The sequence below is a fragment of the Polynucleobacter sp. es-GGE-1 genome (assembly GCF_018882005.1).
Taxonomy (GTDB): Bacteria; Pseudomonadota; Gammaproteobacteria; order Burkholderiales; family Burkholderiaceae; genus Polynucleobacter.
In genome coordinates this window covers 1-57,671 of the sequence record NZ_JACVPE010000007.1, presented here as the reverse complement: position 1 = coordinate 57,671, position 57,671 = coordinate 1, and the positions used below count along the sequence as shown (strand labels likewise).

Genomic DNA, 57,671 nt, shown 5'->3' with positions numbered 1-57,671 from the left:
GTCATGTCCTACATTCTAACAAGCTAAAATGGAAGAGGATGGGCCTCCCCGCATGGTGGGTTGGATAACCTGGTCAGGTCGGGAACGAAGCAGCCAAACCCAATTTCTGCCAGTGCCGGGGGTTTGGCTCATCCACCCCCAGCCTGCCATTACTGCCATTACGAAGTGAGATCAAACATCCCTAATTGATGGGAATATAGGTCTGAGGTTTATTGAGATCGTAAAACTGCACCTCTTTGGCATTGGGATCAATCTTCTTAAAGTCAAACGCCAACACATTGGTGCTTTCAAACATCTTGACGTAATACATCCGATTTTTATTATCAGCAACCACAGACCATTCTGTAATCTCAATACCACCTGCCCCCCCACCATAAGCATTGCTTGCAGGCAAACTAATCGCACCAGGAGGAATATCAAAGCTACCCAAAATATGCCAAGCGGTATTGGTATGCTGCGCAGTCGAGTAAGTGGTTGGTACGGACTTGGTTAAAAATAGCGCTCGAATAAAACGACTCGGACTGAGGTAGTCTCCCGGTAGGCCATGCAAACCGCTACCGGAGCTTGGTGGAACAAAACTAGCGCCATTAATTACCAAAGCATTGCGCTCTACATTCGTCAGATTTGCGTAGTTACCAATATTGTTGAGCTGCTCTCGAAAGGCAGGATCATTCGTCATCACCCCAGTTAGGTTATCGGTCATCACTAACTCGCCTTTTAGATACTCAATGACTAGGCTCTTACCCATCGCATCATGCAAGGTCATGCGGACAGGTGCCGATTGATTATGAAATGCCGGAATGAGGGAACGATTCACCAAAATCTTCGGAAAGCCGGCTTTGACTTCATCAATCGTTGCATAGTTGGTCAAGGCATAAGTGAGCATCTGCACTGACGCAATACTCTTAGCGGAATCGGCTGCTGGCACCGCCTGAAATACTGCGGTATTGGGAGCATTAAGTAAGCCACCGACCAAACCTTTTTCATTCATACCATCAACGAGTACTGGCAAACCCAAACCATTCATACCAGCGGCGGTATATTTAGCCGTCCAATTGAGACCTGTACCGGGTTTGCTATCCACACCCACACCTTGCATAGCCGTATTTTTAGGAATGAGGGTGAGCTGCGACTTGAGCGCTAAACCAAACTCCATCGTTCTGCCATACACGTAACCGTTGTCATTGCCTTTGAGCAAAAAGCTTGTACAGGCATTACTAATGAGAGGAGTCAATGCCAAAGAAGCGCACACGCTAGTGGCGACGATTTTCTTGGTGAGTTGATTCTTCCAACTTTGTTTAACTTGATTTTGCACAGCTACCCCTTTTGTTAAAATGAGATAAGCAGCTTATTTTGCTGCCATTAAAAACATTCTAACTGAGGGGCGGACTAAAAAATCCAGAAATCTAGAAGATCTTCAAAATCCTAAATATTCCCCAAATCATCCAAATAATGGCTAAAACTAGAACAGTTCGGATATCTAGCTGGATCTTAAACAGACGCAATGTCTTATGGGTGCACTCAACAGAAACTTGCAAACTGAACCCTCCTCTACATAGAAAGATTTAGCGTAGAGGCTTGGGAAGACAATAGAAAGGGATCGCGGATGGTTCGGATGTAGGAAAGAAAGGAATCTGGTCCCAACTAGTTGCTTTAAGCTAGATAGATACCAAGTCAAGCCGAGTTTATTTAGTGGCTCCCAACCAATTATTACCCCCATCATCGCTGATGGGGGTGTGATTGATTTAATTTAACAGCAGTTGATTCATGCGCTTTACAAAACTCGCTGGATCATTGAGTTGGCCGCCCTCTGCCAATAAGGCTTGATCAAACAAGAGATTGGTCCAATCATCAAAATGCTGATCATCGCTTTTAAGTTTTGCTAGCAATGGATGCTCCGGATTAATTTCTAATATGGGCTTCATATCAGGAGCATTTTGCCCTGCTGCTTTGAGCATGCGTAGCAAGTTGCCAGATAGCTCATTTTCATCGGCAATCAAACACGCTGGGGAATCTGTTAAGCGGAAGGTCACACGTACATCTTTAACCTTCTCTTCTAACACTTTTTTCATGCGCTCAACTAAGTCTTTGAACTGCTTCTCAGTCTCCTCATGCTCTTTCTTTTCTTTTTCATCACTCAGACTTCCTAAATCGAGGCCACCCTTGGCAACGGATGCCAATTGCTTGCCATCAAACTCAGTGATGAAAGAAAGCATCCACTCATCGACACGGTCCGATAGCAAGAGCACCTCAACGCCTTTCTTGCGGAAGATCTCTAGATGCGGGCTATTTTTAGCTGCGTTAAAAGTTTCGCCAGTGACGAAGTAAATCTTATCTTGGCCTTCTTTCATACGAGAGATGTACTCCGCTAGGGATACGGTCTGCTCAGCAGAATCCGTCTGGGTGCTTGCAAAGCGAAGTAACTTGAGAATGCGCTCTTGGTTTACTTGATCTTCGCCAACCCCTTCTTTGAGTACTTGACCAAATTGGGTCCAGAAAGTGCGATATTTTTCTTTCTTAGCCTCATCGTCGCTATTGGCCAATTCTTCGAGCATGCTCAGTACTCGCTTGGTAGCACTTTCACGAATGACTTTAATGTCACGAGACTCTTGCAAGATTTCACGAGAAACGTTTAGCGGCAAATCAACCGAATCAATCACACCCGTGACAAAGCGCAGATACATCGGCATGAGCTTTTCAGCATCATCCATGATAAAAATGCGTTTTACATAAAGCTTGATACCACCGCGCTTATTACGATCCCACAAATCAAATGGCGCTTTGCTAGGTACATAAAGCAGTTGGGTAAATTCACTTCTACCCTCTACGCGATTTAAGGAATAGCGCAGCGGATTCTCATAATCATGTGAAAGATGCTTATAAAACTCGTTGTACTGCTCTTCAGTAATGTCTGACTTATTGCGAGCCCAAAGTGCCGAAGATTGGTTAATATTCTCAAGCTCATCTTTGATGACTTGCTCTTTTTTATCCTCATCCCACTCTTCTTTGCGCATTTGAATCGGCAAAGAGATATGGTCTGAATACTTGCGAATAATGGACTTGAGCTGATAACTATTGAGGAAATCATCTTCGCCTTCGCGCAAATGCAAGATAATTTTGGTGCCGCGTTGTGGCAGATCAATTTGCTCAATCGTAAATTCACCAGAACCATCCGATTCCCAACGCACACCATCAGCGGCAGGCAATCCTGCACGACGGGTATCTACCGTGATGCGGTCGGCAACGATAAAGGCCGAATAAAAGCCCACACCAAACTGACCAATTAAGGCAGCATCTTTTTGCTGATCACCTGAGAGCTTGGAAAAGAATTCTTTCGTGCCAGAGCGGGCAATCGTACCCAGGTTACTAATCACCTCATCGCGGCTCATGCCAATACCATTATCGGTAATGGTGAGGGTTCTGGCAATCTTATCAAATTCCACTTTGATCTTGAGCTCTGGATCATCGCCATACCAATCAGGGTGAGCAATGCCTTCAAAGCGCAATTTATCGGCAGCATCTGAGGCGTTCGATATAAGCTCGCGCAGGAAAATTTCCTTATTGGAATATAAGGAGTGGATCATCAACTGCAGAAGTTGCTTTACTTCTGCCTGAAATCCTAAGGTTTCTTTAGTAGCAACAGTCATTTTTAGAATCCCATAAAAATATGAACTTTTAGGTATTTGGGGGTGATTTTGCTAATTTCAAGGGGCCGTGCAAGATCACTTAGGCCGGCTGGTCACCTTGCAAGGTAATTCTGAGCATTAGCCTTTCAAAGCCGTGATAGTCGTTAATTGGGTTGTGCAATACACAGCGGTTATCCCAAAGCGCAATGGCATTTTTAGTCCAAGAAAACCGGCAGGTAAATTCAGGCTTGATTTGGCGCTCAAAGAGAAAGTTCAGTAAAGGCTGGCTTTCTTCTGGGCTCATCCCTTTGATGCCAATAGTATGAGCAATATTAATAAATAGGGATTTCTTACCAGTTTCAGGATGGGTTCTGACAATGGGATGCTCGGCTAGTAGCACTTCATTCGCTTTTGCGCTGCCATCATTTTTGATGCGATCTTCCCGCGTTTTAGAAACATCTGCCTTAGCTGAACTGCTAATACCAATCAGACCATCGAGCAATTGTTTCATCGTGCTAGATAAGGACTCATAAGCCAAATACTGATTGGCAAACATAGTGTCGCCTCCGTAAGGCGGAATTTTTTGAGATAGCAGCATGGAAGCCTTGGGGGGAACCTTGAGATAGGTAGTGTCCGAATGCCAAATACCACCAAAATTGACTTTCTCATGTTTTAATTTTTTCACTTCAATAATCATGGGGAATTCATTGAGCCCTTTTACAAAAGGATACTTAATGGGCTTACCTATTAAGCGAGCAAAATTGAGAAAATGTTTTTCGTCAATATCTTGATTACGTAAAAAAATTACTTGGTGATCTAAGAAAGCTTGTTTAATCGAATGAATTTCTTCTGAAGAAAGTTTCTGATTCAAATCGATGCCGCTAATCTCTGCACCTAAAGCACCAGAAATTTTTTTGATCGTTACATTAGCCATTTAGGGACCCCATCATCACTGCATAGAAATCGAATAAAGGAATGATTTCCCCATTCTTTATTTCTCAATTACTTTGAGTATACTGATTCAAATCAACCAGTTATGCACCTGCTAAAGGAAATATTACATGAGATTAGGAATACTAAAAAAGGTCATTTTCTCTGTGCTACCTTTCCTTTTTATTGGTGGACCTATCTCAGAACTGCGGGCAGATGAGTTCCCTAGCAAGCCCGTGAAGATTTTGGTTCCGCAGACACCTGGTGGCGCTTCAGATGCCTTAGCAAGAATTGTGGCTCAGAAATTAGGTGAAAAGTGGCAGCAATCGGTAGTGGTTGAAAATCGCCCAGGCGCTGGCGGTAATGTAGGAATGGAGTTAGTCGCTCTCGCACCTGCAGATGGCTATACCTTGCTGATGAGTTACGCAGGTTCTCACGCTATTAATGGCGCGCTTTATAAAAATTTACCGTTCAATGTGGAACGGGACTTCACCCCTGTAGCTACGCTTGCAGTTTTACCTTTTGTCCTCACCAGCAAACCCAACGCACCTTTTAAATCAGCCAAAGAATTAGCGGAGATGGGTAAAACAAAGATCTTCACTTTTGGCTCTGCCGGTAATGGATCAGTCAATCATTTGCTTGGCGTAATGTTCAATACCACTGCCGGCATTAAGATGGAGCACATTCCTTATAAAGGCGCTGCTCCTGCCATGCAAGATTTGATGGGTGGACAAATTGATATCGTATTTACTAGCCTACCCTCGGTTGCAGGATCAATTAAGTCTGGAACTCTGCAAGCAGTTGCTGTGACTAGTGGTGTGCGATCCAAAAACTTTCCTACCATTCCAACTATTGCAGAATCGGGTTTTAAAGATTTTGATGTCACTCCCTGGTTTGGCTTATTTGCTCCAGCAAAAACGCCGCCCAATGTCATTCGCAAAATCAACCAGGATGTAGCGGAGGTTCTGCGAAATCCTGAAGTCATTGAGAAATTTAATTCGCAGGGTGCCGATCCTTTCATCACGCAACCCAACGAATTTGCCTTAATCGTCAAAAAAGATATTCAGAAATGGGGAGAAGTTGTCAGAACCTCAAAGGCGCAGATTGATTAATAAGCTAGGTTCAGATTAGTTGCTTTTGTTTTTCAAAGCTTCTTCTTGCTAAGTCATTTGATTTTGTATCCCAGCCCTCTTGGATTACCAAGCATGCAACAATCGGCATCGCATGAATCAAGGTATGTTTTGCTTTACTCTGCAGCACAAAGGCATCAAAACTAATTTTTTGTAATAAGATCATTCGAACGATAAGCTTTGAACCATAAGCCAAAGATGAGGGTATATGCTTTCCGCGCAAGATAATGCATTTCTGGTCACTAGTGAACCCAATACGCCGATGGGTAATTATTTACGCTGCCATTGGCATCCGGTAGCTCTTTCAGAAGAAGTAGCAGCGCCAGATTGCCCTCCTATTCGCGTCAAGGTCATGGGTGAAGACCTATTACTATTTCGGGATACCAATGGCAAAACCGGTTTAATCGAACCGTTTTGCGCCCATCGTGGCGCAGACCTTTTCTTTGGCAGAAATGAAGAGTGTGGCATTCGCTGTATTTATCATGGCTGGAAATACGACATTCACGGTAACTGTATTGATATGCCCAATATCCCTAAAGATGCTGCCTATCATGGGAAGATCAAAATTAAGGCGTATCCCACGCAAGAGTTTGCTGACATGGTTTGGGCTTATATGGGTCCTGCAGACCTACAACCCAAAGACGTTCCTCAACTTGAAGTTGGCCTTGTTCCCCCTAATCAACGCTATGTCACTAAACGCTTAATCGAGTGCAATTGGGTGCATTCGATGGAGGGTGCATTAGATACTGCGCATTTCTCGTTTTTACATATGCCAGCCCCAGCATTTCTCAAAGACGACACTACCAATATTGCTGCTGATGAGAAACGCATCCGCTGGTTGCGCAATGACCCAGCCCCCCGTTTTAAGATCATTGAACATACCGTGGGCTTTCTCATTGGTGGCGCTAGAAATGCTGATCCAGGAGATCACTATTGGCGCCTTACTCAATACATGTTGCCAACCCATTCCATCACTCCTTCAGCAATGCCCAATGAAACCTACTATGGTTACTCTTGGACGCCCATCGATGATCATCATTGTTGGATGTATGTCTATGCTTGGCATCCAGAACATCCCATTCCTGATGAAGAACGCAAAAAATATATCCAAGGTGGTTATGGGCAATTTGCAAAACTAGGCCCAGGCTATGTCCCTCTGCGCAACCGCAGCAATCAATATCTGATGAGTCGTGAAGAGCAAAAAACAATTACATTTACCGGAATTTCAGGAATTGCTGAGCAAGACCAGATGGCTCAAGAAAGTCAGGGCTATATTGTTGACCGCACCAAAGAAAATCTATCACCTACTGATGTTGGCATCATTCGTTTTAGAAAAATCTTATTAGAAGATGCGAAGGCTTATGCCAATGGCAAGAAACCGGAGTCTCCTCACCTGCCTGATGAATATTGTCTACGCGGCGGTGGAGCACATACGAAAGCCAGTTTGTCCTTAGAAGAAGTAATGCAAGAGCGCTTTGACTCCACCACGGGAAAGGTTCATGATGCCAAGCACTAATATTTTTACTGCACTTTTTTTTAGTCTGATTACCTGCTTCTTCAGCACAAGTAGCTTTGCCCAAAATTATCCCAATAAACCCGTGACAGTAATCGTGCCTTTTTCTGCTGGCAGTGCTAGTGATGTGGTAACTCGTGTATTACTGGATAAGGTGAGTAACAATACTGGCACCCGTTTTGTATTTGATAATCGCCCGGCAGCAGGCGGTAATGTTGGAACTGCAGCGCTGGTGCGAGCCGAACCAGACGGCTATACGATTGGAATTAGCACCTCTGGCCCCCTGGCGATTAATAAAATCTTAAATCCAGATCTGGGTTACGACCCTGAAAAAGAGATTCAAGGCATCGCTGTGTTTGCAGTGTTGCCAAATGTGATTGTGGTGAGCTCAACCCTCAATATCAATACTCTTGGTCAGTTAAATGACTATGTACGAAAAAATCCTGACGTAGGTTATGGTTCTGTTGGTAACGGTAGCTCTCAGCACTTAGCTGGTGCCTACTACGAACAACTTGTTGGTGCCAAAATGTTGCATGTGCCCTATCGTGTTACCGCCAATATGGTGACTGATTTAGTAGCTGGTCGCGTTCCAACGAGTTTTCAGTTATTTCCCAATGTTGTTGGACAAATTAATAGTGGCAACGTCAAAGCACTAGCGGTTGCCTCTAATAAACGCTTAGCCGCTATTCCCGATGTGCCCACCGCCGCTGAAGCGGGCCTCAAAGGCTATGAATCTGCTGCTTGGTTTGCGCTCATTGCACCCAAAAACACCCCAAAATCTATTGTGGATAAACTCAATAAGGATGTGAACCAAGCCTTGTCTGACCCCACAGTGCGTGCGAAGTTTTCAGAGCTTGGGGCAGAACCGATGATTGGTCCACCAGAAGATCTCAATAATTTGATGGCATCTGATATTAAGAAGTGGACTGCGATTATTAAAAAGGGTGGTATTACTTTAGAAAAATAATCTGCAGGCGGGATTACTCTTTTTTAAGTCCAGCCGACTGCACTACTGGTCGCAAACTAACGAGTTCTTTGGCAATAAATCCAGTGGCGGCAACTCCCGTGAGATTGGTAATGGGCTGAATGGATATTGAGTTTAATTTTTCTAATAACTCTGGGTTTTTGAGAGCCTTAGTTGTCGCCAATATCAAGGTATTATTCACTTGAGGCGACAGACCCTCAGGTGCTGAGACAATATTCCATAAAGCCGCTTGGAAATCTTTTAAGCCCGTTACCTCATTTACGGTCGGCACATCAGGAATCAAAGGAGATCGCTTAGAGGCCGCAATTGCAACAATTCTTAACTTTTCAGCACGATGTTGTTGAATTAATGAACCTAATGTGTCAACCGTCATATTGACTTGATTGCCAATCAAAGCAGGGATTGCTTGCGCGCTTCCTCTAAAAGGAATGTGCTGGATATCTAGCCCGCCTAATTCATACTTCAAGCGCTCTCCGACAATATGCAAATACGTTCCCTCTCCTGCTGACCCATATTGCAACTTGCCTGGGTTGATACGTGCATATTCAATGAACTCTTTCAAGCCCCCTTTGGTTGTTGGGCTTACTGCAAACACAATAGGCGCATCCCCAACCACGGCAATTTCTGTAAAGTCTTTGATGGAATCATACTGAGGCTTTGGATTAATTAAGCTGTACAGCACATGAGTAGAAGCAGTTCCAAATAACAAGGTATATCCATCTGGGGCGCTGTTTTTCACTTCTAAACTTCCAATTGCGCCACTGGCTCCGCTTTTATTATCGACAACTACAGGTTTTCCCAATTGAGTCGACAAAGCCTGTGCGTACTGTCTTGCAAATTGATCGGTAGGACCACCTGCAGGAAACGGCACTACTAAACGAATTGGTTTAACGGGGTATGTAGAAGATGGGCCTGCGGTCTGAGCAAAGCTCGCCGAGACGGCCAAATAAGATACCAACACCCATAACAGCGATTGCATCAATTTCATTACGATCTCTTATAGTTTTCCGTCATTCCAATTTTCTGCTGGCATCGGCGGCTCCGCAATAAAGCCAGCCGATTTAATGGACTCAATAGCGCAGTATTCATCTTTATCTGATGCATCACCACTAATTCCAACGGCGCCAATTGCTACTCTGTCTTGATTCACAATCAACACACCGCCTGGGGTAGGAATAAATCTGCCACCAGATGCAGCTGATAAAGCTGCTTGAAAACTAGGCCGATCAGATAATCTATCTCGGATAGTTCTAGTTGGCATTCCCATCCCAAGAGATGCCCAAGCTTTACCAATGGCAATATCGTGACGCAAGATACCACAACCATCTTCTCTTTTAAAAGAGACTACATGCCCACCAGAATCCAATACCACCACTGCCAATGGCAAAAGTTGATGTTTTGAACGCAATCTTAGAGCCTCATCAATGATCCGTTCAGCATCAGCTAAAGTAAGACTTGAATGATTTGCAATGAGCTTTTCAGCCATGGTTTTTGCTCCGGTTCACTAATTACTTTTATTTTTTAAAGCTTCTTCTAGCTGGGTAATTTTATTTTGCATTGCAGCCATCTTGGCATTGAGCGCGCCCACATTTAAGAAAGTTTCATCCGCTACAGGCGCTTTGAGGTTATTACCCCAACCTAGCCAAGCTGAGTCATATACTTTGACCTTCTTAAAGCCTAAAGTCTTTAATACCACTGCCGTTTCAGCAGCGCGCACCCCGCTTTGGCAATACACCACTGTCTCTTTATCAGGATCGAGATTGGCATACAGTTTTTTAAGATCTGTTTGATTTTTCAGTGCCATACCGGAGTTATCAGCAACCTGTTTTTTACCCAACTTAATCGCGGTCGCCGGATCTTGCCAGTTGTCCTCAAAAGGAATATTGATGGAATTGGGAATATGGCCACCGCGAATAGCTCTGACATCTTTGCCCGAAAATTCATCGGGAGTTCTGGCATCAATAATTTGTACTGACTTTGATTGAGCAATCTTGAGCATCTCCTCATTGCTAACTACTAACTGAGGCTGAGCTACTAGTGCGACGGATACCGGTGGTAAGGCTTGGCGCTCTTTTTGCATTGGTAAACCCGCTTGCTTCCAACCATCAATGCCATCGTGATAAATCTGCGCATTTTTTCCGCCAAAGTAATTGATAGTGTACAAACCAAAATAGGCATAGGGATTGCCCCGCGCACCATAAACTACAACATCTTTATTCACATCTAATCCGGCACTGTTAAAGAGCTTCTGGATTTGTTCTGTAGGAATGTAGTCTTCCTTATTTGGATCGCGAAGTGTGCCGCCGACTTCACCAATATTGATTGCGCCTGGGATGTGGCCTTCTAAATAACTCTTTTCATCACGCACGTCCCAAATGATCGCACCGCGCGCAACTGCCTGCTGCATCTGATCGGTTTGGATAATGGCTATTTTTTGCTGAGCAAATGCCAGGGAAAAAATAGATGCCAATACGATTGCTAATAATGATTTCACTGTACTTCCTTTAATTAAATAGATTTAAAAGCCCACATAAGGGATAACAAATAAGCAGCGCCAAAAATACCTTGTATCAGAATAGCATTATTTGAATTCCCAAAGGCTTTAGATGTAAAAACTTTTGACCATTTTTTATTCAGAAAATTCAATGGTCCCAGATGCTCCAATTTAAGGAGGGTGGCGATGGTTGGGTCCAAGAGATTGGATACTTTCTGACTCCCACACCTAGTCGGCTCCAGATGTAAGCAACTAGAAAAATAATAGTGACACCCAGTAATACTGTGACACCAAGATGAATAAAAGTCGCATGGGCCTGAATCATAATGAGCGGGTTTGCACCTGCGGGCGGATGCACACATCTCACCACCAATAAGATGCCGATCGTTACTACTAAAGCAATAATGTAGACCCAAAAGGCATCGCCAAATAATTGATAAGCCAAGATGCCTACTAGGCTACTAATAAGATGCGCGCCAAAGACTGCTCTGGGCTGCGCAGCCGGGGCAGTAGTCAGAGCAAATAAAAAAAGTGTGGTGCCGCCCAATGAGGCTAACAATAGTGGGGAGTTGGTTTTTGTCACCCACAAGGCAAGAGAAATCGCGACAGAAGATCCGAGCAATACCCAAAGCAAGCGCAGCAAACGTGTTTTCATTGCCTCATCATAAGCGCTTGATCAAAGATAGCCTAAAGCGCTTTTGCTCAACGAGAGCCAATAGCCTCTTCAGTAAACTTAGCCACTTTCAAGAAAGCCTCATCTGCTTTGTAATTGCCCATCAGCTGAATACCTAAGGGCAACCCATTGGCAGACTTACCTACTGGAATATTGATTGCCGGAATCCCTAAAAGACTACCTAGGGCGCAGAATGAAGGATCACCGGTCCAGCTCAAGCCTTTGGGGGCTTCACCAGTTGCTGGGGCTAATAAAAGAGCATCAACGTCTTTGAATAACTCACCAACAGAGTGACGTAATTTGCTTTGCACTGCTAAGGCCGCTTCATATTGCGCCTGGGAATATTCTGCTCCCTTGGTGGCGGTCTCTTTAATATTTTCACAAAGAAGTTCTTGATTATTTTCCATGTGTTTTTGATGAATGTGCGCAACATCAAAGCCCATGATCGTTGGCATTTGATCAATGCCCTCCCAGTATTGCGCAGGGATCTCCATTGTTTTTACGCTCACGCCAGCCTGCTCTAACTTTTCAACTGCGAACTGCAGCGTTTGCTGTTGCTCGGCGCTCATTAAGTGATCAAACGGTGTTTTAAGTAATGCTATTTTGGGCGCATGCGCTAACTTCAAATCAGGTATGACAATTTGGGCTGTTTTGGCACTGCCATCTTTGAGCAATTGAAACGCAAAAGCGGCGTCCTCAACAGAGCGAGTAAAAAATCCAATGTGATCTAAAGAATAAGCAAACGGGTGGACACCTTCTTTGATGATTGATCCAAAGCTAGGCTTAAAGCCCACCACGCCACAAAACGCTGCCGGACGCACAATCGAGCCTACTGTCTGAGAACCGACGGCAAGCGGCAGAATACCGGCAGCTACTGAAGCGGCAGATCCACTAGAAGAGCCTCCTGGGGTATGTTCCGAATTCCAAGGGTTCACTGTTGGCCCTGGGGTTCTCCATGCAAATTGGGTCGTCACGGTCTTACCAAAAATCAGCCCGCCCAATGCCCGAATTCTTTGCACAATCGGCGCATCTTCCTGGGGACGATGATTAGCGTAAATTGGTGAACCATTGGTGGTGATTAAATCTTGGGTATTAATAATGTCTTTAATTCCAATCGGAATACCTGACAAAGGTCCAGGCGCAATCGCCTTTTTTAAATCCTCTAAAGTGTTTCTGGAAACAAAGGCTTTTAAGTTAGGCTCTAATTGATTGGCTAGCTCAAATGATTGCGTTAACAAAGCTTGTGGGTCAAGTTTGCCTTCGCTGATCTGCTTGACCGCTGCAATTAAACCAAGGGGTTTGCCCTGTTGCTCACTCATATTCATTTCCTAATGTTTTGCCAATCCATGATCAGATCTTCAAAGAGCTGGGTGGCGTCAGTAATGTTGTCGACATAGCAAAACTCATCGGTCTGGTGCGCCATCTCGGGTTGGCCAGGGCCTAGAATCACTGTCGGGGGGTTGCCAATGACCGGCTTTAAGGCTGAAGCATCAGTAAAGTACGAAACCGTTTTTTCAACAGGTCGCACGCCATTGATCTTTTCGCAGCGATCAAACACGCTTGCCATCCAAGGATAACTCGCAGGGGTATAGACCCCTTCGATATCAATAATAGTATCGAGACGCACAATCGGCCCCAATGCTTTGCAAAGACAACCGTAGATATGGGCATGACTTTGCCCTGCCACTGTCCGGATATCTAAAGTCATTTCAGCGGCATCAGGTACAGAGTTAATATTTAAACCCGCTTTCGCAGTGCCTACGTTTAAGGTGCCCTGGCCCATCAAGGGATGCGCTGGTGTATCAAAGGTAAATTTCTCTAAAGTTAATGCCGCATTGGCTAACTTATAAAAAGCATTCTCACCACGCTCTGGCATCGATCCGTGCGCGGTAACGCCTTCGGTTGAGGCCTTGAGCCAATAAGCCCCTTTATGACCGATGAGAGGCTCGTTGGCAGTAGGCTCAGCTACTACAAAAGAGCCTGCTGGTCCTAAAAACTCGAGGATCTCTTGACTGGCCGCTAAATGAAAGGCGCCTTCACAACCTGTCTCTTCGCCTGCGGTAATAATCAAACTCACACCGCTACCTGCTTTAGCAGCCTGGGCAGTCTTCATCGCTGCCACCACAAATGCAGCAACACCACTTTTCATATCACTAGAGCCGCGACCAAATAATTTGCCATCTTCAATCAGGCCGGCAAATGGCTCATGCTTCCATGAGCGGGCGCCTAAGGGAACAACATCCACGTGGCCAGTAAAGCAGATGCTGGGATTGCCAGCGCTGCAAGATCCAATTTTGGCAACTAGACTCATACGCCGCGGAGCAAACTCAATTTTGCGACATTCAAAACCGGCAGACTCTAAGATCGATGCGAGGTAATTACAGACTTGGTCTTCATTACCCGGGGGATTGACTGTATTAAAACGAATTAACTCTTGGGTTAATGCAATCGGATCAGGAATAGTCATTATCTGTTTTACTCAAACTGAAGTGGTTAAGGGTGTTTAGCCAAAATAAGCCGCTTGGACTTCTGCATTTTCAGCCAGCTCAGTAGCGCTTCCTTGAGCAACCACCTGCCCTTTAGCAATCACATAACCTCGATGGGCAATCGCTAGGGTTTGGCGCACGTTTTGCTCAACGAGTAACACGGTGGTACCCATTTGATTAATCTCTTTGATGATCTTGAAATTCTCTTTTACAAACAAAGGTGAGAGCCCTAAAGAGGGTTCATCAAAAATGAGTAGTTCGGGAGAACTCATTAGACTGCGGCCAATCGCTATCATCGCCTGCTCACCACCAGACATAGTTCCCGCTAATTGATTAGCGCGTTCTGCCAGGCGTGGAAATAAAGTCTTCACCCGCTCGCGGCGCTCTTGTATGACTTTTTGATCGCTCACGAGATACGCACCTGCCGAGAGGTTTTCATCAACCGTCATCCGCGGAAATACCCGGCGACCCTCAGGTACGCAAGCGATACCTTGTTCAATAATGCGATGGGTGGGCAGATGGGTGATATCGGCGTCGTTAAAAATAATCTTGCCACGATTGGCTGGCGTTAAACCCAAAATTGAACGAATCAGGGTGGATTTACCAGCGCCATTAGCACCCAAGATACACGTGATCTGTCCGCGCTCGACCTTGATCGATACGTCCTCTAAGACGTCAATGCGATCGTAGGCTGTATAGATGTGATCGATGTCTAGTAAGGCCATGATTATTCCTGCCCCAGATAGGCAACCTGAACTTCACGGTTACTCACAATTTCTTCATAAGTGCCTTCGGCAATTTTCTTGCCGTAGTTGAGCACAATGCAGCGCTCAGTCATACGCTGAATCAAGCTCATTTCGTGCTCAATCAAAATAATCGTAAATGGTTTAATTTTGCTGCGGACCTGCAAAATATCATTCATGACCTCTGCAGTCTCATCATGGGTCATACCCGCTGATGGCTCATCTAATAACAAGAGATCAGGCTCACTGATTAAGGCTCGGCAAATTTCAATCCGACGCCGATCAATCATTGGCAGACTAGCTACAGGCTCAAATATTTTGGCTGCTAGTTTGGGGTTAAACGTTAATAGCAAAGCGCTGACTTGCTCGACAACGCGGTCATACTCTTTTTCAAATCGATCGCGGGCAAACAAGTTAAAGATCAGTCCGGTATTTAGCCTGCGATTATCGCCAATCGCGATGTTGTCAAATACCGTCAAAGGCAATGACAAACGGGAGCGCTGAAACGTTCTCGTGATCGCATGCAGGTAGACTTCTTGCGCAGTCGCATCGGTGATATTCTCGCCCCGAAAACTCACGTTCCCAGAGCTCGCGCGATATAGGCCCGTGATGACGTTAAAAAAAGTGGTCTTGCCTGAACCGTTTGGACCTAATAGACCTAGGACTTCACCTTCATTGACATGCATGGTTAGGTCATCTAGCGCAGTAACACCACCAAATCGCATAGTCAGGTTGTTGGCTTCTAAAATTTTGGCAGCATTCATCGTAGCGCTCATTCTGACTCTCCCACCTTCTTGCTTGGGAAGTAGTTCCGAATTCTTCTAGGAAGCAGGCCATCTGGGCGAAAGAGCAAAATCAAAATCACCACAATGGCATATAACAAGAAACGGTATTCCTGAATAAATTGCAGCTTCTCTGGGAGAATGACCACAATGGCTGCCGCTGGAATAATGCCCCAAGGATTTCCAATGCCGCCCAAAATCACAATCGAGACCAAAATGAGCGAGTCTGCAAAAGTAAAGTTATTGGGCGCGACATAAGCTGTCATCATTCCGTATAGGGCGCCTGCAAGGCCGGCCAGTAAATTGCCAAGAGTAAAGGCGACGATTTTCCAATGCGCAATATTGACCCCAAAAGTTGAGGCTGCAATCTCATCGGTGCGCACCATATCCATACTCAAGCCTATCCAGGAGCGCTCTAAATTTCTGGTGATACGAAAAGCGACAATGAGCAAAATCAAGGCGATGAGCAAGTACGGAATATAGAAGGAGAGTTCAATTCCTCCAATCTGAATACCTTCAGAAAGATTCCAACCAAAGATTGTCAGTGGCGGAATTTTTAAGCCTTGTGGTCCGCCCAAGGTATCGTTCACCTCTAAAAAATTCCGGAACAAGATTCCAAAAGCAATCGTCACTAAAGCGGCGTAATGACCTCGTGTTCTGAGCACAGGGTAAATCAAGATTGAGCCAATTAAGGCAGAGACAGCTGCCGCAATAAACAAGACCAGTAAATGAGGCACTGCTGTATGGGTAGCCAAGACTGCTGCGGTATAGCTGCCAATGCCAAAAAAGGCAGCGCCCGCAAAATTAACAATCCCCACATAGCCAAACTGAATGTTTAAGCCCAAACACACTATGGAATAAATCAAGACCGTTGCCAACATCAACAGTGCAAAGTGGGAGTTATAAAACACCACCATCGCAATCAAGACACCAGCCACAGAGGCAACTGCCGGAAAATGAGGATGTTGACTCACTGCATTAGCAAGGCGATCCATCAAGCCCATCTTCTTACCCACTACGCTTGCGATAAAAGCGACGGCCACCAAAATACCTACTTCTAACTGGTTTTCAGCACCTAACAATAAGAGGCTATAAATGAGGAAAACAATAAAACTGGAGATCAATAACTTCATACTTACACCCGCTCACTTGATTTTTCAGAAATCAAGCCGGTTGGCTTTAATCCCATGATGATGATGATCACCGTAAATGCAAATACATCTTTATAGGCACTAGGTACGCTAGGCAAAATCGCGGGCAACATAACCGCCCCAACCGTTTGAAGCGCAGCAAATAAGAAGCCGCCCACAATAGCTCCATAAAAATTACCTAAACCGCCAACAACTGCAGCTGAAAAGCCAATCACCCCGAGCAATAAACCCATACCGAAATTTACTTCGTTGTAATACAGGCCGTTCATCAGGCCCGCTAAAGCAGCTAGCGCTGAACCAAGCATAAAAGTAATTAGCACAATCTGGTGAAAATTAATTCCCATAATGCGTGCTGTCTCACTATCTTGTGCAACCGCCCGGATCGCTAAACCAATTTTGCTTTTGGTGATGAGTCTTTGAACGGCAATGATAGTAATGATCCCTGTTGCCAAAAGAATCAAACTATCAGAGCGCAAAGTGAACTCTCCTAAAGCGATACCATCGGTTGGCAGCAATCGAGGGAAAGGTTTTGGATTAGAGCCATTGGGATAGAACAAGCGAACCATTTCACGCAATGCCAGACCTAACATTAAGGTCACGAGCAAAGTATTAATCGGGGGCGCCTTTTGCAAAGGCAAGATGAGGTAGCGAGCAATAACAGCTCCCAAAAATGCTGCTACTGAGAGGCTGACTAAAACTAGTATCAGCAGTTGTAACCAGGGAGACTCAAAAGTTCCCGCGATGCCGATATAGGTGGTGAGGCCAGCAAAAGCCCCCACCATCAAAATATCGCCATGCGAAAACTTAATGACATCGAGTACACCAAAGTAGAGGGTAAAACCCACCGCCACAATTGCATAAATCACACCCAACATCAAACCATTGAGTAGGTACTGCAAAAAAATATCAAATGACATGCAAGCTTACCCTCTTTGACTTCTGTAAAAAATCAAAAGAGCTTATTGACCTAATTTACGTTGCCCCTTAGCGTACTGGCTGTCTTCCCACACCACCCACTTACCATCCTGGGCAACATATTTAGAGATCAGAGGAACGATGTTTTGACGGTGATCATCAAAACTAACCTTACCGATTACCGTTTCAACGTTTTGAGTGTTATTCAATACTGCCATCACTTTTTTACGATCAGGACCTGCTTTTTCAATTGCAGCCATGATGAGGTTTGCAGCAGTGTAGGCAAATGGACCATAAGCCTCAGGTGCATCTGGATATTTTTGTTGGTTGTACTTAGCAATAAACTCAAGACCGCCAGGTAATTTTTCCCAAGGAGCGCCTTCGATAAAAGAGAGGGAACCTTCAGAGAGCTTGCCCAAGCCTTCAATATAGGCGTCAGATTTAATACCAGAGGTACCTTCAAAGACGGCCTTAATTCCTAAGCGATCCATTTGTGTACGAATACGAATACCAATCGGTGTCAGGCCGCCAAAGTAAACCACTTCTGGTTTTAACTCTTTAATCTTGGTGAGCTCTGCAGTGAAGTCCTGCTGATCAGCTGTTACTCCAAATGTACCGAGGATTTGTCCACCATTTTTATTGAGGTACTGGCTGAAATACTTGTTATGTCCTTTACCGTAATCAGTAGTGTCATGAATGATTACCCACTTTTTATAACCGAGGCCAGTTAAAAACTTGGCAGCAACTTCGTTTTGATTAATCATCGTGCCGTTCACGCGATGAATTTCTTTGTAGTCATTGCCATAGGTAATTTCTGGAAGCACCGCGCCCCACACCATGACTGGCAAACCAAACTTGTGATAAACGTCTACGGTACTCATCGCTACTGCTGAGCAATAGTGAGTCACGCCCGCGATAATGGAGTTATCCGAAGCAATCTTGGTAGCCACTTGTACGCCTACGTTCGGCTTACATTCATCATCAGCTGACACCAATTCATATTTGTATTTCGCATTGGGGTCTTGGTTTTTGAGTCGAACCGCTAAGTCAGCAGAGTTTCGTCCACCAATACCATTGGCTGAAACGCCCCCAGTTAAAGGCCCAATATAGGCAATCTTGACAGTATCTTTTGCAGACACATTGGCAGAAAGGCCAATGACTAATGCTGCCAGCAATGTAGAAATGCGTGATTTCATGCTTAATCTCCTTAGTTTTGGTAGTACTTTTTTCCAGTGTAGCAAAGCTTTGCAAATGGCATGCATTGCTGGGCATCTTCGATTCTATAAAGGTGATTGCTTGGATTTTTAGGAAATTGACTGTATTAGTGCATGAAATGCTTAGATAGGTGCATGCACCCTAATAAGCACTCTATTGAATAGGACGCCTCAATGAAGGCATCTTCTGCCTTACTAGAATATATCTGGCTCAGGAACCGGCTTCCCAAAGCCAGTTTCCAGGAAGTCAAAATCACACCCGTCTTCTGCTTGCAAGATATGTTGGCTAAACATCCAACCATAACCACGTTCATATTGAGGTACTGGTGGTGTCCATTTGGCTTTTCTGTGAGCCAGATCCTCATCACTAATCTCTAAATGAATTTTGCGATTAGGCACATCGACAGTGATAAGGTCACCCGTTTTAATGAGGGCTAATGGACCGCCGATATAAGACTCTGGTGAGGCATGCAATATGCAGGCGCCATAACTAGTGCCACTCATGCGTGCATCCGATAAACGCAACATGTCGCGCACGCCTTGCTTTACCAACTTCACCGGGATAGGTAACATGCCCCACTCTGGCATACCTGGTCCACCTTTTGGTCCGGCGTTTCTGAGAACGAGAATATGGTTTTCAGTGACGTCAAGATTTTCATCTTCAACGGCTTTTTTCATTTCGGGATAGCTATCAAATACTAAGGCTGGGCCAGTATGTTTTAAGAACTTTTCAGCACAGGCGCTGGGTTTAATCACTGCGCCACCCGGAGCGATATTGCCTTTGAGTACAGCGAGCGCGCCCTCTTGATAGATTGCATTACTCAGCGGTCTAATAACGTCTTCGTTATGCACCTCTGCGTTTTGAATATTCTCACCAATCGTCTTGCCGGTGACCGTCATCGCGCTGAGGTTGAGATGAGAGCCCATTTGTTTGAGCAATGCAGGCATGCCACCAGCGTAATAAAAGTCTTCCATCAGATATTGATCGCCACTAGGACGGATATTGGCTATCACTGGAACTTTTCTGCTGGCCAAATCAAAATCTTCTAAGCTCACGGTGCATTCTGTACCGGCACGCCGCGACATCGCAATTAAATGAATGATGGCGTTTGTACTGCAACCCATCGCCATCGCTGCATTAATGGCATTAAGAAAGCTTGTCTTGTTTAAGATTTTTGCAGGAGTGAGGTCTTCCCACACCATCTCGACAATTCTTCTGCCACAAGCTGCAGCCATACGTGGGTGACTGGCATCCGCTGCCGGAATACTAGATGCACCAGGTAATGTGAGACCTAATGCTTCAGCAATACCCATCATCGTTGCAGCAGTGCCCATTGTCATACAAGTTCCATGACTGCGAGCAATGCCGCCTTCAACTTCGAGCCACTGCGCTTCAGAGATATTACCAGCGCGGCGTTCATCCCAATACTTCCAGGCATCAGAACCCGAACCTAACACTTTGCCTTTCCAATTGCCGCGCAGCATCGGACCAGCAGGCAAGTAAACAAATGGTAGTCCAGCAGATAATGCGCCCATTACTAAACCGGGAGTAGTTTTGTCACAGCCACCCATCAGCACTGCACCATCGATTGGATGAGAGCGAATCAGCTCTTCGGTTTCCATCGCGAGCATATTACGATAGAGCATGGTGGTCGGTTTGACGTATGTCTCTGAAAGCGAAATTGCTGGCAGTTCAATTGGAAGCCCACCGGCTTGCAAAATACCACGCTTGACATCTTCCACGCGTTGCTTGAAATGCGTGTGGCAAGGATTGATGTCTGACCAAGTATTCACAATGGCAATCACGGGCTTGCCAGACCAATCCTCAGGACCGTAGCCCATTTGCATAGCACGCGAGCGGTGTCCAAATGAGCGCAAATCATCGGGCTCAAACCAACGGGCACTGCGCAGGGATTCTTTGGTCTTTTTGGACATTGTTTTAGGCACTCGTTTGAATAGCCCTATATTAATGCCTGATATGAAGGAAAGGGTATACCTGCACTTGTTTTCTGGCAGCCAATTAATTACCCTAGCTTTCAACACTAATAGAGATATTTATTCACAAGGATCTATCAATGACTGGGCATTCCTTCTTTACTATGTTCACTAAGCTAAATAAGGCATTTCTGATTGGCGCCCTCTTATGCGCCAGTCATCTTCCAGTATTCGCTCAGTCCGAATATCCAAGCAAGCCCGTCAAAATTATTGTGCCCTTTCCGCCTGGTGGGACTACTGATCTGATGGCGCGAATTTCTGCAGAACAACTAACCAAAATATTCAAGCAAGCCTTTGTAATTGAGAACATCGGTGGTGGTGGTGGCGTCATTGGTGCTGAGAGAGCTGCTGGTGCACCAGCTGATGGCTATACCTTAGTCATGACTGGCGTGGGTCAAAACGCGGTTGCCCATGGCTTGGATCCCAATCTTAAATATGACTCTATAAAAGACTTTGCCCATATTTCTTTAATTGATTTAGGTCCTAATGTGTTGGTCGTCAACCCAGATCGTCCATTTAAGACACTCAAAGATATTGTTGATTTTGCACGCAAGAATCCTGGCAAGCTGGACTATGGGTATACCTATGCATCTTCAGGTCACATGGCAATGGAGCTACTGCGTCAAGCAACCAACACCTGCGCTGATGTAAAGAACAAAACGAACTGCAATCCGCTACCGATTGTTGGCATTCCGTATCGTGGTGGTGGCCCACTCATGAACGCCATCCTCGCCAATGAAATCCCGATGATCTTTATTAATCAAGATGCGGCTTTGCCCTATGTTGCCTCAGGTAAATTGCGCCCGATTGCGGTGAGCAGTTTGCAACGCAATGCGCTCTACCCTACTGTGCCTACCGTGGCAGAAAGTGGTTACCCAGGATTTCAGGCGCTCTCATGGGCTGGGATTAGTGCTCCCAAAGGAACACCTAAACCTGTCTTAGATAAGTTAGAGGCCGCCATGATCCAGGCTTTGCAAACCCCTGAAGTCAAACAACGCATTGAGTCAGTGGGCTTTGTGATTCCACCCTTGGGTGTGAATGCTTATAACAATTTCTTAAAGTCTGAAATTGAGCTTTGGACTACATTGATTAAGAAGTCAGGGATTAAGCCAGAGTAAGCCGAAGTAAACCTAGCTCGTACTAGTGCTCGCTTTAGTCCACCGTGATTTTTGCTTTCTCAACCACCTTGGCCCAACGACTCTGCTCAGTCTTGATGAAGGCACCAAACTGAGCGGGTGTATCCCCCACTAAAACCGCGCCATCTTCAAGCATCTTCTTAGAGTCTTCTTTTGACTTCAGTGATTTCGCGATCTCTTTTTGCAATTTATCAATCACTGGTTGTGGTGTACCGGCGGGCACGATAATTCCATACCACTGCGAAGTCTCAAATCCTTTGTAACCAGACTCTGCAATAGTGGGCACATTTGGCAATACCTTTGAACGCTCGGATGATCCAATCGCCAATGGTCTTAAGGTATTACCTTTAATCTGCCCCATTAATGAAGGTAAGCCGTTGAAGGTTGCCTGAATTTGACCGCCAATGAGGTCGGTAAGCATTGGTCCAGAGCCTTTATAAGGTACATGCACTAGATCAATTCCGGCTTCAGAAGAAAAGTATTCCATCGCCAAGTGACCAGCACTTCCATTGCCTGCAGATCCATAATTAATCTTGCCCGGATTCTTTTTGGCGTCTGCCACGAGATCAGCCAAAGTCTTGTAATTACTTTTCTCGCTCACCGCAATCACGTTCGGAACTTTTGCTACCAAGCTTACTGGCGCGAAATCTTTATTGGGATCGTAAGGAAGTTTTTTACCAAAGAGTGCAGGATTCACGGCCAAGGTTCCAACGTGACCCAATATCAAAGTGTAGCCATCGGGGTTAGCACGCTTGACCTCTTCCATAGCGATATTGCCAGCGCCACCAGGCTTGTTATCAACATACACAGATTGACCTAAGCTAGTGCTGAGGCTACTAGCCACAGAGCGCGCAATGATCTCTGAGGTGCCACCTGTAGCAAATGGCACCACTAAACGAATCGACTTTTCGGGGTAATCCGCATTGGCGAGCGAAGCGCTAATAAGCGTTAACAGAGTGAAGAGAATTTTTAACATGACTTCTTTCTACTCTAGATGCTTTGTTCTGATAAGGCATTCATCCATCAGAATCTGTTCCATCTTTAGTCGGCTTTCTCAATCGCGATCCCAGCATCTTTAGCAGTCTTACCCCAGCGCTCATACTCAGTCTGCATAAGCTTGGTGGCTTGTGCGATGGTACCTGGGCTAGGTTCAATGCCAATCTTCATCAATGCCTCTTTAGTAGCTTGGGTTTCGAGCGCTTTGTTAAGACTTTGATTGAGTGTTTGCAACACTGCTGGACTGGTTTTCTTGGGTGCCACAATTAAGTGCCAACCACTCATTATCACTGGATAACCTTGTTCTTGAAAAGTCTGAACATCGGGGGCGCTAGCAAACCGTTGACTAGTAGTAATGCCTAAGATTTTGACTTTGCCACCTGCTGCCTGCGGTAAGGCAACTGAAAGCGGGACCATCATTGCTTGCACTTCATCTGCCGCAATAGCGGTAATCGCTGGAGCCGCACCCTGAAATGGAATATGGACAAGATCAATACCAGCTACCTGATTGAACTTTTCAAAGGTAATTTGCGACGTACTACCTACACCCCATGATGAATAATTCATTTTTCCAGGTACACTTTTTGCCAGAACAACAAACTCTTTGATATTTTTAGCAGGCAACTTTGGATTAACTACCAATGCAAAAGGGAAATTGCCTACCAAGCCCACGGGAGTAAAGTCTTTAAGTGGATCATAGTTAATCTTTTTATAAACATGGGGATTAATTGCCAGACTCTCAGGTGTACCTAATAACAAGGTATAGCCATCTGGATTAGCGCGTGCCACAAACTCAGCGCCAATAAGAGTATTGGCACCAGGTTTGTTTTCTACGATCACACCTTGACCCAATTGTTCAGTCAATCCCTGCCCAATAGTGCGAGCAGAGTTATCAACATTACCTCCTGCAGTAAAAGGAACAATCAAGCGAACTGGTTTATCTGGAAATGGCACGGCATGAGTAATAGAGACAATACTCAAACTGAGCGCCAATGTGCCCAGATACTGTTGAAATCGCTTCACCTTAATACCTCCCAGAAAGTAATCCGCCAAAATGCTCAATGCTGCTATTCACTTTTGCAACTTGGAGCGCATTCCACATCGTCGCAGCAATACTCGAAATTACTGGCTTACCTGTCTCAGCCTCGCCTTGCGCCAGAATATCTATCGTCGGCATTCCAACACCGCTCACAAAAATAGCGTCTGCGTCAGGGCTATTGACTTGATGCACTAGTTGGAGCGCACGCTCAGTAGTTTCATCATAAATATTTTTAACACCAGGTAAGTGCCCGAAACTCACTACTTCAAAACCGTAGGTCTCTAATAGATTTTTGCAACGCAAGGTATTTTGCTCGCTATAAGGTGTGCCAAAGGCAATTCTTTTTGCTTTGATCTGATGCAGTGCTTTCACAACACTACCAAAGGCAGTAATGAAAGCTACTTGATATTGATCCTCTAGCTTTTGAATTAATTCAGCTTCGCCAGTTTTACCAAGGGTGTAACTACTAGCGGTATGCGCCATCGCTACCACCGCAGGTTTTACGAGTTTCAGAAGCTCAATGTTTTCAGGCAAATGATCGATTTGTGCTTGATTGCGTTCATCTTGCCCCTCAAGACTTCCAGTTTCACCATGAGCCACCATGCGCGTAAAGTGAATGGAATACTCCGGACCGGCCATCTTGATGACTTCACCTTCGGTATTGGGGTTTCCTGGTGGAATCAAAAAACCTAAACGAGGCAATGTTTTATTCATGATGACTTACTAATCTTCTTCATTTTTTCTCTTGCTCTGTTTACGAAAACTTCTTTTCTAATGCATCGTAGTCTTCTTTTTTCACAACGCTTTGGCGCTCTGCAAAAGTGGCTACTAATGCAGAGTCTTCTTTGAGCTCACCAGTTTTCTTGAGATGCTCTAAGGCATTGCTCATACCGCGGACTGCGCCCTGCAAAGTAGCGTTAGCGTAAAGCACGATTCCAAAACCCATTGCAGCGAGGTCTTTGGCTGGCAATGATGGTGTTTTACCACCAATGACAATATTAATCAGCTGTGGGCAATATGTTTGTGCTGCGATGAGTTTCATTTCTTCTACGCTCTCTGGTGCCTCAATGAATGTCATATCTGCACCAGCTTGCGCATAGCTTTGCGCTCGTTCGAGTGCATCTTCAAACCCATAAACAGATCTAGCATCGGTTCTGGCGATGATTAAAAAATCATCGTGGGTGCGCGCATCGACTGCAGCTTTAATCTTGCCGCACATCTCTTCTTTGCTAATGATCGTTTTACCTGCAAAGTGGCCGCAACGCTTAGGCATGGCTTGATCTTCGATTTGCACCGCATTCGCACCTGCACGCTCGAGCACTTTAATAGTGTGATGAACATTGACTGCATTCCCAAAGCCAACATCAATGTCCACAATGAGAGGAAGTCGAATCACATCTCGAATGGCAGCCGTGTGCGCCGCAACATCATTCAAGCCAATAAAGCCCAGATCCGGAACACCATAGAACTGATTGGTGAGACCTGCCCCACTGAGATAGACTGCCTCAAAGCCAGCATCTTCAATCACTCTAGCAGCTAGGGCATTGCCCGCTCCTGGCACTAGCAAGCCTCTTCTCTCATTAATTAGCTTGCGCAACCTCGTACCTAAGTGCATTGGGCCATCTTGCTGCGGCATGGTAGTCTCCTTTTTACAGAATTATAAGGATGAACCGAGAGACAGATGCAAGAAAAACAGGTCGTCACTGGAATTGATTGCCACGCTCACGTCATGGCGGTGGACCTTCCTTTGGCTCCTGAAATCCATTCTCGCCCGATGCGCGATGTCAGCGCTGAAGAATATCTTTCTGTTTTGGGTGCGCATGGCATTTCTCATGGGGTACTAACAGCGCCCAGTTTTTATGGTTCTAACAACACCCTCTTATTAGAAGCACTCCGTCGCTACCCCAATACACTCCTTGGCACGATCATCGCCGATCCAAGTTTGCCTAAATCTGATTTAGAGCGCCAATTGCTATCGATGCGAGAGCTTGGTGTTGTAGGTATTCGTCTTAACTGGATTAAAAAGAAATCTATTCCCGATATCGATAGCTCTGAATATCGAACCTTACTGGGTTTAGCAAAAGACCTTGGTCTGCATATCGAGTTATTTTTAGAGGATCACCTGCAGGCATATGTCGTTCCTCAAATTTTGGCAAGCGGCGCTACTGTGGTTCTGGATCACTTTGGCAATCCTGATCCAAAACTCGGCATTCATAGTCCCTCCTTTCAGAATACTTTGCGAGGTCTTGATACTGGCAAGCTATGGGTCAAGCTTTCTGCGCCATATCGCTTAGGCTATTTAGATGGCGTTAGCATTGAGCCCTACATCGATGCTTTGATCGCAGCAAATCCAAAACAATTGGTCTGGGCTAGCGATTGGCCCTGGCTTAGCCATGAAAATTTATTTACTTATACTGATTGCATCGACTGGATTCAGTCAGCAGTTGACGATCCGGCAATTTGGGAAGATATTTTCATCAATAACCCTAAAACGCTTTTTCATTTTTAGACTAGGACACTCCTATGTGCCACTCTCTCCTTCAAAAAATTACTAAATGTCTATTTGGTCTGAGCGCTATCTGTTTATTGCAAAGCCCATTATCTGCACAAACAGTGACTAAATTGATTGTGCCTACTGCACCTGGCGGCGGTACTGATGCACTTTTTAGAGTAGTGTCAAAAGATGCGCAGCGTTTTATCGGTGGACCAATCAGTATTCAGAACGTTCCTGGTGCAGGCGGCACGATTGGTCTTGCCCAAGTAGTGAACTCTGCGCCTGATGGCTATACGCTTGCTGGCGTGTGGCCTTCACCGGTGACAGTGGTTCCACAGACCAGTAAAGCACCCTACACCCCAAGTGACTATATTCCGGTGATTCAGCTCTCTACTGCGCCTTATATCTTTTGTGTGCGCCCTGACTTTCCGGCAAATGATGGTAAATCCTTGATGGAAGAGCTGCGTAAGAATCCTAAAAAATATACCTACGGCACTGATGGCCTAGGTGGCCCAGCACAGCTAGCTGCTGAGCGCATTTTTAGACCACAGAATATTGAAGCGGTTGATGTTCCCTACAAAGGCGCTGGTGAAACTATTATTGGTTTCTTATCCAATCAGATTGATATTTATGTGGGTTCTATTCCACCGGTAATACAACATGCCAATATTGGCAAGGCGAAATGTCTCTTAGTTTCCTCTGTGAACAGAAATGCACAGTTTCCTAACGCAAGCTCATTAAAAGATATTGGTCTTGCAAAAGAAGAGACTTTGCTTTGGCGCATTATCTTAGCCCCTAAAGGCACTAAACCTGAACGCATCAATCAAATTGTTCAGGCTTATAGCAAGGCAATGAAAGAGTCTGACACATTGCGCTATTTAGATGAAGTTGGTGAGTCCTCTGCAATCTTAACTGGCAAAGAACTACAAGATAAACTCAATCAAGAGTACGCCGCATTTAGCCAGATCGCGAAGACCTTGAATATGCGTTAAGCTAATTCTTGGCGTCGCTGTTTCGCGACCTCTTGTAGTCTTAAGCAATCAGGGTTAGGTGTTCCATCCTCGTTGAGGATATTAAATTCTCGGCAAGGACTGGGACGCTGCTCATAGATAGAGCAACGCCAGCCTTCTGCTTGGGTATGTCGTAGCGCGACACAAGGCGCTCCACCTTTTTCCGTGCCCTTCATGCAGGCTAAGTGGTCTGTAAGCTTTGTTGTCAGCTCTCCTGGAACGGCTCCAGCATCATTACCTGCGATTTCTCCATGGTAAAAACTCACCCGAAAGTGCTGACAGCATTGGCCACATTCAAAGCAGGGATTGGCATCCTTAGACAGTTGATTCTCAAGAGTCATAGTCGCTTACCAACTACTTTCACTTTGATCGCTGTCGTTTTTTGACAATGATTTTGAGTTTTATACAAAATTTTCTACTTTTTGATAGACATGTCATCACAGTTTACTCAGACTTCGCACAAGCATTAGATCTGCGGAGCGAAATACTGATTGGTTTACCGCTTGTTTTTAGATTGCTCCTCAGTCTTTGGGTCAAAAACCTAACAACGCTAGGAGGTAATGATGCGGATTCACCACTATCACTCTGAAGATGATGACTATTTTAATGAGTACGCCGACACCATTAAATATGACGCTTTAAAAGACCGGCTGCATTGGCAACATAAGACGCGTAAAGACATCCTATTAGATTATCGTTTTTACGATGATGATTGTGACTTTGATTACTAATGCAGTCATTATGCAAAGTCTAAAAAGAATTAGGGAATAAGGAGTTCTTTTTTGCATTAACTCATCAATCATTTATTCCTACAAGCAAATCAGTAATTTCTGATGTAATATATGTATCAATATTGGTACGCTATTGGGATGAAAACTCCAATCCTAGATGTGTACTTTTTTGCTTCCGATACAAGTAATGAACCAGTTAGGGAGTGGTTAAAAGCACTATCTACTAAAGATAAGAAAATAATGGGTGAAGATCTTAAAACTGTTCAATTTGGTTGGCCTCTTGGCATGCCTCTAGTGCGATATGTTGATAACGATATTTGGGAGGTTCGAAGCAAGTTGAGTAGTGGTATTGCCAGAGTGTTATTTGTTTTGGATGGTGACGCCATGGTTTTGATCCATGCATTTATAAAAAAGCAACGGAAGACTCCAAAACCAGATTTAGATCTAGCAAAGTCCAGAGTTAAGCAGTTAAGGAAACGTTTATGAAGAAAAAAAATATTGGCAGTAAGTTTGACGATTTCCTAAGGGAGGAGTCCCTTCTTGAGGAATCGACTGCTATTGCAGTGAAACGCGTTATAGCGTGGCAAATAGAGCGAGAAATGGAAAAACAAAATCTCACTAAAACATCCATGGCTAAGAAAATGCATACTAGCCGTGCAGCCCTAAATCGCCTACTTGATGAGAGCGATACCAGCCTGACACTCATTACGCTTGCTAGTGCGGCGACTGCCCTGGGAAAGATTATTAAGTTTGAACTGAAGGCTGCCTAAAAGAGCAAGGGAATAAGGAATCCGTGATTTCCTTATTCCCCTTCTACCTACTGCATTTACTATCTTTTACTGATATCTGCGATTAAATACTTGCTTTGTTTCACCCTCATGACGCTTGGTGTTTTTCAACACAGCGCAATAAGACAGAATCATGATCACGGCCAATGAGATGCCATTAAAGTTGTTCATTAGATTGCTCAATGTTTCCATTTGTTTTCTCCTTGTTTGCTATTTAATTTGCTGCTATGTATTCAGATTAGTGGTTCAAAAGCTCACGAAATGAGCTAGTAATCAATACTTAGTTTTACTGTTGTTTTTCATCTCTTTTTCTTAACGAGCTACTGGTAATTCATCCCACTGGGTGGTGTAGTTTGGTGACTTGTTTCCTGAGCGCATTTGCCATACTTGCTTGCTACCGTTTGTACCGGCAGCTGCAGATCTGACTACCGCATTACCAAAACGAGTATTGATCTGGTCCATAGCTTTCATCAGGTGTGCAGACTTACCTTTACTTTCTATATCTTCAAAGAGGGATTGCTGAATCGTTGGCTTATCGCTAATCAGATTAAGAATGACGCCCGCCTTCTTGTAACGAAAGTTCGGCTGATAAATTTGTTGAAGGCCTACCAGTGCTGCATTGGTTAACGTCAGCGTGTTATCTGTTGCATCTGATAGTGGAATCGTGACACTTTGATGATGCTGTGGCTCATGTTGCTTAAACGGATTTGTCTGAATAAATACTGTGAGCGCGCCCGTCACACTATCTTGGTTTCTTAACTTCTCTGCTGCCCGCGCTGCATGGGTGGCGACGGATTGGGCCAGCTCTGCCTGACTCGTGACCAACTTACCAAAGCTGCGGGAGGCAATGATTTGTTGTTTGGTTGGCGCCACTTCTTCTAGCCTGAGACAAGAGACACCTCGCAGTTCATAACAAAGGCGCTCCATCACCACACCAAACTGCTGACGCATTGCCTGTGGTGAAGCTTGCAAGAGATCGAACACGCTATGAATATGTTGTGCTTTGAGTTTCTTGGCAATTTGCCTGCCGATACCCCACACCTCACCTACCTCAGTCTCACTCATCCACTGATAGAGCTCTTCTTTATTCATGGCATTGACATCACACACACCGGAAAACTGTTTGTGTTTTTTAGCTAAGTGATTGGCCAGCTTAGCCAAGGTCTTACTCGCGCCAATCCCAACACATACTGGCAAGCCAGTGGTGTCTTTGACCTGCTGTTTAATCTTTTGACCTAACTCAATCGTGTCTTGATATGGTTTTAAGACAGTCTCAATTTGCAAGAAACTCTCATCGATACTGTAAACCTCAAGATGAGGTGTAAAGCTGCGCAATACTTGCACTACGCGGTTACTCATATCACCGTATAAAGTGTAATTTGATGAGTAAGCTTGAATGCCATGCTTTTTTGCCAGATCTTGCATCTGAAACCAAGGTGTTCCCATCTTTACACCTAAGGCCTTGACTTCGGCACTGCGCGCTACCGCGCAACCATCATTGTTTGAGAGCACCACCATCGGCACTTCTTCTAACTTAGGCTGAAACACCCGTTCGCAAGAAACATAGAAGTTATTCACATCGACTAAGGCGAATAAGGAGTTTGATGGTGAATAGGTACTCATTGCTTACTCCCTTTGCTATATCTTGTGCTGGCATTGCTGTACTTACGCACGACGCCAACGACGACACCCCAGATTTGCAACTCACTACCTTCACTAAAGGTGATGGGTTGATAGTTGGGGTTTTCAGGTTGAAGTTCAATGCGGCCACGTAATTGATAGAGGCGCTTGATGGTGTATTCACCATCTACCACTGCTACCACGATGTCTTTGTGTTTTGGTTTGAGGGCTTTATCCACAACTACCTTATCGCCATCGCAAATCCCCGCGCCCAGCATCGAATCCCCCTTCACAGTGAACATGAAGGTGGCTGGTTTGTTTTGTACTAGGTAATGATTGAGATCTAAGCCATCCTCAGCGTAATCTGCCGCTGGACTGGGGAACCCAGCAGAAATCCGATGACTCAGGAGCTTGAACTCATAGGCGGCAAAATGACCAGCTAAGGCTTGTGGGGCCTGGCTAAGGGTTACTTTTGGGGAGCTCATTTGTTGCGTCATAGTCGTTAATATACTGTATGTTTATACAGTATATGTAAAAACCGTAAAAATGAGGTGGTTTTTGTTGTTTTGGGGCTATGGGCGCCATTTCACCCCTCTTTTTATGGGCATACCCGAGTTCACCCTAAGGAAACTTAGGGGCAAGCGATTGCATAATGGCTCTAGAAGTTACTGCTGAAGTAGCTTATATAAAAAACAGTAGGAGACACATGAAGACGTACAAAATTGCATCTATTCCAGGCGATGGAATTGGCAAAGAAGTTATTCCTGAATGCGAAAAGGTTTTAAACGCTTTAAGCAAAAAACATCCTGAAGTCGCTTTTGAATTTGAGCACTTCGATTGGGGTGGTGACTACTACCGTAAGCACGGCATCATGATGCCCGAGGATGGTCTTGATCCTTTACGCTCCAAAGATGCCATCTTGTTTGGCTCAGCTGGCGACCCAAAGATTCCGGATCACATTACGCTGTGGGGATTGCGTTTAAAGATTTGCCAAGGCTTTGATCAATATGCGAACGTGCGCCCTACTCGCATTCTGCCTGGTATTGAAACTCCGCTACGCAATTGCAAACCGGATCAACTCGATTGGGTGATCGTGCGTGAGAACTCCGAAGGCGAATACTCTGGCTTAGGTGGCAGAGCACACCAAGGCCATCCGATTGAAGTGGCTTCCGATATGAGCATCCTCACCCGTGTTGGAGTTGAGCGTGTGCAACGTTACGCCTTTAAGTTAGCCCAGTCACGTCCTCGCAAGCATCTCACGGTGATTACTAAATCGAATGCGCAGCGCCACGGTATGGTGATGTGGGATGAGATCGCTAATATCGTGGCTAAAGATTTTCCAGACGTCACTTGGGATAAAGAATTAGTCGACGCTGCTACCGCACGCATGGTCAATCGCCCTGAGTCTTTAGACACCATTGTGGCGACTAACCTGCATGCTGATGTACTCAGTGACTTAGCTGCTGCACTTGCAGGTAGCTTAGGCATTGCACCCACCGGCAACATTGATCCAGAGCGTCGCTACCCTTCAATGTTTGAACCGATTCATGGCTCTGCCTTTGACATCATGGGTAAAGGTCTTGCTAATCCCATTGGCACCTTCTGGTCTGCCGTGATGATGCTCGACTTCTTGGGTGAAAAAACTTTAGGCGCCAAGTTAATGGCCGCCATTGAAAAGGTGACCGCTAATCCGAAGTTACATACTCGTGATTTAGGTGGCACCGCCATGATGAGTGATGTGACGAATGCTGTTATCAAGGAGATCTCTAAATGAAGTTGATTAAATTCATGAGTGCTTGTTTTATTTCGCTTGGATTGCTGTCGGGAGCAGGCGCCCAACCCTTCCCAGACAAAACGATTCAGTACATCATTCCCTTCCCACCTGCTGGGGAGTCTGACTTAGTAGCACGCTACCAAGCTGAGATCTCTGCCAAGAAATTTAAACAACCGATGGTGGTGATTAACCGTGCTGGTGCTGGTGGCGCTCTAGTATGGAGTGCTCTGAATACTTATCCTGCTGACGGCACTACGGTAGTGGGTGTCAATATTCCCCATACGATCTTGCAACCTCTGCAAGAAGGCATTCAGTACAAGACTGAAGACATTAATGCCATCTACTACTATCACTTCACGCCCGATGCCTTAATGGTTTCTGCAGATAGCCCTTACAAAACTTATCAAGAATTTATTGCGGCAGCTAAAAAAGAGCCTGGCAAGATGTCTTTAGCAGGCTCAGCCCAGTTCTCAGCGAACCACATGGCAGTGGAGCGTTTGAACAAACTGGCGGGCGTCAAAATCAATTACGTTCCTTTTAAAGGTACCGGTGATTTGATTACCGCTTTAATTGGGATGCACGTCGATGGTGCGATGGGTTACCTGCCATTAGCGATTCAGCAAAAAGGCAAAGTACGTACTCTTGCGATCGCCACTGAAAAACGCAACCCTGCGCTACCAGATGTGCCTACCTTTAAAGAACTGGGTCTGAACTGGGTTGACGGTGCTTATCGCGGCGTTGCTTTGCCAAAAGCCACGCCACTCGTCTTACAGCAAAAGATGTCTGACTACTTTGCGCAGCTCAATGCCGATCCTGAGACCAAAAAGAAACTGGAAGAGTCTGGATTTGTATTGGTAGATGTACCGTTAGCCAAGATGCCTGCTTTCATAAAAGAGAAAACGGCTCAAGCTATGGAAGATGCTAAGAACGCGGGCATGATTAAGTAAGGCTTGTTAGATATTAATGACTGTTGCTTCAAATAAAAACCACCGAGATTCGGTGGTTTTTTATTAGGCGCTTACTATTGCCATACTCCCATGTAATCAGACATCACTCATAAAGTCGCCACCACCGTCATCCCACGAACTAGAACCTCCATCATCCCAAGAGCTGGCGTCATTCACACCAAAGTTAGGATCTAAAGATGCGGGGCCACCAACTTGAGTGAGGTTCGGATTCGGGTTTGCACTGGAATGGCCGCCATCGTGACCGCCCATGAGATTATTTGCTAAGGCTTGACCAGCAACCATGCCAGCACCTAAAGCAGCGCCAGTAGCCAAGCTACCCATCAAGCCACTTCCCATGCCACCTGCAGCTGGAGCTCCAGGGTAGCCAGGACCACCTGGATAACCAGCAGGAGGACCACCTGGAGTGCCAGGGTAACCAGCGCTAGGTGCGTTGTAGACCTGCACAGCCTCAGCCTTACGACGTCTCATCACAATAATGATGCCTACTACCAAGATCGCAATCAAACCCCAAAAGATTGGATTGCTAAAAATTGAGCCTTGAGCAGCGGCAGGGCCTGCTGCACCACTAGCGAGTTGCACTTGGAGTTTTTGTACAGACTCCGGTTGAGCAAATGGCAATCCTGGCGCAAGATTTTCTGCTTTGACAAAGTGATTGCGTGCGGCATCGAGCTTACCTTCTTTGAGATAAAGCTCAGCAGCTACATAGTGCGCTTTGGCACTATTAGGATGGTTCTGCAAAACCTCTTTCATCATGGCATCAGCTTTAGCCAACTGCCCAGATTGCACGGCTTGATATATCTCTGGCAAAGATGCCTCAGCGAATACGGGATTGCTAGCAAGCAATACCGTAGCGGCAAATAAACCAGCAAGTACATTAATTAGATTACGCATTTTCATGATGACTCCTTATAGGATGTTTCTTGCGAATTTCATTATCCCTAGTTTCGGGATTTTTGCTATTCCCCTCCTATATGGGGGCTTTTGGGTGCAATTCAAGGGTCTTCACGGGCTATTTAGCCTAGCAAATTTCGTGGATCCTGCCCTCTGATGAAACTAAATAAGCCTTATTAGGCTTGTCCTTGCGGATACGACTTAACTCAGCCCGGTAGTTTTGGAGTTGCTCGCGATATTTTTCATACTTCTCAGTTCCCACTGCTGGAATGGTGAGCTTGTAATCGATAATGGCGATGTAGTCATCTAACTCGACCAAGCGATCCATGCGATAGCTCTTACCTTCTTTACTTGCAATATCTAACTCATTCCACGCGGCAATCCATTGACCTGAGGTCAGATACTTGCTGAGCTCTGGCGCTTCTAATACTGTCTGGGCGCGCTCGATCACTTTCTGGGCATGGGCTTGATCTATACCAAGCCAATTCATCACCTCTTGCTCGCTTGGCATCTGTGTTGCTCGTGCTTTAGTCGAGTCGGCAGTGACAAACTCCAACAGTTTATGAAAATGTGTACCTTCCTCTAAGATCTCTGGATCAGGTTCTGATGTTTGCTCACCTGCACCAGCAAATACTTCTACCGTGATGCCATCCTGAATATCACGTAGTAATTGAGCATGACTTTCTTGGGCCGGATTCCACTCCAAGACAAAATCTTCAACGGCACTTTCTGGAGCGCTCTTTGGTTTAACTGTTACATCTTTAGGCTTATCAACCTGATCCTGGTTAACTTGATAAATCGTTAACTCAGCATTATTGGCCTTGCCATACCAAGACGTTTTATCTAGACCATCGGGATTATTCTTAGTGGGTTTTTGGGCATCGCCACTAATCCATAAGCCTTGGCGAGCACGGGTCATCGCCACATAAAGTAAGTTCCAGTTTTCATTTTCACCAATACGCTTTTCTTCTTCGTTGATCTCAGCGCGAGGGCTAGTTAATGTTTTGGAAGTAAAGAGAGATAGATGGGAAGGACTCTCTTCTTCTGGCGCCCAATCAATCAATACCCCACTGTAGTCCACATTGGTATCGGTGTTATTGGTATCTAACATAATCACAAAAGGAGATTCCAATCCTTTTGCTCCATGGATCGTCATCAAGCGCACACGCTTATGGCGATCTTCTTCTGACATCTCACTTTCTTCATCAATGTCGACTAAATTGTCATCACTTGCCGCATCAACATCACCCTCATCAGGTGTTTCATCATCATCGCCACGACGCTTGGCATTAATTTCTTGAATAAAACGACTCAGGCTTGGGTATTGACCGCCATCTTGATTCAGCGCCACTTCCAAAAAGGCATCTAAGTTTGCCAATACCTGTGGACGATCAAGATCCTGACAGACGGCGGCGTATTTGAGGCGCACATCACCCTCTTGGTAAATACGATCTAATAAGTCATGCACTGGTAGACGCTCACCGAGTAAATGCCAGTGCTGGAGATAACGCGCTGCAAACTGTAATTTTGCATCCTGACTATCTTGCAGAGCATCCCACCAAGAACGATATTGACCTGATGTCATGGCAACAGCCAACTGCTGCATTTGCCTTTCAGTAAAGCCAAAGATGGGACAGCGCAATACTTGGGCTAATGGCAAATCATGACGCGGGGTCACCAGCACAGTTAATAAAGCAATCAGGTCATCGATCTCAAGTGTATTTAACAAACCACCTAAGCGCGAGCTCTCATACGCAAGGTCTGCTTCACGCAGCGCCCGCTCATATTGAGGTAAAAACTTACGGCGCTTGACCAATAAGAGGAAATCACTTGCTCTTGCCTCTCTCCAAAACTCTTTACCCCCCTCTTTGTCTACCACTTTACGGGTGGCGATAATTTCTTTAATGAGACGAGCAACCAATGCACCTTCTTGTTGACGCTGAACCACTGCAACCGTCTCGCTAGAGTCTGCAATCGCTTTATCAAAAGCACTGCCCTCTCGTACTGCTTCAACTTTTTCTGCATACGGTATTAAAGGAAGTAAATAAATCTCACCCTCTTTGGCATAAGTCTCTATGGGCAGATGGTCTGTTGGGCTAGACCACAGAGTTTCTTGTTTGGTATATGGATATTCTGGCGGAATCTGCTCACTCTGGAAGATCATATTGACCGCTGTATTAATTTGATCTGCATTACGACGTGTTTTATCTTGCTCTATGTAAGCTGCGCCTAGGTTCTGATGCAAAAACGCTCTTGCACTCACAAATAATCTTGGGTCCGCACGACGAAAACGATAAATCGATTGCTTAGGATCACCCACAATAAACACTTTAGGCTTCTCATCACCTTCGCTATAGCCTGCTAACCATGCTCGCAAAATTTGCCATTGCAATGGGTTGGTATCCTGAAACTCATCCACTAGGATTTGTTTATATTTAGCATCTAAGCGTGACTGTAGATAAGCAGCGTTAGCGGAATCATCCATTAGCATGCTCACGCCAATTTCTAAGTCATCGAAGTCACGCACGCGCATATTTTCTTTTGCGGCATTAGCGTGCGCCATCATCGATTGATTGAGCGCAAACCAGGCCTCGTTCATGGCAAAGACATCCTGCTCTGCCTGCCAGAGGAGATATTCCTCAAAAGTGTGACCCCAAGACTGCTTAAAGCTGATGTGTTCACTAACTCGGTCGGACATCCCTTCGTTATTTAAAAAGGTTTGTAATGCGCTCAAAGCGCTATCGTTGCCAGCTCGGTACTTCACTGGCTCTTTTGTTAAGAAGACACTTTGCAAGGTAGCAGCAATATCCATCACATTGCCGCTACGCTGCTTACATGCAATGGCTGGCAATAGATTAGGTAATAGCTTTTGATCATTTGTACTGCTATTCTTCAGGCAATGCGCTAAAAACTCCAGATCAGCTAATGCGCTTGGCGCATCCCACTGCGCAATTAATGGGTTAGGTAAATTGAGTTTGGGTAGCGTTTGCTTTAAACGCTCTATTGGACTATTACCGGTTTGTTTGCAATCCTTCGCAAAAAAACTCCATGCTCCCCTCTGTTTAAAGAGGCTGCTTCTTCCCATTAAAAGCTTTTGTGTCTCGTGTGAGCCAAGATGGTTCAGCAAGACGTCATAATGCGCCTTGAGTTCTGGTGTGAGATCACCCCACCAATCATCAAGACACTCTTCTTGCAGGCGCTTGGCGTCTTCACGCAACTTAAATCCTGGCTGAATCCCCAAGGACACCGGCGCTGCACCGAGTAATCTGCCAAACCAACCATGAAAGGTATCGATCACAATTGGCTGTGGGTTTGCTAGCACTTGCTCATAGAGCACTTTAGCCTTCGCTAAAGATTGCTCCGCTTGCTCTGGCTCCATACCTCTAGCGATGAGCTCCTTTATTAAAGGGGTGTCATCACTTTTTGAGAACTGCTCTAGCAATCCATATAAGCGATCACGCATCTCTTGTGCCGCTTTGCGTGTAAATGTTAATGCAAGAATCTCTTGAGGCTTAATACCATCAAGTAAGAGTCGCACCATTCTTGCTACGAGTAACCATGTCTTACCACTGCCGGCGCAGGCAGAAACAATGACTGAACGCTGGGGGTCACAGGCGAGCTTTTCTGAATAAGCTTGCTTCTCAGGAAGTATGTTCATCTGCGCATTGAGCTGCATATTTAGCGGATCACTCACCAGATCCCCTTTCTGCAAATACCCCGCGCTTCACAGTATTGACACACCCCTTCAGGCGCAAATGCTTGCATGGGCTTTTTAGCCCACAGTTGCTCTATATCTTCTGTGATTTGCTCAGAAAACTGCTGCATCATGGCTGGCATATCGACTACCTCTTGACCTCGTAATGCTTTGTGGTCACCCTTGGAAAGATCAGCTTTTAGCGCCACCCACTCTGCCTGCTGAACTACATGACCCGTGAGCTTATGATTTTCTTGCTCTTCGTTAGCAGCACGGGCATAGATCAATAATTGCGGGTCATCTAAAAGATGCTCCGCGCGTACTTTGACTCTCTCAAAGCGTTGATTTTTGTAATCAATCACTGAGGCCAGCGCGTTATCACCGACCTGTACGTCATAGCGATCTGCAAAGCCCTCAATGCGAATCGTTTTAGGAGCGCCTTCGGCATCTTTAAATGGTAGATCAAAGCCAACTTTGACTTCGCCGTCAAAATATTGCCAGCCCGCTTGCTCGCGTTGCAATTGCCAATCAATAAAACTTGGGATTTGTTTTTGCCAATCTCGCAATGTACCCATCACTCTGGCATCGCCTTCAATCAAAGTAGCAAACTCTTGTTCCGAATGAATGGTAAGACTCTTTTCCATCCAGGCGCGTCTTTGATCTTGATCTGTCTTGATGGCCGGATTGGTGTGTTCTTGAGTTTTCAGTGCTTGATAAAAACGCTTGAGTAATTTGTGCAAGGTCTGCCCTGCTAAGGAAGCATCAAAGCCCTCATCAAAACCTTTGTTCTTTCTTAAGCCCAATAAGCTACGCACGTAATAGCGATATGGACAATCGCGAAGAGCCTTATAGGCACTCGGACTGATCGATAAGGGCATGGGCAATGCTTCTTCAAAATGCGCAACCGCCATATCCATCGGACTAGATTGAAAGGCTCGCTTTTTGAGCTGTGTGGGAATAGCCTGCCATCTAAGCTGATTTTGTAAGCGCTGCAGCCATGCTGCTGGTCTCAGCGGCTCTCCGTTATTACTCTTACTTTGCCAAAGCAAATCAACCTTGGGGCATGACACTAACAGTTGAGAAAGATCTCGCGCCTGCTGCACAAACTGCATTGCAACGGTAGAAGTCTTTAAGAGTTGATTGAGCGCATCTGAAAAAAATAAGGGCGGCTCTGAGTACGCTGGCAGCTGCTGTTCATCACAACCTGCCACTACGACTGCTTCAAAGTCACGCAGACGCGTTGAGCTCAGTGGCAAGATGCTGAGAGTTGCCTGAGCTTCCTTGCCAACTTCTTGATAGCTTGCGCCTTCAATCACGGTTTTGAGCAAACTCAGCCACTCGCTTAAACGAATAGGTGCTGCTTGATACTGCGTCTTACTTAAATCAAATGTCTTGAGCACCTCTAATAGTTGCTTACCAGCAGAGTCTTGATGAAGGCTTTGTGCCATACCTGTATCTTGAAGATTGGTTTGCAACAGACTATAAGCCTGATTGCAATCAACCTTGAGCGTCAGCCATTCATGATGTCGCTCTCTGACAAACTGCAATAACTCCAATAAAGCAGCACTTGGCAAGTTGCTTGAAGTTTTGGCCGCATTTTCTTGCGCGCCTTCAATAGCTAGGTGGAAGGTTTTCCAACCAGACTCGGCCTTGCTTGCCACCAAGATATCTTCCAATTCTGCAATGAGTCCAGTGCAGGTATCTGGATCTCGGTTGAGAACTTTTCCAAGATCAAAAAAGGGATTCTGTAAAAACTCGAGTAATGCTTTTGCACTTGGTCCATCCTTAGGCGCTTTGATGAGCTCCAACCAACTATTTAAGGCTGCCGCTGCACGCGTTGTCGATAACTTCCAACCAGTCTCATCACGAATATTCAGTGCGGGACCCAATCTTGCCAGCAGTGCTCGCGCCCTTCTCGCCACTAAACGATCTTGCGCAACGAGTGCTAGCTTGGTCTTACCATCGATAAGATGTTGTTCAATAGTTTTAGCAGCGGCCCAAGCCAGTTCTTCGAAGCGTTTCGCTGAGATCAGACGCCACGCTTTGCTTTGTGTGCGTTTGGCATTGCTTAATGCCTGAGCCTTTGCCTGCACTTCAATGCAAATCGCTTCTGACCACAAGCCCACATCGCGCCAATCCATCTTGACCTCTACAACGGGCGCATATTGGGCATACTCACTCAGTAAGTTGCTAATAATCTCTTGGTCAATTGGCGTGGGATCGGCAGTCTCTACCCAAATGAGAGGTCTTGCTTGATTTACTTCTTGAGCGGCTGCGATAGCTTCAAGGTGTGCCACCATTGCAAACTGATTCCGAAATACTGGATCGCTCATGCTCGCGGTATAGCGCCAGAAGGTGAGCAAGACTTTGGTTTCTTGATCAACCACCTTTCGCGCCATCCCGGAATAGACTTTGGCAACGGTCATATCCAATAATGCTTGCGCTTGATCACCCCAGACTTCACCAATATTGCTCTGCTTAGCTTGATCCTCTTGCATCAATGCATGGAATTGTTTTTGTAATTGTGGGAACACTGCTTTGGATAAGGTGTCGCATGCTTCCACAATCGCTTGCGCTAACCCCCATGCGCCAGTTTCACTCTCCGCTTTAAACCACGCTTGCAATTCTGGATGTTTACGCAAAGTGGTGTAGACACCCAGCCATCTCTCTAAATCCGTTTGTTTTTTTGGAAATTTCCATGCGCCTGGCGCTGCTTCCAACCAATCGGCAAAACTAATCACTTGCGGCAAGAATGCAATCTCGGGATCGAGATTTTGCGGTCGATATTTTTCAAGTGCTGCCCTCACTCCGATGAGGGGACCTGCAGTGCTGAGTACCACTAAGGGGCGCTGCTGGGTTTGCGCCGCACCATCCCAAATACCCCTTGCTAACTGTTCCAGCGCAGTAGCATCAGGCGTGATGGCCCATGGCTGCACTTGCTTTTGATCGGAAATTGTCGGGAATGGGTGAAGCATGAATGGAGTAATTTATCTATTTTGAGCAGAATGTTTCGCTTATTGCTAATATAAGCTCTGTAACGCCACAATTAACCAACTCGCTAAATGCGTAGCTAAATAAGCCTAAATAAGGAATTTTCATGAGTGCCGGCATTAAATATGTAACTGACGCCTCTTTCGAACAAGACGTCCTCAAGTCCGATAAACCTGTACTGCTCGACTTCTGGGCTGAATGGTGTGGTCCTTGCAAAATGATTGGTCCCATCCTGGAAGAACTCTCCGGTGAGTATGGCGACAAGTTGCAAATCGCAAAAATGAACGTGGATGAGAACCAAGGTGTCCCTACCCAGTTCAATATTCGTGGCATTCCGACCTTGATCCTATTCAAAAATGGCACTGTAGCTGCTCAAAAAGTAGGTGCTTTGGCCAAATCTCAGTTGACTGCATTTATTGATAGTCATCTGTAAATCATCTCAGACCACAGGTTCACTCGTTGAGCCTGTGGTAATTACCTATTTCTAGCTCTTGCCAGACCCGTTTTTTAGTGTAGTATTGCATTTAACAGTAGTGCAGCGCCTTCTTGAGAGCGCCCCTTTCCAGCAATTTACCTCCCCCTTCTTTTAGCAAACTCCAAAATTCTGTCTTCCCATATCTGCGTGATCTCCATCAGCGCGGCGATACCCCAAAACAAATTTCCCTTATTCATTTTTATCAACACCCGAGAACCACATGCAATTAACTGAACTCAAAGTCCTCCACGTATCTGCTCTGCTCGAAATGGCAGCTAGCTTGGAGATTGAAAACACGCAACGGATGCGCAAACAAGAATTGATGTTTGCGATTCTGAAGAAACGCGCTAAAGCTGGTGAAACCGTTTTCGGTGATGGCACTTTGGAAGTCTTGCCGGATGGCTTTGGCTTCTTGCGCTCTCCAGAAGCCTCTTACATGGCTTCTCCAGACGATATTTATATCTCTCCAGCGCAGATTCGCCGCTTTAACTTACACACTGGTGACAGCGTAGAAGGTGAAGTACGCACCCCTAAAGATGGTGAGCGTTACTTTGCTTTGGTAAAGGTCGACAAGATCAACGGTTTGGCTCCAGAAGCCCTCAAGAACCGCATCATGTTCGAGAACTTAACCCCTTTGCACCCAAACCGGGTAATCAGTCTTGAGCGCGATATCAAGGCAGAAGAAAACTTGACTGGCCGCATTATCGACATGATCTCCCCAATTGGTTACGGCCAACGTGGTCTGATCGTAGCATCACCAAAGTCTGGTAAGACCGTGATGATGCAACACATTGCACACGCTATTGCCGCAAATAATCCTGAAGCGATTCTCATCGTCTTACTCGTTGACGAGCGCCCTGAAGAGGTGACTGAGATGCAACGCTCGGTGCGCGGTGAAGTGGTTGCCTCTACTTTCGATGAGCCAGCTGTCCGTCACGTTCAAGTTGCCGAGATGGTGATTGAAAAAGCAAAACGTTTAGTAGAGATGGGTAAAGATGTGATCATCTTGCTTGACTCGATTACTCGCTTAGCACGCGCCTACAACACCGTAGTGCCTTCATCAGGCAAAGTACTTTCTGGTGGTGTGGATGCCAACGCATTACAACGTCCAAAACGCTTCTTCGGTGCAGCGCGTAATATTGAAGAAGGCGGTTCATTAACCATCATCGCTACTGCCCTGATTGAAACCGGTAGCCGCATGGATGACCTCATCTATGAAGAGTTCAAAGGTACCGGTAATATGGAAGTTCATCTTGAGCGTCGTCTGGCTGAGCGTCGTGTTTACCCATCGATTAACCTTAATAAGTCTGGCACCCGTCGTGAGGAGCTCTTGGTGAAAGCTGAGAACCTCCAGAAGATCTGGGTATTGCGTAAATTACTGGCTGATATGGATGACATTGAGGCGATGAACTTCATCGTCGATAAGCTCAAATCGACTAAAAACAACGGCGAATTCTTCGACCTGATGCGTCGTGGAGGCTAATTTAGGGGTCTAGGGGGTGATTTTGCCCCTTTTGGACTCCAAAAGCGCGCTTTGTTATTGATTTCATGGCATAATTTCGCCTTCGTTGCACCAATCACTGCTTTTAACTTGGGAAAGTATTTAAGTTGCCATCATCAAACGGCGACATAAACGGCTACCCGCTCATAGGACTCAAAATGAAACCTGGCATTCACCCCGAATATCGTGAAATCGTCTTTGTAGACGTTTCCAATAACTTCAGCTTCAAGACTCGCTCCACTATGTCCACTAAAGAGACAATCAAGTGGGAAGATGGCAAGGAATATCCTTTGGCCAAGATAGAGACTTCATCTGAATCACACCCTTTCTACACTGGTACCCAAAAAATCATGGATACCGCTGGTCGTGTTGAGAAATTCCGTCAGAAATTCGGTACCAAAGCGGTTGCTAAGGCTGCTGGTGATGGCGCTGCTAAAACGGCTGAGAAAAAAGCGGCTGCTGCAGAAGCTAAAGCTGCTGAAAAGTCAGCTAAGAAGAAGGCTTAATACACTTCATATTCGCAGGGTATGGCAATGCCCTTCTCTGCGAGATAATCAAGGCAGCGTTTGCTGCCTTTTTTATTGCTTGTTTTTGTTTAAATAAAGTTCATGGTCAAACTTACTGCCGCTGCTACTAAATCGATTCCGCGCATCATTATTTTTGCGTTGACTTTGATTTATGGTTTTGCAGGTCTCTTCTTCCGTGATCCTTGGAAGAATGAAGATGCGATTGGTTTTGGCGGCATGTGGACTTTGTTTCGCGGCAACTCGATCGATTGGCTCGTGCCTCACTTAGCAGGTCGTGATGTTTCATTAGGCACTCCATTGCCTTACTGGATGGGCGCCACTCTCATTAAATTATTTGGCGGCTTCATTGGTGCTGCTAATGCAGCGCGCTTATATTCCGCGATTTGCTTTTTTGCTGCTGCACTGGCAATTTGGTATGCCACATATTTATTAGGTCGTCGCCGTGAAGTGCAACCGATGGCTTTTGCAGTGGGTGGCCAGCCTGACCTGAAAAGTTATGGCATGACACTTGCTGATGGCGCATTGTTGATCTTCTTGGCTTGCGTCGGTCTTGCTCAGCGTGCTCATGAAACAACGCCGATGATGGCGCAACTAATGGGTATTAGTATCGTGCTCTACGGCACTGTACGTGGATTAGACAAACCATGGCAAGGGGGATTATGGACCGGCCTTGGTATTGCGATCGTAGCGCTATCTAGCAATCTCACTTTAAGTCTGATCGTTGTCACCTCGACCATCATTGCAGTGATCGCCAGTAACGCTAAGTTACGCTTTCGTTGGACTTTAACCAGCACTGTTTTAGGTCTCATTGGTTTTGCGATTTGGCCAGCGCTTTGGTACCTAGCTGACTTACCAGCTGGCTGGCGCCATATTGCTCAAGAAGGCTGGCGCAATATGCCGGAGATGCGCTCTACTCCAACGCTTGAATCCTTGAGTTTTTTGAGTGTGAACTTCTGGGCTTATGCCTGGCCGGTATGGCCATTAGCATTGATCTCTTTAGGGCACTGGGGTCGCGTTAAAGAAGCAGGGTCTTGGCGCGCTCCCCACCTTTGTATTCCGCTGAGCGTATTTATTGGTACCTTGATTTACGTCCTATTCCGCCTCGAGGCAAATGAACATGATCTGATGATCATGATTCCTAGTCTGTCGATCATCGCTGCTTTTAGCTTACCGATTCTTAAACGTAGCATCATCAGCTTTATTGATTGGTTTGCGATGTTCAGCTTTACGCTAATTGCCTTAGCCATTTGGATTATCTGGCTCGCAAAAGTTACCGGCTATCCAGAATCTACCGCTGCCAATATTGCACGCTTACTTCCCGGTTTTGAAGGTCAATTGAATTGGCTTGCGTTTATGGTCGCACTTGCGATTACTGGCGTCTGGCTCTCGGTGGTCCGCTGGAGAACATCGCGCGCCCCTAAAGAAATCTGGCGCTGCTTGATTATCTCGGCATCAGGTACTACCTTGATGTGGGTATTACTCATGACTCTATGGCTACCTACTATTAACTTTGCTAAAACCTATCGTCCGGTATCTGCTCGTCTGGCGCAAGTAGTTCCTACAGGCGGCGGATGCATTAACACCAGCAATATTGGTTCGGCCCAGTTAGCCTCATTTGACTACTTTACTAAACTGACTTTACGTGATGATCCAGATTGCCCTTGGATGCTGACGCATAACCAATCTGAAGCAAAAGCCTACGCGCAACTTAATAACAAGAAACTTCGCCTTCTCTGGGAAGATCGTCGCGCCGCTGACCGCGATGAGCGTTTGCGTCTATACGAAGTGATTCCGGAATAAGGCGTGCTGCACTTTAAGTTATCACGCCTACGTGAGGACGTTCCCGCTCTACTAAAACTCGCCGGTCCTCTGCTCATTGGTCAACTCGCAGTCATTACCTTTGGGGTTTTAGATACCGCAATGACGGCACGTTACTCTGCCGATGATCTAGCAGCATTAGCCATGGCTTCAGCCATCTTCATTAGTATCTATGTTGGTCTCACTGGCGTCGTGTCTGCTCTCGCTCCAATCGCTGGGCAACTTTTTGGCGCAAAACGCTATAGCGAGATTGGCGAAGAAGTTCGTCAAGCAACTTGGCTTGCTTTAGGTTTATCTATTCTCGGTTGTTTTATCTTACTCAATGCAGATCATTTATTGGCGATCTCGCAAATCAGTTCTGATATTGAAGATAAGGCAAGACTATATCTCAGCATCTTGGCGCTTGGCTTACCAGCAAGTATGGGTATGCGCATCCTCATGGGATTACATAACGCCGTCTCCCGTCCTACAGTCATTACCGTGGTGCAATTAATTGGATTAGGTCTCAAGATTCCCTTAAATCTTCTGTTTATTTATGGCGGCTTAGGCATTGAAGGGATGGGTGGCCCAGGCTGTGCGGTTGCTACTGTCATCATCAACTGGTCTTGGCTGTTAATGACTCTGGGCTTTGTACTGTTTGATCGCTTTTATCTCCCCTTCAAAATATTCGAGCGCTTTAGCCTACCTGATTGGCCTCGCATTTGGACTTTGTTAAAGCTAGGTACGCCGATTGGCTTTAGCTATTTGATTGAAGTCACTTCTTTTACCTTCATGTCCTTGTTTATTGCGCGCTTAGGCACTACTGCTCTAGCGGGGCATCAAATTGTGGCCAATATGGGAACCGTAATTTATATGGTGCCACTCTCACTCTCGATTGCCACGATGACTTTAGTATCTCAATCGATTGGTGCTAACAAGCCAGAACGCGCTGAAGAAATTGGTTGGTCCTCGGTTTTCTTTACAACCACTTTGTGCATCATGATTGGTATTGCTGTTTGGGTGTTCCGCATTCAGCTATTAGATTTATATGATCCACCAGAGGAAGTGAAAGCATTTTCCATACCCCTCTTTTTGTTTATTGCTTTTTATCAAATCTTTGATGCCTTGCAAGTGACTGCCGCATTTATTTTGCGAGCATATCGGATCGCCTTTTGGCCTATGCTCATTTATGCAGGCTCACTCTGGGGTGTAGGTCTTGGTGGCGGTTACTTGATGGGCTTTAATGTATTAGGTAATACGCCCATATTCTTGCAAGGTGCCAATGGCTTTTGGGCTGGCAACAGCATTAGCCTGGGATTAGCTGGCTGCTTACTACTCTACTTATTTAGAAGAACGGCGGAGCGCTATGAGAAAACGCATCCGCCAGTCGAGCTGTAAAACTACTGCAGGACTTAGCGGTAGCTCGGTCCTGAGACAGGTGCCGCATAACTAGGAACCTGATTGCCTTTAGAGTACATACATTGTTGGTAGGCAATGTTGTATTGAGTTTGCGCTTGGTTTTGTTTGCCAGCTGAGTTCATAGCACCCATCGCAGCGCCACCCAATAAACCAACACCTGCGCCAGTACCAATGTTCGGACTACTACCACCCTGAATCACTGCACCAGCAGCGGCGCCTAAGGCGGCACCAATAGCGGCACTGGTAGCACCTTCTTTTAAGGCAGCATTACTGGTATCTTTGACAGCATTGTCAGCAAACTCACGGCACTGCTTATCTTCCTGTTGAAACACCTCAAACGGTTTACCTTCGCGCGGCATGATCGCAATCGTAGGTCCAGTTGGCGCAGATACGCATCCAGCTAGTGAAGTGAATACAGAAACAGTCAATACTGCGATACGAGCCAATCGTTTCATAACAAACCTTTAAATATTCTGAAATAAGCTGGATAAATACAGCATCAATACTGTGGACGTCTTGGTTGAGTGTTGCTCGTAGGTGGCGTTGCTGCTTGTATCTGCCAACCTGTTGAACACTCTTGTGCGTATGGGAAATACTTGCCGCTAGCTTCACAGTAATACCAAACTGCCGGCTGAGGCTGAGCTGCCAATACCATTGGTTGCTGAGGCGGCATATAGACTACAGGCGGAGCATAAACTACGGGAGGTGCGTAGTAGTTAGCATATGAGCCGTAATACCCGCCACCATAAGCCCAATTACCACGCCAACCTGGGCCGTAACCATGGCCCCAACCAGGACCGTAGGCGGCAGGACGCCAACCACCACCGTAACCGCCATGGCCACCGCCAACTGAGACATTCCAACCCACATTGCCTGCTTGAGCAGCTACAGGAGCAAATGCCAGTAGAGCAGCTAAGGCGACTCCTAAGATACTGAATTGATTGATCTGTTTCATGATTGACCCCCCATTTGGTCCTACGTGGTCTTCTATTTCTTGATACTGATATTATAGTTTTTACTGGCTTTACTATCAATGTCTTACTATTAATAACGCCTCAAATTCACTCAAGCTGACAAGAAAGTAACTTATTTATTAGCACTGTTATTAGTGCCACCCTACTGATCTAATTTTGCTCCAGATTGCTTTACTACCCTACTCCATTTAGCAGACTCCTGGGTAATCAATTTAGAAAGCTCATTGGGGCTTCCCGGGGCGGGATCTAAGCCCCCCGCCAAAAGACGAGTTCTAACTTCAGGATTATTCAGCGTTTTTCTAGTTAACTGATTGAGACGCTTTTGAACGGCAGGCGGTAAGTTCGCTGGCGCCATTAAAGAAAACCAAGAAACTGCCTCAAATCCAGGCAAGCCCTGTTCCGCCAATGTGGGAATGTCGGGGGCAGCTTGAGAACGCTTGAGGGTAGTGACACCTAAAGCTTGCACTTCACCAGCTTTAATTAAAGGCAGTGAAGATGACAAGTTATCAAAGAGCATGGAGATACGACCACTGACTAAATCTGGTAAAGACTGTGCGCGCCCCTTATACGGAATATGCCGAATTTGTACGCCAGCCATCTCTTTAAATAATTCACCGGACATATGCAATGAAGTACCTACACCCGAAGAACCAAAGGTCAGTTGATTGGGTTTGGCTTTTGCAAGTTCAATCAGCTCTTGCAAGTTATTCACGCCCAGTTGTTTATTAACGATGAGTACATTAGGAGTACTAGCCAAGAAGCTAATGGGCGTAAAGTCTTTAACGGGGTCAAAGGACATCTTGTCATAAAGCGCACTATTGATCGCATGGATGCCTACCGTGCCAATCAGGAGTGTGTAGCCATCAGGCTCACTCTTGGCTACGAGATCAGCACCGATGTTGCCACCATAGCCGGGACGGTTTTCAACTAAGACCGGTACACCCAAACTTTGTTGCCAACTTTCTGCTAACACGCGCGCCAAAATATCAGGCGCCCCACCAGGAGTAAAGGTCACCACAATTCGAATAGATTGTTTTGGCCAGTGGGTACTTTTCTGAAGATCTGCTTGAGCTTGCACTAAGAGCGTCACTGCACTGAAGCATATGAATAGAAGCAGGCTCTTAGCTGCCTTAGAGAATCGCATCATCTTAAAGCCCAACCTAGTGGGCATCATCACTTAAAAACCAAATCGGGACCGCAACCACAGCCAACCCTCATACTTGACTGGATCATCAGCACAAGCGCCAATGCCACATTCGAGTAGAGTTGAAACGAGATTAGCTAAAACAATCAAAATAAACAGAATGACTAGTGTATTGGCAAACCAAGAACGTGAACGTACTTCACGATTTGGCAGCATTAACAAAATGGCAAAGCCCGCTAATAAGCCAAGATAACCAACAAAAGCCCAAGTATAAAAATGGAGCTCTAAGAAGGTTGCACCAAAGCCTTTGTCGCCCGGCAGGATGTGGAGCAATACTTGACGCAGAGAAACCATCATCCCCACTAAGCCACCCATCATGCCCCAGCCATAATGCGCTGAGTGCGCACCACAGCGAATATTGAGCACCAAAGCAAATCCAATAATCACAAAGCCCATCCTTTGCATTAAGCAAAGCGGGCAAGGCAACTCACCAAAATACAGTTGATCAACAAAGGCATAAGACAAGGTGCCAATCACTGCCAACAAAGCTAGTTGGTTACCTAAGGCCGCTAAAGAAGGAAAGGATTGTCTGCTCACAATACTTACAGACTGATATTGAGATGATTCGTTGCATGAAAGCGAAACCAAACCATCAAAATGAGTACGGTGATTGCCAACATTAATAAACCTGCAAAGCGCTTCTCAAACCAGACTAAGAAGAGTCCGATCAACGCTGTCAGAAAAGGCAGGAACATATACATAGGAGAATTCTAGCGCAGGAGACTCTAGAACTCGGTAAATCAGCAATTCAGAGTCTAGAAAATGGTCTTTAGGAATAGCCATTTTCTAAATGCGCAAAACCCAAAACAGTGATGTAACTAGTTCTTAATTCTTGCTAGATTGATTGAAGAACTGCACGACTGTTGTAACAAAGAGATCGGGAACCTCTACGTGCGGGACGTGACCAACATTCTCAATCGGCACCAACTTTGCATTCGGAATCACTGCCTGAGCTTTTTTACCCAACTCCGGAAAGTTACCTAAAGTTTTTACTGCCTCAGGGGGTGCAAACCGTCTACCAAATACGGTACGATCTTTTTGACCAATCACTAGCAATACCGGCATCTTGAGCTGCGGCAAATCACCGACAACGGGTTTTTCAGCAATCATCTGATACGTGAGCACCGATGTCATTGCATAGGCAGGATAGTCTGGGCCTTTTTGGATGCGAACATAGACTTCAATAAACTTTTCATAAGCAGGCTGCCAAGTCGGAAAATACGTTTGCAAGAAGCGACGATAACTCGTCTCCGTTTGGGCCATCTCTAACTTGAGTAAATTGTCGTTTTGCTGAGGCGGGATATCTTTGCTGTAATCCTCTAGTCCTAGAGGATTCTCCAGAACTAACTTTTGTACTGTCTGTGGATAGAGGCGCGCAAAGCGCACACCAACCATGCCGCCCATCGAATTTGCAATCACCGAGACTTGCTTGATACCCATTAATTTGAGCAAAGCTTTGGTATTGGCAGCTAAATCATCAAAGTGATATGCGACATTTGGCTTAGAAGATTTACCAAAACCAATCTGATCTGGGGCAATCACGCGATACCCTGCTTGCGTTAAGCCTGTAATCGTAGGCGCCCAATAATCGCTCGAGAAGTTCTTGCCATGAAAGAGCAACACTGCACCCTTTTGTTTGCCTACCGCCGGCACATCCATATAGACCATGCTGGCGGGAACGCCTTGCAAGCTCGTTTTAAATTCTTTGGTTGGATAAGGGTATGGCCATGCACTTAAACGTAAATCCAAAGGAGTCGCATTGGTATACAAGCTTGCGGGTGCAGCAGTGCTTGCTACACTAGGCGCACTGGCTTCATTACTCGCGCAAGCTGCTAACAATAAAGACAGGGTAGAAACTACTACAAGGGTTCTGAAGATATTCATGTTTTTATATTCGGCAGTTTTGCGTTCAGTGAGGCATTTAATACATTCTTAAGCGATTTTGGTTTTAAGATTCTTTAATCCCGCAACACTGCCCTCGAGTACATCCCCTTTTTTCACAGGGCCTACGCCTGCGGGTGTGCCAGAGAAAATTAGATCACCTGGCTCTAATGTAAACAGCGTTGAGAGGTATGCAATGGTGTCAGGTACATTCCAGATCAGTTGATTGAGATCACCCAACTGACGCTCTTCACCATTTACTAATAATGTAACTGCGCCCTGGCTAGGATGACCACATTGAGTGACTGGCGTAATTTCTCCACAAGGAGCAGATTGGTCAAAGGCTTTGCCAGTATCCCAAGGACGGCCCATTTTTTTTGCCTCACCTTGTAAGTCGCGTCTTGTCATATCCAAGCCAACGCCATATCCATAGACATAATCCAAGGCTTTATCGGCAGCAATATTAGAGCCCCCTTTGCCAATAGCGACGACCATTTCAATTTCGTGATGGACATCTTTCGATAAATTGGGGTAAGTCATATCTTTACTATCCGTCACGATCGAGTTTGCTGGCTTCATAAAAAAGAATGGTGGCTCACGATCTGGATCATGACCCATCTCACGCGCATGATCTGCATAGTTACGACCGACGCAATAAATGCGATTGACTGCAAAGCGACGGGTTTCACCTGTCACTGGTAAGGAAATCTGCACTGGAGGATCAATAACAAAAGCTAAACTCATGACTTACCTTTCTAAAGGGGGGATTTTTATTGTTTCGGTTGTTTAGAAGTATGACGCAATTTCAATAACAAAATACTGAGGGCGAGAGTAAAAGTGAGGGCATTGGCTAATATCAAGGGCCACTTTTCAATAATCAGACCGTAGACCAGCCACAAACCCACTCCTGCAGTAAATAAGGAATACATTCCCAAGGAGATTCCAGAAAGATCTTTGGTGCGCCAAGACTGAATTGCTTGGGGTAAAAACGCAACCGTGGTTAAGAATGCGGCGCAATATCCAATGATCTCAATTTGATGGGGCTCTAGGGTCATGCATTCATTGTAATTAGAGAATGGCTTCAATCCTGAATCTAGTGCAGAAAACCAAATTCTGTAGATAATGGAAACTTGCAGTTCAACCCATTACTAATAATACAAAATGAGACAAAAACTGACCTATTGGATTAGCGCAGCCCTATGCGCTAGCTTCATCGCATCCCCAGTGCTCGCTCAAGGCGATGCTGCACTGAAAAACTATCCGGATAAGTCAATCCGACTAGTGATCCCTTTCCCTCCAGGTGGGGCGACTGATGTGATTGGCCGCATCATGGCACAAGAGCTGTCTAAGACATTGAATCAGCAAGTAGTGCCAGACAACCGCGCTGGAGATAGCGGCAATATTGGCGCTGACTTAGTCGCCAAATCGCCAGCCGATGGCTACACCTTATTGATGGGCGCCCTCACCTCCCATGCCATCAATACAAACTTAGACAAAGACAAGATTAAATACAACCTGGAAAAAGATTTCACTCCAGTGGCCATTGTGGGTGTAGTACCTCTCGTCTTTGTGGTGAACCCATCAGTACCTGTAAAAAATATGAAAGAGTTCATCGCTTATGCGAAAGCTAATCCAGGCAAGCTCACTTTTGCCTCTTCTGGCGCTGGCGCTCCACAGCGTCTCGCGATGGAAATGTTCCGTTACCAACTCGGACTAGATATGCTGCATATCCCATATAAAGGGAGCGGCCCTGCTATGACCGATCTGGTTGGCGGACAAGTACTCAGCATGTCTGAAACCGTTCCAGCTGCTTTGCAATTTATCCAAGCAGGTCAGTTAAGGGCATTGGCAGTGACTACTGCTAAACGCATTAGTCAGTTGCCTGATGTACCGACCGTCACCGAAGCAACCGGCTTACCAAACTTTGACGTGGTGAGTATGTTTGGTATTGAAGCACCCGCAGGAACGCCACCAGCCATCGTAAATAAATTGAGCGCAGATATCAAAACCATTTTGCAGCGCCCCGATGTTCAAGAACGCATGCTAGCTGCTGGCGTTTATGTAAATTATCTTTCTCCAGCAGACTCAAGTAAACGTATTCATCGTGAACTCAATATGTGGAGCAAGGTCATTAAGGATGCCAACGTCAAGGCAGACTAATTACCCAACGCTTAGAAAGAATCAAGGGGATCTCGATGAGATCCCCTTTTTGTAATTCAATGCTCTGTAGTTATACCAAGATTACTCGGCCTCGATTTTGGCTTGCTGAGCAACCAACTCCCACTTCTTCTTCTCAGCGGCAATAAAGAGCTTGGTGTTGGCCGGTGTGTCACCTACAGCCCAGCCGCCCAAATCTTTCCAGCGTTGTTTAATTTCTGGGGAGTCTAGTGCTTTCTTTACAGCAACATAGAGTTTGTCGATCACAGGTTTTGGTGTTCCAGCAGGAACGAATAAACCAAACCACGCAGTAACTTCAAAGTTGGGATAACCCGCTTGAATCATCGTTGGTACATCAGGCAATTCTGCAACTCTGTTCTTGCTGGTCACTGCGAGAGCACGTAATTTTCCAGCCTTGATGTATTGCATCGAGCTCGGCAAGTTATCGACCATCATACTCGTCTGGCCAGCCAATAGATCAGCCAATGCTGGTCCAGCACCTTTATAGGGTACGTGAATAATGTCGATACCAGCTTGTGTTTTAAATAACTCGCCAGACATATGGATTGATTGACCACGGCCAGAAGATGCAAAGGAATATTTACCCGGATTGGCTTTTGCCAAAGCAACCAGCTCAGCAACCGTCTTTGCAGGCACCTCGGGATTGACTACTAGTACGTTTGGGTTAGCAATCACAACAGTGATGGGCTCCATGTCTTCCATCTTATAAGGAAGACTTTTATAAAGGCTGTAGTTAATTGCATTCGGGCCAATATTGCCCATGGCCATGGTGTAACCATCAGCAGGGGCTGCAAGCAAAGCTTGAATACCAATGATGCCTGCGCCACCGGCTTTGTTTTCAATGATCACACTTTGTCCAAGCTCTTTACCCAAAATCTCTGACAGAGCACGCGATGAAATATCGGTTGTACCACCTGGCGCTGCCGTGACAATAATTTTGACAGGCTTATTGGGGAAAGGCTGAGCACTCGTCACAGGGTTCATTGAAAGCGATACGGCAAACGCGGTAGCACCAAGTACGCATGCACGCTTCATAAAATAAAGGCTAAACATAGTTATCTCCAGCTTAGATCAATGTAGTAGTTACCTCTAGGACTTATAGCCCGATGACTCCATATTAAACACATAATGGCAGGTATGCACATTCTTACCCCGCCCCCTTTTTCTAAGGCAAGGGAATTGAAAAAATAGCCTTCAGCGTCAACGAGTCAGTGCTATTGGAGAAACCCTTCCCTACGCCCGCCTGAAATGAGATCGGCTTACCATCGTAGTACATCATCAAGAATCCCAGTTGTTGGGTTTTTTGATAATTAATAGGCCGCCCTAACTGATTGAGGTTAGAGTAATACTCTGCTCCTAAGGCTAAATCAGGAATGACTTCTCTGGATAAGCGGGTAGCGGTTGAAAAGTATGGCGATTGATGGACATAGGGCTGTGAAAGTGGCATATCAATGATGGGGTTAAATGAAAATAACCATTCATCAACATGTTTGCCAAGAATAAAACGGGCTTCTGCGTTGTATCTTGATTCATCAAACTGTGGCTGCACATTAGCAATCTCTAAATTAACCCCAGCAAAAAAATCATCGCCCTTCTCTTCACGATAAGGCAACCACTTCATGCGCACTTTAGTCGCAGCATACTGAAACTTATTATCGTAATTGACATACGAGATATAGAGTCCAGCCTCTAAGTCATGGCCCAGACCGTAGGCCAACTCTGGCGTAATACGCAGACCGTTATTATTCATTACCTCACCTGGATAACTCGGTGTCTGTATTCCACGAGGCGTGCTGTTGACGTGAAGCTCTAAGCTTGATTCACCTTTGGCATTAATCTCATCGTCATACACCTGAATCTCATCTTGCAAAATAGCCATAGCAGCTATTGGAATGATTGCCAGAATGATTAGGGCAACTACTTGCGTGAGGAAGTGCTTCAGATGCCATTGGATGCGTGGCATGAGCACAATTGACTGCATCTTCATGATGCATCAGTTTAACAACTATTGCGGTTTCTTGACTCTTTCGGTCCAAAGCTGCCAAGGTCGACCAATGGTCTTCTCGATCGTTTCTTGGGCGATCGAGGCTTCACCTGGGGTGAGATATTGAACCTGCCCCATCTTCATTGCTTCCCCTTGAATGCTGGCGTTCTGAATCGCATAGACCGCCCTAAAGACAGCCTTTTTGATGGAGTCTGCTCCAGCGGCATAACCGTGGCCACGCATCAGAACAAAATATTGCAAACCCATTGATTGGGATAAGGCATTACCCAACTCCACATTACTGACAAACATATCGGTATCTGGATTAGGTTTTGCAAAATTACGAATTTCAAATATCGGTGCGCCCTCGCCCAAAAAAGAACTCATGTGATACACCGGTTTTAAGGGGGTTCCAGTCAAACCATAAGGCAAGATCGGTGGTGCATGTCCATGAATCACTGAATTGATATCGGGACGATTTTTTAGAATGCCACTATGAATAAATCGTTCGCCATATGCAACCCGAGTGTCGCCATTGAGCGCCTTACCATTCATATCGAACTCTATGATGTCCTCGACCTTAACAGTCGACGGCGCAACACTTCTCGCTAGAAAGAAAGTATTGGGATTGGCAGGATTACGAACGCTAATATGGCCATAGCCATCAACTGCATTTTGGTCATACAAAATATGATTAGCAATCACCAATTCTTCAATGGCTACTTTGACCTTAGGATCTTGCTCCATCTGCTCTTGCACGGAGGCAGCATGAGTCTGCGCAATACCGAGCAACATCAATGAAATCAGAATTCTTTTCATCACTCCACCTTGCCAATCTTTCTGACGATCTCACCCATCTGCGCAGATTCTTTATCCCAGTAGACTTTAAATTCGGGAGCATCTAGATATTGAATGGGACTTCCTGCGCCATTAATCACAGAGCGTACTCGCTCATCCGTTGAGGCTTGCTTAGCAGCTTCACGTAGCTTATTAGTGATGTAGTCAGGAGTAGCACTAGGCACAAATAATCCAGCCCACTGCGAGAACTCAATCTTCACACCCATTTCTTTAAAGCTGGGTACCTCTGGCATGCTAGCCAATCTGCCATCCCCCCAATGGGCTAAAGCACGTACCTTGCCTGCTTTAATTTGCTGAACTATCGAGGATGGCCCAGTAGCAATCGCATCCACCTGTCCGCCCAATAAGCCCACAATCGCAGGCCCAGCACCCGTATAAGGAATATGCACCATGTAGAACTTTTCAGAAGACTTGAGCATCTCCATTGGCACGTGCATAGTTCCATAGTTTCCTGAAGAACCAAAGTTGTATTTACCAGGATTAGCGCGCATTGCAGCTACAAAAGCTTTGTAATCTTTCCAAGGACTATCTGCGCGCACCACTAATACGGTTGGATCAGCAGTAAAACGGGCAATCGGTTTGAGTTGATTCAACTGAAAAGATTGCTCGCGCCCGACTACTTTGTCAGCTTCGGGAATAATTGAAATGGAAGATAAAGCCATCAAGATGGTGTAACCATCTGGTTTTGATTTAGCCACTGACGCCATACCAATACCACCACCTGCACCCGCCTTATTTTCCACAATCACCGGTTGACCCAAGATACGGGACAGCGCTTCAGCCACCGGTCTACCTACGGCATCGGCTACACCACCCGGAGGAAATGGCACGACCATGGTGATCGACTTGGTGGGCCAAGGCTCTGGGGTCTGGGCAAACGCAGAAATTGCCCAACAAGATAATGCGATACAGCCCAACAAACGGCTAACTTGGTATTTTTGTCTCATTTTGTCTCTAAACCGTAATTTCGTTATTATTTATGCTCTTTATCCTACTACAAGAATCATCACAATCAACTAGGGTTAGTCTAGACATAACCCCCACTGGAGATAGTAATCATGAGATACGCAGCATTTTCTTTAAGCAAAGAGCCTTCCAAGACTCGGGTGGGAATCGTAGCAGCTGACGGCAAGACTGTACAAGAGCTCGATTTAGGGATTGATGTAAGTGAAGACGGCATTGTGGCCATCCTTAAATCAGATCTGGCTGGCAAATTACCCCAGCCCATTGCGACGCATGCCTTGAGTGATATTCGTTTACTCGCCCCTGTTCCAAGACCTCGTAGAAATATTTTCTGTGTTGGCAAAAATTATCATGAGCATGCTAAAGAATTTTCTAATAGCGGATTTGATGGCAGCGCTAAACCAGGCGAGGATATTCCAAGCCATGCCATTTTCTTTACCAAGCCGCCGGAGTCTGTCACCGGCCCAAATACTAATGTCATTATTCCGACTGCAGTATCTACCTGCATCGACTACGAAGCAGAGTTAACGATTGTGATTGGTAAAAGCGGCAAAGGGATTAGCGAAGCGGATGCCATGAAACACGTCTGGGGTTACACCGCTATTAATGATGTGACAGCCCGCGATTGGCAACAACGTCATAAGCAATGGTTCCTTGGCAAGAGTTTTGATACCTTCTGTCCAATGGGCCCCTGGGTTGTGACCGCAGATGAAGTCAATGCCGAAGATATTTCTGTGAAATGCTGGGTCAATGGTGAGTTACGCCAAAACTCCAATACCAAAGATCTGATCTTTGATATTCCGAACATGATTGCCACTGTCTCAGCCGGTATTACGCTTTACCCTGGCGATCTGATTGCCACCGGGACGCCCGTGGGTGTTGGCATCGGATTTAAGCCGCCGAAGTATTTAGTCAATGGCGATGTCGTAGTGGTTGAGATGGGCGGCATTGGCAAACTTGAAAATACCTTTGTTGCGGTCTAAGTAAGTCAACTGATATTGACTTAAAAAGAAAGCCACCCTCTGAACTGACCCCCAGTAGTTGGACAGTTTAGTTAGGTTAGCACGAGGGATTGAGTTCGGTATTGCACCGGGCTCAATCCCTTTAGTTTTTGCTTGATTCGATCATGGTTGTAGTAGTG

General features: G+C 45.7%; 59 protein-coding genes and 1 other RNA gene (1 of these 60 running past the window's edge). 19 read left to right on the top strand and 41 right to left on the bottom strand.

Annotated features, from left to right (window positions below; all coding sequences use genetic code 11):
* Positions 1–5: the start of a DNA polymerase III subunit gamma/tau gene (gene dnaX, locus ICN35_RS06725; protein WP_216125549.1), read on the bottom strand. Its footprint begins 1,687 nt before the window's first position; the window shows 5 of its 1,692 coding nt (coding positions 1–5); it begins with the start codon at positions 3–5; its stop codon lies off the left edge, out of view.
* Positions 6–37: 32 nt separating this feature from the next.
* On the opposite strand from dnaX, the gene ffs reads away from it, so the two are divergent.
* Positions 38–136: signal recognition particle sRNA small type (ffs, locus tag ICN35_RS06720), an RNA gene on the top strand.
* Between the two features lie 45 nt (positions 137–181).
* Here ffs and ICN35_RS06715 read toward each other — a convergent pair.
* The 3 genes from ICN35_RS06715 to ICN35_RS06705 form a co-directional block, all read right to left on the bottom strand.
* On the bottom strand, positions 182–1,315 hold the full coding sequence (locus tag ICN35_RS06715; protein WP_216125546.1) for a linear amide C-N hydrolase: 1,134 nt from the start codon (positions 1,313–1,315) through the stop codon (positions 182–184).
* Positions 1,316–1,745: 430 nt separating this feature from the next.
* Entirely contained in the window at positions 1,746–3,647 is a 1,902-nt protein-coding gene (gene htpG / locus ICN35_RS06710; RefSeq protein ID WP_216125544.1) for a molecular chaperone HtpG, read from the bottom strand.
* A gap of 79 nt (positions 3,648–3,726) precedes the next feature.
* Entirely contained in the window at positions 3,727–4,560 is an 834-nt protein-coding gene (locus tag ICN35_RS06705) for a TauD/TfdA family dioxygenase (protein WP_216125542.1), read from the bottom strand.
* Between the two features lie 127 nt (positions 4,561–4,687).
* Here ICN35_RS06705 and ICN35_RS06700 point away from each other — a divergent pair, with 127 nt between their 5' ends.
* The gene (locus ICN35_RS06700; protein WP_216125540.1) at positions 4,688–5,668 is read left to right on the top strand and encodes a tripartite tricarboxylate transporter substrate binding protein; all 981 of its coding nucleotides are present in this window, start codon (positions 4,688–4,690) and stop codon (positions 5,666–5,668) included.
* A gap of 10 nt (positions 5,669–5,678) precedes the next feature.
* Here ICN35_RS06700 and ICN35_RS06695 read toward each other — a convergent pair whose 3' ends face one another.
* A complete protein-coding gene (locus ICN35_RS06695) occupies positions 5,679–5,852 on the bottom strand; it encodes a hypothetical protein (protein WP_216125537.1) in 174 nt (57 codons plus the stop codon).
* A gap of 42 nt (positions 5,853–5,894) precedes the next feature.
* Here ICN35_RS06695 and ICN35_RS06690 point away from each other — a divergent pair, with 42 nt between their 5' ends.
* Together ICN35_RS06690 and ICN35_RS06685 are read left to right on the top strand one after the other, a co-directional pair.
* Positions 5,895–7,202: a Rieske 2Fe-2S domain-containing protein gene (locus ICN35_RS06690; protein ID WP_216125535.1), complete on the top strand. Its 1,308-nt coding sequence runs from the start codon at positions 5,895–5,897 to the stop codon at positions 7,200–7,202.
* Positions 7,189–8,166 (top strand): tripartite tricarboxylate transporter substrate binding protein, encoded by a 978-nt coding sequence (locus ICN35_RS06685; RefSeq protein WP_215318258.1) that lies wholly within the window; start codon positions 7,189–7,191, stop codon positions 8,164–8,166. The genes ICN35_RS06690 and ICN35_RS06685 overlap by 14 nt, the downstream gene beginning before the upstream one ends.
* Before the next feature lie 13 nt (positions 8,167–8,179).
* On the opposite strand, the gene ICN35_RS06680 is transcribed toward ICN35_RS06685, so the two are convergent.
* The 12 genes from ICN35_RS06680 to araD form a co-directional block, all read right to left on the bottom strand.
* Positions 8,180–9,172: a tripartite tricarboxylate transporter substrate binding protein gene (locus ICN35_RS06680; protein ID WP_215318259.1), complete on the bottom strand. Its 993-nt coding sequence runs from the start codon at positions 9,170–9,172 to the stop codon at positions 8,180–8,182.
* 9 nt (positions 9,173–9,181) lie between these two features.
* Positions 9,182–9,670 (bottom strand): heme-binding protein, encoded by a 489-nt coding sequence (locus tag ICN35_RS06675; protein WP_215318260.1) that lies wholly within the window; start codon positions 9,668–9,670, stop codon positions 9,182–9,184.
* Positions 9,671–9,688: 18 nt separating this feature from the next.
* Positions 9,689–10,678, bottom strand: coding sequence for a sulfurtransferase (locus ICN35_RS06670; RefSeq protein ID WP_215318261.1), 990 nt, complete (start codon positions 10,676–10,678; stop codon positions 9,689–9,691).
* 148 nt (positions 10,679–10,826) lie between these two features.
* Positions 10,827–11,333, bottom strand: coding sequence for an HPP family protein (locus ICN35_RS06665; protein ID WP_216125533.1), 507 nt, complete (start codon positions 11,331–11,333; stop codon positions 10,827–10,829).
* A gap of 47 nt (positions 11,334–11,380) precedes the next feature.
* A complete protein-coding gene (locus ICN35_RS06660) occupies positions 11,381–12,670 on the bottom strand; it encodes an amidase (RefSeq protein ID WP_216125521.1) in 1,290 nt (429 codons plus the stop codon).
* Positions 12,671–12,672: 2 nt separating this feature from the next.
* Positions 12,673–13,818, bottom strand: coding sequence for a M20 family metallopeptidase (locus ICN35_RS06655; RefSeq protein WP_216125518.1), 1,146 nt, complete (start codon positions 13,816–13,818; stop codon positions 12,673–12,675).
* Between the two features lie 36 nt (positions 13,819–13,854).
* Positions 13,855–14,562, bottom strand: a complete 708-nt coding sequence (locus ICN35_RS06650) for an ABC transporter ATP-binding protein (RefSeq protein WP_215295008.1) — start codon at positions 14,560–14,562, stop codon at positions 13,855–13,857.
* Positions 14,563–14,564: 2 nt separating this feature from the next.
* Positions 14,565–15,356 (bottom strand): ABC transporter ATP-binding protein, encoded by a 792-nt coding sequence (locus tag ICN35_RS06645; RefSeq protein WP_255535742.1) that lies wholly within the window; start codon positions 15,354–15,356, stop codon positions 14,565–14,567.
* Positions 15,353–16,495, bottom strand: coding sequence for a branched-chain amino acid ABC transporter permease (locus ICN35_RS06640; RefSeq protein ID WP_216125515.1), 1,143 nt, complete (start codon positions 16,493–16,495; stop codon positions 15,353–15,355). The genes ICN35_RS06645 and ICN35_RS06640 overlap by 4 nt, the downstream gene beginning before the upstream one ends.
* 2 nt (positions 16,496–16,497) lie before the next feature.
* On the bottom strand, positions 16,498–17,430 hold the full coding sequence (locus ICN35_RS06635; protein WP_216125511.1) for a branched-chain amino acid ABC transporter permease: 933 nt from the start codon (positions 17,428–17,430) through the stop codon (positions 16,498–16,500).
* Between the two features lie 42 nt (positions 17,431–17,472).
* A complete protein-coding gene (locus ICN35_RS06630; RefSeq protein ID WP_216125509.1) occupies positions 17,473–18,624 on the bottom strand; it encodes a branched-chain amino acid ABC transporter substrate-binding protein in 1,152 nt (383 codons plus the stop codon).
* 213 nt (positions 18,625–18,837) lie between these two features.
* Positions 18,838–20,577, bottom strand: a complete 1,740-nt coding sequence (gene araD, locus ICN35_RS06625) for an L-arabinonate dehydratase (protein ID WP_216125505.1) — start codon at positions 20,575–20,577, stop codon at positions 18,838–18,840.
* 140 nt (positions 20,578–20,717) lie between these two features.
* On the opposite strand from araD, the gene ICN35_RS06620 reads away from it, so the two are divergent.
* Positions 20,718–21,755, top strand: a complete 1,038-nt coding sequence (locus ICN35_RS06620) for a tripartite tricarboxylate transporter substrate binding protein (RefSeq protein WP_255535741.1) — start codon at positions 20,718–20,720, stop codon at positions 21,753–21,755.
* Between the two features lie 34 nt (positions 21,756–21,789).
* On the opposite strand, the gene ICN35_RS06615 is transcribed toward ICN35_RS06620, so the two are convergent.
* The 4 genes from ICN35_RS06615 to ICN35_RS06600 form a co-directional block, all read right to left on the bottom strand.
* Entirely contained in the window at positions 21,790–22,749 is a 960-nt protein-coding gene (locus ICN35_RS06615) for a tripartite tricarboxylate transporter substrate binding protein (RefSeq protein WP_216125503.1), read from the bottom strand.
* Between the two features lie 65 nt (positions 22,750–22,814).
* A complete protein-coding gene (locus ICN35_RS06610; protein ID WP_216125501.1) occupies positions 22,815–23,792 on the bottom strand; it encodes a tripartite tricarboxylate transporter substrate binding protein in 978 nt (325 codons plus the stop codon).
* A 1-nt stretch (position 23,793) separates the two neighbouring features.
* Positions 23,794–24,522: a hypothetical protein gene (locus ICN35_RS06605; protein WP_216125499.1), complete on the bottom strand. Its 729-nt coding sequence runs from the start codon at positions 24,520–24,522 to the stop codon at positions 23,794–23,796.
* Between the two features lie 40 nt (positions 24,523–24,562).
* A complete protein-coding gene (locus ICN35_RS06600; protein WP_216125991.1) occupies positions 24,563–25,423 on the bottom strand; it encodes an oxaloacetate decarboxylase in 861 nt (286 codons plus the stop codon).
* A gap of 66 nt (positions 25,424–25,489) precedes the next feature.
* On the opposite strand from ICN35_RS06600, the gene ICN35_RS06595 reads away from it, so the two are divergent.
* Together ICN35_RS06595 and ICN35_RS06590 are read left to right on the top strand one after the other, a co-directional pair.
* Positions 25,490–26,317: an amidohydrolase gene (locus tag ICN35_RS06595; RefSeq protein WP_216125497.1), complete on the top strand. Its 828-nt coding sequence runs from the start codon at positions 25,490–25,492 to the stop codon at positions 26,315–26,317.
* 14 nt (positions 26,318–26,331) lie between these two features.
* Positions 26,332–27,294 carry a tripartite tricarboxylate transporter substrate binding protein gene (locus ICN35_RS06590; protein ID WP_216125495.1) on the top strand — a complete coding sequence of 321 codons (963 nt, stop codon included), beginning with the start codon at positions 26,332–26,334 and terminating at the stop codon, positions 27,292–27,294.
* On the opposite strand, the gene ICN35_RS06585 is transcribed toward ICN35_RS06590, so the two are convergent.
* Positions 27,291–27,653: a YkgJ family cysteine cluster protein gene (locus ICN35_RS06585; RefSeq protein WP_216125494.1), complete on the bottom strand. Its 363-nt coding sequence runs from the start codon at positions 27,651–27,653 to the stop codon at positions 27,291–27,293. The two genes, ICN35_RS06590 and ICN35_RS06585, sit on opposite strands and share 4 nt — an antisense overlap.
* Before the next feature lie 222 nt (positions 27,654–27,875).
* Here ICN35_RS06585 and ICN35_RS06580 point away from each other — a divergent pair, with 222 nt between their 5' ends.
* The 3 genes from ICN35_RS06580 (at position 27,876) to ICN35_RS06570 (ending at position 28,813) form a co-directional block, all read left to right on the top strand.
* Positions 27,876–28,043, top strand: coding sequence for a hypothetical protein (locus ICN35_RS06580; protein ID WP_215318271.1), 168 nt, complete (start codon positions 27,876–27,878; stop codon positions 28,041–28,043).
* A 138-nt stretch (positions 28,044–28,181) separates the two neighbouring features.
* On the top strand, positions 28,182–28,529 hold the full coding sequence (locus ICN35_RS06575) for a type II toxin-antitoxin system RelE/ParE family toxin (protein WP_216125492.1): 348 nt from the start codon (positions 28,182–28,184) through the stop codon (positions 28,527–28,529).
* Complete coding sequence (locus ICN35_RS06570; protein ID WP_216125490.1) at positions 28,526–28,813, top strand: XRE family transcriptional regulator; 288 nt, start codon at positions 28,526–28,528, stop codon at positions 28,811–28,813. Before ICN35_RS06575 ends, ICN35_RS06570 begins: the two co-directional genes overlap by 4 nt.
* 66 nt (positions 28,814–28,879) lie before the next feature.
* Here the strand turns inward: ICN35_RS06570 and ICN35_RS06565 are convergent, their stop codons facing one another.
* The 3 genes from ICN35_RS06565 to ICN35_RS06555 form a co-directional block, all read right to left on the bottom strand.
* The gene (locus ICN35_RS06565; RefSeq protein WP_216125488.1) at positions 28,880–29,023 is read right to left on the bottom strand and encodes a hypothetical protein; all 144 of its coding nucleotides are present in this window, start codon (positions 29,021–29,023) and stop codon (positions 28,880–28,882) included.
* 120 nt (positions 29,024–29,143) lie between these two features.
* Positions 29,144–30,454, bottom strand: coding sequence for a Y-family DNA polymerase (locus ICN35_RS06560; RefSeq protein WP_216125486.1), 1,311 nt, complete (start codon positions 30,452–30,454; stop codon positions 29,144–29,146).
* Positions 30,451–30,936, bottom strand: a complete 486-nt coding sequence (locus tag ICN35_RS06555; protein ID WP_215320889.1) for a LexA family transcriptional regulator — start codon at positions 30,934–30,936, stop codon at positions 30,451–30,453. Before ICN35_RS06555 ends, ICN35_RS06560 begins: the two co-directional genes overlap by 4 nt.
* 221 nt (positions 30,937–31,157) lie before the next feature.
* Between ICN35_RS06555 and ICN35_RS06550 the strand changes: the two genes are divergently transcribed.
* Together ICN35_RS06550 and ICN35_RS06545 are read left to right on the top strand one after the other, a co-directional pair.
* Positions 31,158–32,225, top strand: a complete 1,068-nt coding sequence (locus ICN35_RS06550; protein ID WP_216125484.1) for a tartrate dehydrogenase — start codon at positions 31,158–31,160, stop codon at positions 32,223–32,225.
* Positions 32,222–33,172, top strand: coding sequence for a tripartite tricarboxylate transporter substrate binding protein (locus ICN35_RS06545; RefSeq protein ID WP_215295041.1), 951 nt, complete (start codon positions 32,222–32,224; stop codon positions 33,170–33,172). The genes ICN35_RS06550 and ICN35_RS06545 overlap by 4 nt, the downstream gene beginning before the upstream one ends.
* 96 nt (positions 33,173–33,268) lie before the next feature.
* Here ICN35_RS06545 and ICN35_RS06540 read toward each other — a convergent pair whose 3' ends face one another.
* From ICN35_RS06540 to ICN35_RS06530, 3 genes are all read right to left on the bottom strand, one after another.
* Positions 33,269–34,090 carry a M48 family metallopeptidase gene (locus tag ICN35_RS06540; protein WP_216125482.1) on the bottom strand — a complete coding sequence of 274 codons (822 nt, stop codon included), beginning with the start codon at positions 34,088–34,090 and terminating at the stop codon, positions 33,269–33,271.
* 121 nt (positions 34,091–34,211) lie between these two features.
* Positions 34,212–37,778 carry a UvrD-helicase domain-containing protein gene (locus tag ICN35_RS06535; protein ID WP_370625665.1) on the bottom strand — a complete coding sequence of 1,189 codons (3,567 nt, stop codon included), beginning with the start codon at positions 37,776–37,778 and terminating at the stop codon, positions 34,212–34,214.
* Positions 37,775–40,753, bottom strand: coding sequence for a PD-(D/E)XK nuclease family protein (locus tag ICN35_RS06530; RefSeq protein ID WP_216125473.1), 2,979 nt, complete (start codon positions 40,751–40,753; stop codon positions 37,775–37,777). The genes ICN35_RS06535 and ICN35_RS06530 overlap by 4 nt, the downstream gene beginning before the upstream one ends.
* 122 nt (positions 40,754–40,875) lie before the next feature.
* On the opposite strand from ICN35_RS06530, the gene trxA reads away from it, so the two are divergent.
* From trxA to ICN35_RS06505, 5 genes are all read left to right on the top strand, one after another.
* The gene (trxA, locus tag ICN35_RS06525; RefSeq protein WP_216125471.1) at positions 40,876–41,202 is read left to right on the top strand and encodes a thioredoxin TrxA; all 327 of its coding nucleotides are present in this window, start codon (positions 40,876–40,878) and stop codon (positions 41,200–41,202) included.
* A gap of 262 nt (positions 41,203–41,464) precedes the next feature.
* Positions 41,465–42,727, top strand: a complete 1,263-nt coding sequence (rho, locus tag ICN35_RS06520) for a transcription termination factor Rho (RefSeq protein WP_011903147.1) — start codon at positions 41,465–41,467, stop codon at positions 42,725–42,727.
* A gap of 176 nt (positions 42,728–42,903) precedes the next feature.
* A complete protein-coding gene (locus ICN35_RS06515; RefSeq protein WP_215295051.1) occupies positions 42,904–43,251 on the top strand; it encodes a type B 50S ribosomal protein L31 in 348 nt (115 codons plus the stop codon).
* Between the two features lie 102 nt (positions 43,252–43,353).
* Complete coding sequence (locus ICN35_RS06510; protein WP_216125470.1) at positions 43,354–45,072, top strand: glycosyltransferase family 39 protein; 1,719 nt, start codon at positions 43,354–43,356, stop codon at positions 45,070–45,072.
* A gap of 3 nt (positions 45,073–45,075) precedes the next feature.
* Positions 45,076–46,467: an MATE family efflux transporter gene (locus tag ICN35_RS06505; RefSeq protein WP_215295055.1), complete on the top strand. Its 1,392-nt coding sequence runs from the start codon at positions 45,076–45,078 to the stop codon at positions 46,465–46,467.
* A gap of 14 nt (positions 46,468–46,481) precedes the next feature.
* Here ICN35_RS06505 and ICN35_RS06500 read toward each other — a convergent pair whose 3' ends face one another.
* The 8 genes from ICN35_RS06500 to ICN35_RS06465 all read right to left on the bottom strand — a co-directional run bounded on the left by ICN35_RS06500 (position 46,482) and on the right by ICN35_RS06465 (position 51,602).
* Entirely contained in the window at positions 46,482–46,943 is a 462-nt protein-coding gene (locus ICN35_RS06500) for a glycine zipper family protein (RefSeq protein ID WP_216125468.1), read from the bottom strand.
* A 44-nt stretch (positions 46,944–46,987) separates the two neighbouring features.
* Positions 46,988–47,443, bottom strand: coding sequence for a hypothetical protein (locus tag ICN35_RS06495; protein WP_255535739.1), 456 nt, complete (start codon positions 47,441–47,443; stop codon positions 46,988–46,990).
* Between the two features lie 161 nt (positions 47,444–47,604).
* Positions 47,605–48,606, bottom strand: a complete 1,002-nt coding sequence (locus tag ICN35_RS06490; protein WP_216125987.1) for a tripartite tricarboxylate transporter substrate binding protein — start codon at positions 48,604–48,606, stop codon at positions 47,605–47,607.
* A gap of 33 nt (positions 48,607–48,639) precedes the next feature.
* Positions 48,640–49,203 carry a disulfide bond formation protein B gene (locus tag ICN35_RS06485; protein ID WP_216125465.1) on the bottom strand — a complete coding sequence of 188 codons (564 nt, stop codon included), beginning with the start codon at positions 49,201–49,203 and terminating at the stop codon, positions 48,640–48,642.
* Between the two features lie 5 nt (positions 49,204–49,208).
* Positions 49,209–49,361, bottom strand: coding sequence for a DUF5993 family protein (locus ICN35_RS06480; protein WP_216125464.1), 153 nt, complete (start codon positions 49,359–49,361; stop codon positions 49,209–49,211).
* A 130-nt stretch (positions 49,362–49,491) separates the two neighbouring features.
* A complete protein-coding gene (locus ICN35_RS06475) occupies positions 49,492–50,550 on the bottom strand; it encodes an alpha/beta fold hydrolase (protein ID WP_216125462.1) in 1,059 nt (352 codons plus the stop codon).
* Between the two features lie 48 nt (positions 50,551–50,598).
* Complete coding sequence (locus ICN35_RS06470; RefSeq protein ID WP_216125460.1) at positions 50,599–51,291, bottom strand: fumarylacetoacetate hydrolase family protein; 693 nt, start codon at positions 51,289–51,291, stop codon at positions 50,599–50,601.
* 26 nt (positions 51,292–51,317) lie between these two features.
* The gene (locus ICN35_RS06465) at positions 51,318–51,602 is read right to left on the bottom strand and encodes a SemiSWEET transporter (protein WP_215318284.1); all 285 of its coding nucleotides are present in this window, start codon (positions 51,600–51,602) and stop codon (positions 51,318–51,320) included.
* Positions 51,603–51,708: 106 nt separating this feature from the next.
* Here ICN35_RS06465 and ICN35_RS06460 point away from each other — a divergent pair, with 106 nt between their 5' ends.
* Positions 51,709–52,707, top strand: a complete 999-nt coding sequence (locus ICN35_RS06460) for a tripartite tricarboxylate transporter substrate binding protein (RefSeq protein WP_216125458.1) — start codon at positions 51,709–51,711, stop codon at positions 52,705–52,707.
* An 81-nt stretch (positions 52,708–52,788) separates the two neighbouring features.
* Here ICN35_RS06460 and ICN35_RS06455 read toward each other — a convergent pair whose 3' ends face one another.
* The 4 genes from ICN35_RS06455 to ICN35_RS06440 form a co-directional block, all read right to left on the bottom strand.
* Positions 52,789–53,778: a tripartite tricarboxylate transporter substrate binding protein gene (locus ICN35_RS06455; protein ID WP_216125451.1), complete on the bottom strand. Its 990-nt coding sequence runs from the start codon at positions 53,776–53,778 to the stop codon at positions 52,789–52,791.
* Between the two features lie 112 nt (positions 53,779–53,890).
* On the bottom strand, positions 53,891–54,712 hold the full coding sequence (locus tag ICN35_RS06450; RefSeq protein WP_216125449.1) for a hypothetical protein: 822 nt from the start codon (positions 54,710–54,712) through the stop codon (positions 53,891–53,893).
* Between the two features lie 18 nt (positions 54,713–54,730).
* Positions 54,731–55,528, bottom strand: coding sequence for a class II aldolase/adducin family protein (locus ICN35_RS06445; protein ID WP_216125447.1), 798 nt, complete (start codon positions 55,526–55,528; stop codon positions 54,731–54,733).
* Positions 55,528–56,514 carry a tripartite tricarboxylate transporter substrate binding protein gene (locus ICN35_RS06440; protein WP_216125445.1) on the bottom strand — a complete coding sequence of 329 codons (987 nt, stop codon included), beginning with the start codon at positions 56,512–56,514 and terminating at the stop codon, positions 55,528–55,530. The genes ICN35_RS06445 and ICN35_RS06440 overlap by 1 nt, the downstream gene beginning before the upstream one ends.
* A gap of 111 nt (positions 56,515–56,625) precedes the next feature.
* Between ICN35_RS06440 and ICN35_RS06435 the strand changes: the two genes are divergently transcribed.
* Complete coding sequence (locus tag ICN35_RS06435) at positions 56,626–57,513, top strand: fumarylacetoacetate hydrolase family protein (RefSeq protein WP_216125443.1); 888 nt, start codon at positions 56,626–56,628, stop codon at positions 57,511–57,513.
* 71 nt (positions 57,514–57,584) lie between these two features.
* Here the strand turns inward: ICN35_RS06435 and ICN35_RS06430 are convergent.
* Positions 57,585–57,671, bottom strand: an 87-nt coding sequence (locus tag ICN35_RS06430; RefSeq protein ID WP_216125979.1) for an IS3 family transposase, incomplete at its 5' end; no start/stop codon positions are given.

Coding starts and splice junctions, on each gene's coding strand:
- htpG (WP_216125544.1), bottom strand. CDS start 3,647: ATGACTGTTGCTACTAAAGAAACCTTAGGATTTCAGGCAGAAGTAAAG.
- ICN35_RS06705 (WP_216125542.1), bottom strand. CDS start 4,560: ATGGCTAATGTAACGATCAAAAAAATTTCTGGTGCTTTAGGTGCAGAG.
- ICN35_RS06700 (WP_216125540.1), top strand. CDS start 4,688: ATGAGATTAGGAATACTAAAAAAGGTCATTTTCTCTGTGCTACCTTTC.
- ICN35_RS06695 (WP_216125537.1), bottom strand. CDS start 5,852: ATGATCTTATTACAAAAAATTAGTTTTGATGCCTTTGTGCTGCAGAGT.
- ICN35_RS06690 (WP_216125535.1), top strand. CDS start 5,895: ATGCTTTCCGCGCAAGATAATGCATTTCTGGTCACTAGTGAACCCAAT.
- ICN35_RS06685 (WP_215318258.1), top strand. CDS start 7,189: ATGCCAAGCACTAATATTTTTACTGCACTTTTTTTTAGTCTGATTACC.
- ICN35_RS06680 (WP_215318259.1), bottom strand. CDS start 9,172: ATGAAATTGATGCAATCGCTGTTATGGGTGTTGGTATCTTATTTGGCC.
- ICN35_RS06675 (WP_215318260.1), bottom strand. CDS start 9,670: ATGGCTGAAAAGCTCATTGCAAATCATTCAAGTCTTACTTTAGCTGAT.
- ICN35_RS06665 (WP_216125533.1), bottom strand. CDS start 11,333: ATGAAAACACGTTTGCTGCGCTTGCTTTGGGTATTGCTCGGATCTTCT.
- ICN35_RS06660 (WP_216125521.1), bottom strand. CDS start 12,670: ATGAGTGAGCAACAGGGCAAACCCCTTGGTTTAATTGCAGCGGTCAAG.
- ICN35_RS06655 (WP_216125518.1), bottom strand. CDS start 13,818: ATGACTATTCCTGATCCGATTGCATTAACCCAAGAGTTAATTCGTTTT.
- ICN35_RS06650 (WP_215295008.1), bottom strand. CDS start 14,562: ATGGCCTTACTAGACATCGATCACATCTATACAGCCTACGATCGCATT.
- ICN35_RS06645 (WP_255535742.1), bottom strand. CDS start 15,356: ATGAGCGCTACGATGAATGCTGCCAAAATTTTAGAAGCCAACAACCTG.
- ICN35_RS06640 (WP_216125515.1), bottom strand. CDS start 16,495: ATGAAGTTATTGATCTCCAGTTTTATTGTTTTCCTCATTTATAGCCTC.
- ICN35_RS06635 (WP_216125511.1), bottom strand. CDS start 17,430: ATGTCATTTGATATTTTTTTGCAGTACCTACTCAATGGTTTGATGTTG.
- ICN35_RS06630 (WP_216125509.1), bottom strand. CDS start 18,624: ATGAAATCACGCATTTCTACATTGCTGGCAGCATTAGTCATTGGCCTT.
- araD (WP_216125505.1), bottom strand. CDS start 20,577: ATGTCCAAAAAGACCAAAGAATCCCTGCGCAGTGCCCGTTGGTTTGAG.
- ICN35_RS06620 (WP_255535741.1), top strand. CDS start 20,718: ATGACTGGGCATTCCTTCTTTACTATGTTCACTAAGCTAAATAAGGCA.
- ICN35_RS06615 (WP_216125503.1), bottom strand. CDS start 22,749: ATGTTAAAAATTCTCTTCACTCTGTTAACGCTTATTAGCGCTTCGCTC.
- ICN35_RS06605 (WP_216125499.1), bottom strand. CDS start 24,522: ATGAATAAAACATTGCCTCGTTTAGGTTTTTTGATTCCACCAGGAAAC.
- ICN35_RS06600 (WP_216125991.1), bottom strand. CDS start 25,423: ATGCACTTAGGTACGAGGTTGCGCAAGCTAATTAATGAGAGAAGAGGC.
- ICN35_RS06595 (WP_216125497.1), top strand. CDS start 25,490: ATGCAAGAAAAACAGGTCGTCACTGGAATTGATTGCCACGCTCACGTC.
- ICN35_RS06590 (WP_216125495.1), top strand. CDS start 26,332: ATGTGCCACTCTCTCCTTCAAAAAATTACTAAATGTCTATTTGGTCTG.
- ICN35_RS06585 (WP_216125494.1), bottom strand. CDS start 27,653: ATGACTCTTGAGAATCAACTGTCTAAGGATGCCAATCCCTGCTTTGAA.
- ICN35_RS06580 (WP_215318271.1), top strand. CDS start 27,876: ATGCGGATTCACCACTATCACTCTGAAGATGATGACTATTTTAATGAG.
- ICN35_RS06575 (WP_216125492.1), top strand. CDS start 28,182: ATGAAAACTCCAATCCTAGATGTGTACTTTTTTGCTTCCGATACAAGT.
- ICN35_RS06570 (WP_216125490.1), top strand. CDS start 28,526: ATGAAGAAAAAAAATATTGGCAGTAAGTTTGACGATTTCCTAAGGGAG.
- ICN35_RS06565 (WP_216125488.1), bottom strand. CDS start 29,023: ATGGAAACATTGAGCAATCTAATGAACAACTTTAATGGCATCTCATTG.
- ICN35_RS06560 (WP_216125486.1), bottom strand. CDS start 30,454: ATGAGTACCTATTCACCATCAAACTCCTTATTCGCCTTAGTCGATGTG.
- ICN35_RS06555 (WP_215320889.1), bottom strand. CDS start 30,936: ATGAGCTCCCCAAAAGTAACCCTTAGCCAGGCCCCACAAGCCTTAGCT.
- ICN35_RS06550 (WP_216125484.1), top strand. CDS start 31,158: ATGAAGACGTACAAAATTGCATCTATTCCAGGCGATGGAATTGGCAAA.
- ICN35_RS06545 (WP_215295041.1), top strand. CDS start 32,222: ATGAAGTTGATTAAATTCATGAGTGCTTGTTTTATTTCGCTTGGATTG.
- ICN35_RS06540 (WP_216125482.1), bottom strand. CDS start 34,090: ATGAAAATGCGTAATCTAATTAATGTACTTGCTGGTTTATTTGCCGCT.
- ICN35_RS06530 (WP_216125473.1), bottom strand. CDS start 40,753: ATGCTTCACCCATTCCCGACAATTTCCGATCAAAAGCAAGTGCAGCCA.
- trxA (WP_216125471.1), top strand. CDS start 40,876: ATGAGTGCCGGCATTAAATATGTAACTGACGCCTCTTTCGAACAAGAC.
- rho (WP_011903147.1), top strand. CDS start 41,465: ATGCAATTAACTGAACTCAAAGTCCTCCACGTATCTGCTCTGCTCGAA.
- ICN35_RS06515 (WP_215295051.1), top strand. CDS start 42,904: ATGAAACCTGGCATTCACCCCGAATATCGTGAAATCGTCTTTGTAGAC.
- ICN35_RS06510 (WP_216125470.1), top strand. CDS start 43,354: ATGGTCAAACTTACTGCCGCTGCTACTAAATCGATTCCGCGCATCATT.
- ICN35_RS06500 (WP_216125468.1), bottom strand. CDS start 46,943: ATGAAACGATTGGCTCGTATCGCAGTATTGACTGTTTCTGTATTCACT.
- ICN35_RS06495 (WP_255535739.1), bottom strand. CDS start 47,443: ATGAAACAGATCAATCAATTCAGTATCTTAGGAGTCGCCTTAGCTGCT.
- ICN35_RS06490 (WP_216125987.1), bottom strand. CDS start 48,606: ATGCGATTCTCTAAGGCAGCTAAGAGCCTGCTTCTATTCATATGCTTC.
- ICN35_RS06480 (WP_216125464.1), bottom strand. CDS start 49,361: ATGTTCCTGCCTTTTCTGACAGCGTTGATCGGACTCTTCTTAGTCTGG.
- ICN35_RS06475 (WP_216125462.1), bottom strand. CDS start 50,550: ATGAATATCTTCAGAACCCTTGTAGTAGTTTCTACCCTGTCTTTATTG.
- ICN35_RS06470 (WP_216125460.1), bottom strand. CDS start 51,291: ATGAGTTTAGCTTTTGTTATTGATCCTCCAGTGCAGATTTCCTTACCA.
- ICN35_RS06465 (WP_215318284.1), bottom strand. CDS start 51,602: ATGACCCTAGAGCCCCATCAAATTGAGATCATTGGATATTGCGCCGCA.
- ICN35_RS06460 (WP_216125458.1), top strand. CDS start 51,709: ATGAGACAAAAACTGACCTATTGGATTAGCGCAGCCCTATGCGCTAGC.
- ICN35_RS06455 (WP_216125451.1), bottom strand. CDS start 53,778: ATGTTTAGCCTTTATTTTATGAAGCGTGCATGCGTACTTGGTGCTACC.
- ICN35_RS06450 (WP_216125449.1), bottom strand. CDS start 54,712: ATGAAGATGCAGTCAATTGTGCTCATGCCACGCATCCAATGGCATCTG.
- ICN35_RS06445 (WP_216125447.1), bottom strand. CDS start 55,528: ATGAAAAGAATTCTGATTTCATTGATGTTGCTCGGTATTGCGCAGACT.
- ICN35_RS06440 (WP_216125445.1), bottom strand. CDS start 56,514: ATGAGACAAAAATACCAAGTTAGCCGTTTGTTGGGCTGTATCGCATTA.
- ICN35_RS06435 (WP_216125443.1), top strand. CDS start 56,626: ATGAGATACGCAGCATTTTCTTTAAGCAAAGAGCCTTCCAAGACTCGG.